We start from the raw sequence: 56,106 nt of genomic DNA on the forward strand, positions 1-56,106 counted from the left end.
TCCATTTTCGATCAAATGCAATAGCCGTTTGCGATGAAATGACGAAACGAGTGAGTAATAATCGCCGCCGCAAAGGTTCCAGCGTCAGGCGAGCGAGCGCCCAAAGGTCTGCGCGTCGAAGGACTCACCGGTGTTTCCACGGTAATAGTTTGTCCGTTCGCCGATTTTGATGAAACCCTGGCTGCTATATAGGCTCGCGGCAGGGTTATCGACACGCATTTCTAAATATAGGTTAATCGCGCCGCGTGATTGCGCCTCTGAAATAACCGAGCGAAGCAAGGTCCCGCCGACGCCTTTCCCGCGCAATTTGGGACGGGTGGCAAGCAGCAGCAGCTCGGCTTCGTCGGCGCTCGCGCGCGACAGGGCGAAACCGGCAACGATATCGTTGCGTTCGGCCAGCGTGAGCCACACGCCGGGCAGCGAAAACATGCCGGTACATTGCGCCGCGGTCCACGCTTCGCCGAAACGCGGATCGAAAGCTTCGGCCATGATCGCCGTCACGGTCGGAATATCGCCGATCCCGCCCGGGCGCAGCGTCGTGATGTTGAGCGCCGACCTCACCGCGCACCCTGCGGCTTTGCGTCGGGAGCGCGGCCATAGATCGGGCGCGCCGGCAATTGCCGGGCTTCAGCCGGCAGCAGCAGCGCATCGGCAGCATGGGGAAGCGCTTCGCGCGCGTCATAATGCGGATCGAGTGCCAGCAACCGGGGAACGCCGCTGCCGATGGCGGGCAGGCCGCGGCACGCCGCCAGCGCCTCTTGCGGATACAGCGAACGCAACGGAGTCGTCACGGTTAACGGGGCCGGGCTGAACAACTGCAGGAAGACCTGACCATGGCCGCCCTCAAGCACCACGGCAAGCTGGCCGAATGACGGATTTGCGCGAAACGCGGCGGCGGCAACCAGTCCCAGCGAACTATAGCCGCTGACCGGCACGTTCCAGCCGATGCCAAGACCGATCGCGGCAGCCAGCCCGACGCGCACGCCGGTAAAGCTGCCCGGTCCGCAATCGACCAGAATGCGATCGGCCCGACCACCGCCGGGCAATTCGCCGATCATCGGGACCAGTCGTTCGGCATGGCCACGACCGACCACTTCGTGATGCGAGGCAATCACGGCGCCATCGGCGATCAGCGCGACCGAACATGCGGCGGTCGCGGTTTCGATCACCAGCGTGCGCGCTGCCTCATTCGACGCGATTGAATCGCTCGAATTCGGGTCGGGGGAGTCGTTCGAAGATGGTGCTGGGGTCGCCATGGCCGAAGGTCGAAATGAAGTTGGTCTTCACATGGGGCTGGCCGGGGAAGAAGGCCTCGTCAACCTTTTCGGCATCGAAACCCGACATCGGCCCGGTGTCAAAGCCCAGTGCGCGCGCCGCGATGATGAAATAGGCGCCCTGAAGCGAGCTGTTGCGAAAGGCATGATCCTTGCGCAGATCCAGATTTCCGTCGAACCAGCTTTTCGCGTCGGTATGCGGGAACAGCCAGGGCAGATGCTCGTGAAAGTCCCAGTCCATCGCGATGATGACCGAAGCCGGGGCCTGGCGGATCTTTTCGCCATTGGTTCCCGAACTCAGCGCCGCCAGCTTGTCCTTGCCTTCCTGGCTCGTGATCCAGACGAACCGCGCGGATTGCTGGTTGGCCGATGTCGGCCCCATCTTGATGAGATCATAGATGCGGCGGATATCGTCTTCGGTGACGGGGGCGTCGGTATATCCGTTATAGGTGCGTGCGGTGCGGAACAGCGTGTCGAGTGCTGCATCGTCGAGCGGCTTGCCCAATATCTTCTCCCTTCGGTGTTGCGGCCCGGCAAAGGGGCGGAATGTCTCAGCGTTCGCGCGCGGTCAGACCGCGCGAACCTCGGTCACTTCCGGAACATAGTGGCGCAGCAACTGCTCGATGCCGTTCTTCAACGTCGCGGTGGACGAGGGGCAGCCGGCACAGGCGCCTTGCATCTGCAGATAGACTTTGCCCTGGTCGAAACCGCGATAGACGATGTCGCCGCCGTCATTGGCAACGGCGGGCCGCACGCGCGTGTCGATCAGTTCGCGGATCTGGGCGACGATGTCCGCGTCGGCGGGATCGTCCTCGAACCCGGAAGCCTCTGGCGGCACGCTGAAGCCTGCCGCAGTGCCGGGCCGGAACAACGGCATGCCGGCGGAGAAATGATCGAGCAGGATCGCAAGCACATCGGGCTTCAGATCGCGCCATTCGGCACCCGGTCCGGCGGTCACCGAAATGAAGTCGCGACCGAAGAACACGCCGGTAACGTCGCCAAGGCCGAACAGCGTTTCGGCCAGCGGCGATGCCTCCGCTTCCTCGGGCGTCGCGAAATCGCGCGTGCCGTTTTCCATGACGGTACGGCCCGGCAGGAATTTGAGCGTGGCCGGATTGGGCGTCGGTTCGGTTTCGATCAACATCCCGCCCATGTGGCGCGCGCAGGTGAGCGGATCAAGGGCGACCGGGCCGCCGCCAGGCCCGATTTCCATTGCACCCGTGCCGCCTTTCGAAGAAATCCAACGATCTCAAGGCCGGATCGTCAGATATCGAGCTGGTTCATCGCCGCGTTCCAGTTCAGCACATTGGTGCGGGCTTCCTGGACGAAGGCGGATCGGCGCAGGATCGACAGGAATTTCTCCGAAACCCATTTGCCCGGATTGCGCAGCGGGCGCTTGAACTGGATCAGCAGCACCACGCGCGTTCCGACGGTGTCGTTCCACACTTCATGGTCATAGGTGTCGTCGAAGACGAGTGTTTCGCCTTCGCTCCAGCGCACCACCCGTTCGCCGACGCGCATCCGCACATCCCCCTCGCGCGGGACGATCAGCCCCAGATGGCACGTGACCAGCCCCTTGGTCACGCCGCGATGCGCGGGAATATGCGTGCCCGGCGACAGGATCGAAAAGAACGCGCTGTTGAGATCGGGGATCTGCTCGACGATCGACGCGGTCACCGGGCATTGGGCGATATTATCCTCGATCCCATAGCCATAGCCCCACAGGAAAAAGCTGCGCCACCGGTTCATCGGCGCGATTGCACGGTGATCGGGCGAAATGCTGGCGAGCGACGGTGCTTCGCGGCCCGAAACCAGCGCGGCGGCGACGGCTTCGTCGCGGATCTTTTCCCAATTGTCGCGCAGCAGCGCAGTCCATGGGAAATCGCGCACGTTGAGAACCGGATCGTTGGCAATCAGCGAGGAACGCGAAATGATCGCATCGAAAAAGCCGCGCAGATGTTTGCCGACGCGAATGACCAGGGGGCGACCGCGTTCGCCGCGAAGCGGCTCCTGACCGCCCGAAACATCCGCCGCGCCGACGCCGCCGGATGCCGTCAGCGGGTCGTTGCGATTGGCGGGCTCGCCGGATTGCGGCCACATTCCGTCATGGTCGGTTTTCGATCTTGCACCCACGGTTCGACTCGTTCCGACCTCCCGGAATGGTTTCGACTCACCAGAAATTGCTGCCCATAGCGCGACTGCCGCGCCGAAGGGCCGTGTCGAGGAAGCAAGGCTAGCGCTCACTTTGGTCTAAATGATGGCGCCGATCGGGCGGGCTGCCACGCGAAACGGGACGAAGCGCAGCATTTCCACACTGGCGGTCGATCCGGGCGGGGGCTAGAACCGGGGGATGATCTCACCTTCGCGCGTATTGCGTTTCGCCTTCGCTTTCCTCGCCCTTGCGCCGCTTCCAGCGCTCTCGCAGCAGGCTCCTTCCACCGCACAGACGACGCAGGACAGCGGCGGCACGCCCTGGCTGTTCATCGGCAGCGACGTCCCGCAGGATCCGGCATGGCGCTTCGGCGTGCTGCCAAATGGCGTTCGCTATGCCGTCCGCCACAATGGCGTGCCGCCGGGGCAGGTGTCGATCCGCGTGCGCATCGATGCCGGCTCGCTGATGGAATCGGATAGCGAGCGCGGGTTCGCGCATCTGCTCGAACATCTCACCTTTCGCGGATCGGCGTATGTTCCCGACGGCGAATCGAAACGGGTTTGGCAGCGACTGGGCGTCACGTTCGGATCGGACAGCAATGCGTCCACCACGTTTACAGAGACTGTCTATAAGCTCGATCTGCCCAATGCCGATCGCGCCGGGCTCGATGAAAGCATGCACATCCTCTCGGGGATGATGGCGTTGCCGACGATCACCCAGGGATCGCTCGATGCCGAGCGGCCGGTGGTGCTCGCCGAACAGCGCGAACAGCCCGGGCCGCAGGTGCGACTGCAGGATGCGATGCTGTCGCTGATGTTCGCAGGGCAGCCGCTGGCCGAACGCGATCCGATCGGCACCGTGTCGACGCTGACCGCCGCCACGCCCGAAGCCGTGAAGGCATTCCATGACCGCTGGTATCGCCCCGAACGTGCCGTGGTGGTGATGGTCGGCGATATGGACCCGGACCTGCTCGAGGAAATGGTCATCAAGCATTTCTCCGGCTGGCGCGGCGTCGGTCCCGCGCCCGAAAACCCCGATTTCGGCACGCCGGACGCAGCGCATCCGGTCAGCGCCGCGATCGTCGAACCGTCGGTGCCGCCGCTGGTGACGATGGCGGTGGTGCGCCCCTGGACGGTGTTTCAGGACACCGTGATCTTCAATCAGGAGCGGATGGTCGACCTGATCGCGATCCGCATCCTCAACCGTCGCATGGAATCGCGGGCGCGTTCGGGCGGCAGCTTCATTGCGGCGGGCGCCAGTCTCGACGATGTCGCGCGATCGGCGAATGTGACGACGATCCGCGTGCTTCCGGTCGGCAATGACTGGGAAAAGGCGCTCGCGGACGTGCGCAGCATCATCGCCAATGCGATGGCCGAGCCGCCGACCCAGGCAGAGATCGACCGCGAAGTCGCCGAAATCGATGCCGCCATGCGCAACAGCATTGCCACCGAACCTGTGGAAGCTGCCGCGACTCAGGCCGACGACATGGTTCACGCCGTCGATATCAACGAAACCAGCACCAATGCCGAAGGCAGCTATTCGATCTTCCGCGGTGCGGTCGATGGCGGGATGTTCACGCCCGAAGCGATCCAGCAGGCATCGTCGCGCGTATTTCAGGGCGTGGCAACGCGCGCGCTGGTCAATGTCCATGCGCCCGACGACAATGTCGTTGCCCAGCTTGCCGCGGCGATCACTGCCGATCCGCAGGCGGGGGCGCGCCGCGATGCGCTGGCGAATGTGTCGTTCGACGATCTGCCTTCGCTCGGTAAGGCAGGCACTGTCGTTTCGCGCCGGACGGTCGTGACCCAGCCGGAGATCGAACAGGTCGATTATGCCAATGGCGTTCGGCTGCTCGTCCATTCGAACCCCTCCGAAGTCAGCAAGGTCTATGTCCGCGTGCGCTTTGGCGGCGGGCTCAATTCATTGCCGGCCGACCGTCAGACGCCGGTCTGGGCAGGGGATCTGGCGCTGATGGCGAGCGGGATCGGTCCGTTCGGACAGGAGGAGCTCGACGCGGTCACCGGCCAGCGGCAGATCGGCCTCGATTTCGAAACCGCCGACGATGCCTTCGTCTTCTCGGGTCAGACGACTGCCGAAGATCTGAAGGACCAGTTGCTGCTGTTCGCGGAGAAACTGGCCCATCCGTCCTGGGATCCCAATCCGGTGATCCGTGCGCGGGCAGTGCTGCTGTCGGGCTATGCCGGGCTTTCGGCATCGGCCGATGCGGTGCTGTCGCGCGATCTGGACCGGCTGATGCGCGGCGACGATCCGCGCTGGGGCGTGCCCTCGCGCGCCGAGATCGAAGCGCTGACGCCCGAGGCGTTCCGTGCCTTTTGGGAGCCGATCCTGCGCAAGGGGCCGATCGAAGTCGAAGTATTCGGCGATGTCGACCGCGAGGAAGCGATCAAGGCAGTCGGTGAGACCTTTGGCGCGCTGCCGCGTCGCCAGCCCGCCGACAGCGTCCATCCGGTGACGTTCGCCGCGCATAATGATGCGCCCGTGACGCGCTATCATACCGGCCAGCCCAATCAGGCGGCGGCAGTAATCGCATGGCCGACCGGCGGCGGCAGCGCCGGGATTGCCGAAAGCCGCAAGCTGGAGATTCTGGCAGCGGTGTTTCGCGACCGTTTTCTCGACCGGCTGCGCAGCCAGGCGGGGATCAGCTATTCGCCGATGGTGCTCAGCCAGTGGCCGGTGGGCATGAATGCAGGCGGCAGCGTGATCGCGCTGGCGCTGGTGCCGCCGGACAAGACCGATGTCTTCTTCGACGTTGCGCGCGAAATTGCCGCCGATCTGGCCGCCAATCCGATCGGTTACGACGAAATGCGCCGCGCCGTGGTGCCGCTTTCCCAGACGATCCTGCGCCGTTCGACGGGCAATATGTTCTGGATGGACCTGGTCGAAGGCGGGACCACCGATCCGGCACGTTATGCCGCGGTCGATACGCTGGCGCCCGATTATGTCCGGACCACGCCACAGGATCTGCAGGCGCTGGCGGTGAAGTATCTCGACCCGGCAAAGGACTGGACGATGGTCGTGCTGCCGCAGGAACAGGCGCAAGGCGACGGCGCGGCGGGTTCCACCGCCGGCGCCGGTCGCTGAGGCCGTTTTCCGGTTGCGCTAACCGCCGTACAGCGCGTCGAGCCGCTCGCCATAGACCTTGCGCAGGATATGGCGGCGGATCTTGAGCGATGGGGTGAGCTGTTCGTTCTCGATCGCGAAGGGCTCGTCCGCCAGGATGAAGCGCCGGACGCGCTCGATCTGCGAGAGCTCCTTGTTGACGCGCTCGACCGCGCGACCGAGCGCGGCGCGATATTCGAGATCGCTGTTGACCGACGCGGCGTTGCATTTGACGCCGGTCGCCGCGCACCATTCCTGAGTCCATTCGGGATCGGGGACGATCACTGCGGTCATATAGGGTTTGCGGTCGCCGAAGATCATCGCCTGCATGATTTCGGGCTGCAGCGTCAGCATGCCCTCCACCTTTTGCGGGGCGACATTGTCGCCCTTGTCATTGACGATGATGTCCTTCTTGCGATCGGTGATCCGGATGCGGCCCTGATTGTCGATCTGGCCGATGTCGCCGGTGTGGAGCCAGCCGTCCTTCAGCACGCGGCGCGTTTCTTCTTCGTTGCGCCAATAGCCGTGCATGACCAGCTCGCCGCGCACCAGGATTTCGCCGTCCTCGGCGATGCGCACATCGACGCCTTTCAGCGCGGGGCCGACCGTATCGTGCTTCAGACCCGCCCTGGGGCGATTGCACGATATCACTGGCGCTGCTTCGGTCTGGCCATAGCCTTGCAGGAAAGTGAGGCCGAGCGAATCGAAGAAGGTGCCGACTTCGGGATTGAGCGGCGCGCCGCCCGACACCATCGCCTTGATCCGCCCGCCGAAACGTTTGGAAATTTTGGGCTTGAGCGTAGCCTTGAGCAGCAAATTCATCGGCTGGTCGATCAGCGGGACGCCGCCCGCGGCCTTTTTGGTGCCGATCGCCACCGCGCGATCGAGCAGATAGCTGGACAGGCCGCCCTGTTTCTCGATCGCCTTGGTAATCCGGGTGCGGAGCACTTCGAACAGGCGCGGGACGACCACCATGATCGTCGGGCGCGTCTCTTCGATGTTCGAGGCGAGTTTTTCCAGACCTTCGGAATAATAGATCTGCGCACCCAGCGCGATCGGGAAATGCTGACCGCCGGTATGTTCATAGGCATGGCTGAGCGGGAGGAAGGACAGGAACACCTCGTCCTCCCAGCCGAAATCCTCGGAAATGATCGTGCAGCAGCCGTCGCAATTGTGCAGGATCGCGCCGTGATGCTGCATCACGCCGCGCGGCGCGCCGCCGGTGCCGCTGGTATAGATGATACAGGCCAGATCTTCGCGCTTGAACGTTGCCCGCGCGGCAACAGCGTCGGGATCGGCAGGATGATCGGCGATCAGCTTGTGCCATTGATAATATTCCATGCTGCCCGACTGGCTGGCGCGCATTTCGTCGATCGCGATCACCATTCGCGCGGACGAGGACCGTACCGCAGCCGGCATCAGCGTGCGGGCGAGCTTCATGTTCGAAACGATGACGGCACAGGCGCCCGAATTCTCGATGATATGGACGTGGTCGCGTTCGGTATTGGTGGTGTAGGTCGGCACCGTGACGCAACCGGCGGCCATGATCGCAAGGTCGCTGATGCACCATTCGGGGCGGTTTTCCGAAACCAGCATCACCCGGTCGCCACGACGCAGGCCCAGCGCCTGCAACGCCGTGGCGAGGCCGGCGACTTGCCGCGCGGCTTCGGCCCAGCTCGTCGCTACCCATTGTCCGCCCTGCTTGGCCCACAGGAAAGGGGCATCGCCCTTTTCCTTTGCGCGCTGAAAGAACATGGTGACCAGATTGTCGAAATGTTCGAGCTGCCTTTTCATTCGGTCGTCCTATCCCCTGACGATCGGCCCGGTCTGACGCCGGGCGCAAGTTTCCGACCCTAGTGACTCGCCGATGCAAGCGCCAGCGCCGTAGCGGCATGGACGCTAATGCCCTGCCTCGTTATGCGGGTTAGACGCAGCGCGGCGCAGTTGGTTCAAAGCGAAAGGGAGATTTGCCGGTGATCGAGCGAGAGAAATCGCGTCTGAGCCGCCTGTTTTCGCCGCTGCGCCGACTGACAGGTCTGGCGCTCGCGCTGGCGATTTCGGCCTGCGCGCCTCAGCATCAGGCGGTCGCCCCGGCTGCTGTCCCTGTGGCGCAAGCAGAGTCGCATGCGCCGCGCCGTATCTTCGTCGCTGCCGCCAATCCCATTGCGGTCGAGACCGGCCTGGCGGTGATGCGTCGCGGCGGCAGCGCGGTGGACGCGGCGATCGCGATGCAGGCGGTGCTGGGTCTGGTCGAACCGCAAAGCTCCAGCGTCGCGGGCGGGGCGTTCCTCACTTATTATGACGCCGCGACCCGCAAGGTCAGCGTCTATGACGGACGGGAAGTGGCGCCTGCCGGTGCGACACCCGCTCTGTTCCTCGACGAACAGGGCGATCCGCTGCCCTTCACCACGGCGCTGCTCAGCGGACGGGCGACGGGTGTGCCGGGCGTGCTGCGGATGCTGAAGCTCGCGCATGACGAGCATGGCGAACTGGCTTGGAGCGACCTGTTCGGCGACGCGCAACGCATCGCACGCGAAGGCTTCACGATATCGCCGCGCCTTGCCAACTTCATTCATGGCAGCTTCCCGCAAACCGGCGAGCGGGATTTTCTGGCCTATTTCACCGGGCCCGACGGCAAGCTGCTGAATGCCGGAGACCGGCTGCGCAATCCGGCCTATGCCGATTTCATCGCGCGGCTGGCCGCACAGGGGCCGGACGCGCTTTATACCGGGCCGACTGCCGAGCGGATCGTGGCGCGCACCCATGACGGCGCGCTGGCGAGCAGCATGACGCTTGAGGATCTGGCCTCCTATCGCCCGATCAAGCGCGACGCGCTTTGTCGCAACTGGCGGGTCTATCTGGTCTGCGTCCCGCCGCCGCCGTCGAGTGGTGTCGCGCTGCTGCAATTGCTCGGCATGCTGGAACATACCGATATCGCCAGCCGCGGGCCGAACGATCCGCAGGCATGGTTCCTTTTCGCGGAGGCGAGTCGCCTGATGTACGCCGATCGCGATCGCTATGTCGGCGACACGGCGTTCGTGAAGGTGCCGATCGCGGGGCTGCTCGATCCCGATTATATCGCGCGCCGCGCGGCGATGATCGGCGACCATGCCGGGCCGCCGCCCCAGCCGGGCACGCCGCCGGGAGCGCAGCTGGCGGGAGTCGATCGAACGCTGGAGCCCACCGGCACTTCGCATTTCATCGTTCGCGATGCCGACGGCAACGTGGTTTCGATGACCACTACCGTCGAATCGATCTTCGGTACCGGGCGGATGGTCGACGGATTTTTCCTCAACAACCAGCTGACCGACTTTTCCTTCGCTCCCGTCGATGGCGACGGGCGGCCGGTGGCCAATGCCGTGGCGGCGGGGAAACGGCCGCGCTCGACGATGACGCCGCTGATCATGCTCGATTCGCAGGGGCGCTTCGCCGGGGCGCTGGGGTCCGCAGGCGGCACGTCGATCCTTGCCTATGTCGGCAAATCGATGATCGGCGCAGTCGATTGGGACTTGTCGATGCAGGATGCGCTGGCGCTGCCGAACCTGATCGCGCGCGGCGCGGTCTTCTATGGCGAAGTGACCAAATTCTCGCCGGCGCTTCAGGATGGTCTTGCGGCGCGCGGAATCGTCCTGCGCCCCGGCCAGGGTGAGGATTCGGGGTTGCAGGGCGTGATCGTGCGCGATGGCCGTTTCGACGGCGGCTATGATCCGCGCCGCGAAGGGCGCGCGATTACCGAAGAACTTCCCTAAACGTCGGCGCCGACGGCTTCGGCGATATTGGCGAAACCGTCGCGCCGCAGCAGTGCCGAAAGTTCGCGCAGCATGCGGCGGGGCAGTCCGGCGCCGCGATAGACCAGCGCCGAATAGACATGGACCAGGCTGGCACCCGCACGGATGCGGGCATAGGCCTCTGCACCGCTGTCGATCCCGCCCGCCGAAATCAGCGGCAATTGCCCGCCGGTCGCAGCGCGCGCGTCGCGCAGCGCGCGCCGGGCGAGCGGCGCCAGCGGTTTGCCCGAAAGCCCGCCCGATTCGCCTGCCGCTGCACTGCGCAGGATTTCGGGTCGTGAAATGGTGGTGTTGGAAACGATCAGCGCGTCGACATGATGGTCGATCGCCGCCGCGACGACCGAATCGATCGCCTTTGCATCCAGATCGGGTGCGATTTTGAGGAAGAAGGGTCGCCTGCTGCCATCGGAAAGCTGTCGCGCGCTATCGCAGGCGGCGAGCAATTCATCGATCGCCGGGCGCGATTGCAGGTCGCGCAGGCCCGGCGTGTTGGGCGAACTGACGTTGATCGTCAGATAATCGGCAAGCGGCGCGGCGCGGGAAACCCCCAGCGCATAGTCTTCGATCGCCCGATCGCCCGCGACCGAATCCTTGTTCGCGCCGACATTGATTCCCAGCACGCCACGACGATTCGGCAGCCGGGCGATGCGTGCCAGTGCCGCATCGAGGCCGTCATTGTTGAAGCCCATGCGGTTGATCACGGCTTCGTCGTCGGTCAGGCGGAACAGGCGAGGGCGAGGATTCCCCGGCTGCGCACGCGGCGTCAGCGTGCCGATTTCGACCGATCCGAACCCGAGCGCGAAGAGGCCCGGCACCGCCTCGCCATTCTTGTCGAGTCCGGCGGCCAGACCGACGGGATTGGCGAAATCGATTCCGGCGACGCGCTGTGCCAGCGACGGATCCGTCGGGTTGCGCCCGGCAAAGGGCGCTCCGGCAGCGCCCCAGGCGCGCAGCGCGGAGATCGCGGCACGATGGGCGGTTTCGGCGTCGAAGGCGAACAGGATGGAGCGACCGGGATAGTGCATGGCGCGGCTTATGCACTGCCCGGGATTGGGTTCAAAGCGGTGGCATCGAACGGCTTGTCGATTCCGTACAATACTTTGTGAATTCTTTGGTTTATAGAAGATCCTGCGACCCGAGGGGTTCCGCTGAACGGGGGGACCCTTTTCTAGGCCCGGTCGATTCGTCGACCGGGCCTCCTTTTTTGTCTGCAACCCGCCGCGTCTTTCGCTCTCTGACGAAATCGGCCTATGATAACTGCGCTTTTCATTTGCATGATTCGATCATGTGGGCAGGCATCTGAGAAGGGGGTCTCAGATCATGGCGGGCATTCCGCAAATGGCGCAGGATACAGGCGAAACAAAGGCGCGGCAGGTGATTGCCCATGGACGCGGCGACATCGGACGCGCGCGGATCGACGTCCCCGAACTTCTTTACATGCCGGCCACCGGGCCGCTGATGCCGCTGGTCGAAAGCTATTATCTCTATCGCTATGACGCGGAAATCGTCGATGGTGTCGAGCGCGTCGATACCGGCCAGATCCGATTCATGCTGCGCGGCGAGGGCGAACTCATATTCTCGTCCGGAAATCGCGAAGCGTCGTTGCCGGTGATGGTCAACGGTCCGGGCGCGGCGGCGGCCCGCTATCGTGTCCGGGGGCCGTTTCATTGTTTCGGCATTTCGTTGCGACCGATCGGCTGGCGGTCGCTGATCGGATTGCCTGCCAATCGGGTGAGTGCGTCGGTGATCGACGCCGACACGATTTTCGATGGCGAAGCAACGCCGCTGCTGGCGTCGCTACGCCGCGCCGAAACGCTTGAGGAGATGGTCGCGATCGTCGAGCCGATGTTGTTGCGGCATCGCCGCCGCGTGCCCGAGGCGCATCTCGCGCTTTGCCGCGCGGTGCGCGAATGGGGCGCCAGCGAGGCGCTGGGCGTCGAGGCGCTCTATGCGATGGTGCCGATGTCGCAGCGTCAGGCGACGCGGCTGTGCAACGAATATTTCGGTGGCCCTCCAAAGCTGCTCGAACGAAAATTTCGCGCGATCCGGGCGGCGATGCGAATCTATCAGGGCGCGCGGCCGGCGGTGGCGGCCGCGCCCTTTTTCGACCAGTCGCACATGATTCACGAAGTGAAACATTTCACCGGCCATACGCCGACATCGCTGCGCGAAGCGATCGACCCGGTGCTGGCGAGCACGCTCGACAACGAAACCTTTCACATCCTGCCCGAAGTTTTTCCCGAATCGGTTGACCCCGGGGGCGACTAGCCCCATGTGCCAATCGGAACAAAACAGTCCGATTGGAAAATGCGCCTTTCGAGCCTAGCCGATTATGCCGTCGTGACGATGGCCGCCGCCGCCCGCCATTGCGGGGGGATGGCGCGCGTCAATGCAACGTCGCTGGCCGAGGAAACCGGATTGCCGCTGCCGACGGTGCAAAAGCTGGTCAGCAGGATGTCGTCCGCCGGCCTTATCGAAAGCTCGCGCGGGACCGGTGGCGGATTTCGCCTGTCGCGTCCGCCGCGCGCGATCACACTCGCCGATATTGTCGAGGCGATCGAAGGGCCGATTGCGCTCACCGCCTGTGTCGATCACGGCAAGTCCGATTGCGCAGTCGAAGCCAATTGCCATGTGAAGCCGCATTGGAACGTCGTGAACACGGTGGTGCGCGACGCGCTTGCGGCAGTATCGCTCGCCGATCTGGCCGCTTCGATGCCCGACAGGACTGCCCCCGAACAGGATGGTGCCCCCGCCGCGATGCGCGTGGCACTGGAAGGAACACGCTGAGATGGCCACCAAGAACGCAGAGGCACTCGCCGCCGCGAACAAGAAATATGAATGGGGCTTCTCGTCCGACGTCGAACAGGAGTTCGCACCCAAGGGGCTGAACGAGGATACGGTCCGCTTCATTTCGGCCAAGAAGGGCGAGCCCGAATGGATGCTCGACTGGCGGCTGAAGGCGTATCGCGCCTGGCTGGAAATGACGCCGCCCGACTGGGCGAAGCTCGACATTCCGCCGATCGATTATCAGGACGCCTATTATTACGCCGAGCCCAAGGCGAAGAAGACGATCGAGAGCCTCGAAGAACTCGATCCCGAAATCCGGCGTACCTATGAAAAGCTGGGCATTCCGATCGAGGAGCAGAAAGTGCTCGCCGGCGTCGAAGGCGCGCGCAAGGTCGCGGTCGATGCGGTGTTCGACAGCGTTTCGGTCGCCACCACCTTCCGAAAGGAGCTGGAGGAAGCGGGCGTCATCTTCCTGTCGATCAGCGAGGCGATCAAGAAGCATCCCGATCTGGTGAAGAAGTGGCTGGGCAAGGTCGTGCCCCAGCGCGACAATTATTTCGCGGCATTGAACTGCGCGGTCTTTTCCGACGGCACCTTCGTCTACATTCCCGAAGGCGTGCGCTGCCCGATGGAGCTGTCGACCTATTTCCGGATCAACGCCGAAAATACCGGCCAGTTCGAACGGACGCTGATCGTCGCCGACAAGGGCAGCTATGTCAGCTATCTCGAAGGCTGCACCGCGCCGATGCGCGACGAGAATCAGCTGCATGCCGCCGTGGTCGAACTGGTCGCGCTCGACGATGCGGAAATCAAATATTCGACCGTCCAGAACTGGTATCCGGGCGATGAGAATGGCGTTGGCGGCATCTATAATTTCGTCACCAAGCGCGCGCTGTGCCAGGGCAAGAACAGCAAGGTCAGCTGGACCCAGGTCGAAACCGGCAGCGCGATCACCTGGAAATATCCCAGCTGCGTGCTCAACGGCGAAAACAGCGTCGGCGAATTCTATTCGGTTGCGGTCACCAATGGCCGGCAACAGGCCGATACCGGAACCAAGATGATCCATAACGGCAAGAACAGCCGTTCGACGATCATCTCAAAGGGTATTTCGGCGGGCCGCAGCGACAATACGTATCGCGGGCTCGTCCGGGTCGGCCCGGCGGCGGAGAATGTCCGCAACTTCACGCAATGCGACAGCCTGTTGCTCGGCGATCAATGTGGCGCGCACACCGTGCCCTATATCGAAGTGAAGAACCCCTCGGCGCAGATCGAGCATGAAGCGACGACGTCGAAAATCTCCGACGACCAGCTCTTCTATGCGCTTCAGCGCGGACTCGACGAAGAGGCTGCGGTTGCGCTGATCGTCAATGGCTTTGCCAAGGAAGTGCTGCAGCAACTGCCGATGGAATTCGCCGTCGAGGCGCAGAAGCTGCTGGGGATCAGCCTTGAGGGGAGTGTGGGGTGATGGGGAAGATCGGGGTTTCGGCAGTACGGCATTTGGCGTTATTGGGGGCGTCATTCGCGCTCGTTTCCAGTCACATGCCTCCTCGCGATGATCACGAAGGCGTGAGGATGGAGAATATGATGGAATATCTCGGCGCAACGGGTCACGCGACTTGCTTGCGTTCCGAAATCCAGACTGTTTCCGAAGATAGGGCGGCGCTTGCTGCTGCTATCCGGGCCGCTGTGGATAAGTGCCGGGACCACACAAGGTCGCTGTTCGACGGAGCCAAGCTGAATGGGGGCAGTTTTCCGCTACCGATGATCCAGCAAGCGATGCGCATGCGGCGGAAAGTCGAGGACTATCTGCTTCCACAAATCGAGGCGCTACCGGCAGATCCGCGTCCTCTCAAAGATCGAATGCACTTTGTTCTCGTCGAGCCTGACGGAAACGCGACCGAGGCATTTGCGGTGGGTGACGATAATTCCTCAGGGCAGATCAACGTGCCTGAAGTTTCGTACCTTACGGTGCGCTTCGGGTAAGTGGGAATGATTGCGCCCGTCATTCTGTCTGTTGCCCGGAGCGGGAAAGCGCATTCGCTATTGCTTCTTGCACTGGCGGTGCTGCTTTCCATTTGCTGCCATCCGGCGGCAATAGCACAAGATGCGAGCGCAACTGCGCCTGCTGACGAGGAAGTCTATGAGGAGATCGTGGTCCAGACCCGCGCGGGGCTGGCGGCGCTGGTCTTCGATCGCGGGCCCGATGGGCGGCTCTATAATTGCCGGCTGTTCAAGACCAGCGGCGTCGACACGGTCGATGCCGAGGCATGCGACAATTTCCGCGATTGCACGATCGATGATGACGGCAACACGCATTGCCGTGAAGAAACCGTACCGGTGGTCGCGCCGATCCTGCTCGATACGCGCCCGAACAGTGCGTCGATCGCGGACCGGCTGGCCAAGCCGGACATCAACCTGCTCGAACCCGAGCCGGTGAGCGACGATGTCGGGCCCGGCCAGCGGCGCGCCAACACGGATGATCCCAACCGTCTGGGCAAATTGCCGCCGCCGCCGACCGATCCGACGCGCAGCGGCTCGGTGATCACGTTCGGCACGCCCCAGCCGGACGATCAGCGATGAAACGCCCCGCCCCCCATTCCTGCTTTTTTCGAGATGTAACCGATGCTGAAAATTGAAAATCTCCACGCCGAAATCGACGGCAAGGAAATCCTGAAGGGGTTGAGCCTCGAAGTCGCGACCGGGGAAATCCATGCGATCATGGGCCCCAATGGCGCGGGCAAATCGACGCTCGGCTATGTGCTGGGCGGGCGTGACGGCTATGAAGTCACGCAGGGGTCGGTGACATTCGACGGTCAGGACCTGCTCGAACTCGCACCCTATGAACGCGCCGCGGCCGGACTGTTCCTCGGCTTTCAATATCCGGTCGAAATTCCCGGCATCTCGAACGTACAGTTCCTGCGCGAAGCGCTGAACAGCCAGCGCCGCGCACGCGATGAAGCGCCGCTTTCGGGCGCGGAGTTTCTGAAGCTCGCCCGCGCACAGGCGGATGCGCTGGGGATGCATCAGGACATGCTCAAACGCCCGGTCAATGTCGGCTTTTCGGGCGGCGAAAAGAAGCGCAACGAAATGGTGCAGATGGGCATATTGGCGCCCAAATTCGCGATCCTCGACGAAACCGATTCCGGGCTCGACATCGATGCGCTGAAGGCCGTCGGCGACGGCATCAACCGGATCATGCGCGCACCCGACAAATCGGTGCTGCTGATCACCCATTATCAGCGGCTGCTCGATTATGTGCAGCCCGACAAGGTGCATGTGCTTGCCGATGGCAGGATCGTCCGGTCGGGCGGTCCCGAGCTGGCGCAGGAGCTTGAGCGCGAAGGCTATGGGGAACTGGCGGCATGATGCTGATCGGCCTCTTGCTGCTTGCCGCGCCTGTGCAATCCGCCCCGGTGCAGGACGTGCCGCCGCTGGGCAATGAAGAAATCGTCGTCATCGCCGAACGGCTGCGCAGCATTTCGGCCAATGTCGGGCGCGACCGCGAAGGCAGGTTTCATTGTTCGCTGTCGGGGACGACAGGCAGCCCGCGTCTCGACGACCGGTTGTGCCGCGCGGCCACCGATTGCGTACGCCGCGTCGGCGGTGAGGATGCGGCGGTGCGGGCATGCCTCGAATCGCGCAAACCGCGTCTGCTGCGCCAGTTGCGCCGCGAAATGGAGCGCGAACGATGAGCGCGACACTGGAACTCCCCACGCGCCGGCGCGAAGCATGGCGCTGGTCGGACATGGATGCGCTTCAGGCCGCCGCCAATATGCCTGCAGGCGATCCGGGCGCTGACCCGGCGGCGCTGTTCCTCGATATCGAAGGGCCGCGGCTGTTGTTCGTCGACGGCATGTTCGAACCCGCGCACAGCCGTCCGGACGGCGTTGCGGTCAGCCCGTTCGAAGCGGCGAGCGATCACCCGCTCGGCGCATTGGCGAGCGGCGAGGGGTGGACCCTGACTCTGGAGAACGGCGCAGCGCGTGGCGATATCCAGATCGTCCATGTTTCGACCGGCGGCGAAAATCACGTGCCGGCACGCATCCTGCTCGGTGAGGATGCCACTGCAAGCGTGATCGAAACCTATGCCGGGCGCGGCTGGGCCAATCGGCTGTGCCAGATCGGGCTGAAGCGCGGCGCGCGGCTGATGCGGTCGGTGCGACTGCTCCAGCGCGAGGGCTTTGTCTCGATCCGCGACGAAGCCGATGTTGCCGAAGCGGCGAGCCTGGTGTCGGTATTTCTGGGCGTTGGCGGCATGGGTAGCCGGATCGACGGGGCAATCACGCTGGCCGGGCCGGGCGCCTATGGCGAAATGGGCGGCGCGTTGCTGACGCGCGGTGAACAGCGGCAGGAAGCCGCTGTCGTGATGCGCCATGCACAGCCCGAAGGGACCAGCCGCCAGATCTGGCGCGCGGTTGCGGCGGACCGTTCGACCGCCAGCCTTGCCGCGCGCGCCGAAGTCGTGCGGCATGCGCAGAAGACTGATGGCGAACAATCGCTGCGCGGCTTGTTGCTCGATCGAACCGCCACGGTGAATCTGAAGCCCGAGCTGGAGATTTTCGCCGATGACGTGCAATGCGCGCATGGCGCAACCGTGGGCGAACTCGACAAGCAGGCGCTCTTTTATCTCGAAAGCCGTGGCCTGCCGGAAACCCGGGCACGCGGATTGCTGACCCGCGCTTTCGTTGCCGATGCGATCGACCGGATCGGCGAGGAAACGGTGCGCGAAGCGTTTCTGGAAGATGCGGCGGCGTGGCTGGGGGAAGCATTGTGATGGCCACCACCACCGACACCCGCGCGCTCGATCTGCTCGCCGATTTCCCGGCGATTCCGGAAGGCTGGGCCTATCTCGACACGGCTGCGACGGCCCAGAAGCCGCAGCCGGTGCTCGATGCGATCGCGCGCGGTTATGGCGAGACCTATGCCACTGTCCATCGCGGCGTTTATCAGCGTTCGGCGGACATGACGCTTGCCTATGAAGCGGCACGCGCGCGGACGGCGAAATTCCTCAATGCGGCAAGCGCCGACGAAATCGTTTTCGTGCGCGGTGCGACCGAAGCGATCAATCTGGTCGCCGACAGTTGGGGCGGTTCGCAGCTGAAGGCCGGCGACCGTATTCTGCTCAGCCAGATCGAGCATCATTCGAACATCGTGCCGTGGCAGATGCTGGCGCAGCGCGTCGGTGCGCATATCGATGTCGTGCCGATGACTGACGATCAGGCGATCGATCTCGACGCGATGGCGGCAATGCTGACCGAGCAGCACAAGCTGGTCGCGCTGGCGCATGTTTCCAATGTCACCGGGGCGATCCTCGACGCGAAGCGCGCGGCGCAGTTGGCGCATGGCGTCGGCGCGAAGCTGTTGCTCGACGGATGTCAGGCGGTGCCCCGGATCGGCGTCGATGTGCAGGCGCTCGATTGCGACTTCTATGTCTTTTCCGGGCACAAACTCTATGGCCCGACCGGGATCGGCGCGCTGTGGGCACGCGGCGCCATACTCGAAGCGATGCCGCCCTGGCAGGGGGGAGGATCGATGATCGATCGGGTGACGTTTGAAAAGACGACCTATGCCCCGCCGCCGGGCCGGTTCGAGGCAGGGACACCGCATATCGTCGGCGCGCTGGGGCTGCATGCGGCGATCGATTATGTCGACGGCATCGGGCTTGATCGCATCCATGCGCATGAAGCGGCCCTGGTCACGCAAGCGCGCGAGCAATTGTCGGCGATCAACAGCGTGCGGCTGTTCGGGCCGGAGGAGTCGGCCGGAATCGTCAGTTTCGCGGTCGAGGGGGTTCATCCCCATGACATCGCTACCATATTGGATGAAGGCCGCGTGGCGATCCGCGCCGGCCATCATTGCGCCCAGCCGCTGATGGATGCGCTGGGCGTGCCCGCCACGGCGCGGGCAAGTTTCGGGGTCTATAACAATGCACGGGACGTCGCGGCGCTGGTCGCCGGGGTCGAACGTGTGACGCGGATATTCGGGTGAGCTTGATGGACGAAGACCGGAAGATCGTGACTGAGGAAGTCGAGGCCGTGGCGCCGCCGCCGCGTGCTCGCGTGGACGATGCCGCCGATGCAAGCGCGCGCGAGACGTTCGAGCGCAAGCGCGACTATCTCGAAGGCTTTCTCTCGCAAAAGCCCGCAGCCCAGGCAGTGGGCGAACCGGGCGGCGAAACCTATGAAGCGATCATCGAAGCGCTCAAGGAAATCTATGACCCGGAAATTCCGGTGAACATCTATGACCTGGGGCTTATCTATGGCGTCGAAGTGACCGATGACGGCCATGCCGCCGTGACGATGACGCTGACGACGCCGCATTGCCCGGTCGCCGAATCGATGCCGGGCGAAGTCGAACTGCGCGTCGGATCGGTGCCCGGCGTCGGCCATGCCGAAGTCAATCTGGTCTGGGACCCGCCCTGGGATCCGGGAAAGATGAGCGACGAGGCAAAGCTCGAACTGGGCATGCTGTAACCATTCCCCCTCCTGCATAGCGGAGGGGAGGAAGGATTGGATGATGACCGACACCAAAACCCGAACGCGCCCCGCCGCGATCATTCTGACCCCCGCCGCGGAGGCGCGGATCGCGGAACTGATGTCGCGCGCGCCCGAGGGTGCCGTCGGCGTCAAGCTGTCGACGCCGCGTCGCGGCTGTTCGGGGCTCGCCTATTCGGTCGATTATGTCACCGAAGCCAACCCGATCGACGAGCGGATCGAAACGCCGGGCGGGACATTCTTCGTCGATGCCGGATCGATCCTCTATCTGATCGGATCGACGATGGATTGGGTGGAAGATGATTTCACCGCCGGATTCACCTTCGAAAATCCGAACGCAAAGGGCGCGTGCGGTTGCGGGGAAAGCTTTACCGTCTGACCCCGTCAGATCTGCGGCAAGGGTCCGGCGAGCAATTTCCCGAGCGCATCGAGTGCCGCCTCCCAGCGCAGCTTTTGCGTCGCACAGGCGACATCGTCGGGAAAGCCGAAATGGACGAGGCTGAGCTCGGTTTCGCTGTCGCCGAGCGGCAGCAGTTGCACGATCACGCGCCGTTGCGCCGGATCGTCGCAACACCAGCTGAATTCGAGCAGTTCGTTCGTCGTGGCGCTGGAAAAAACGCCCCATTCCTCCGCCGCGTCGCCATTGGCGCGGAGCGAATCGATCAGGAAATTGCCGCCGATGCGTGGATTGATCTGTGCCATCGGCACGCGTCCGCCTTCACCGGCCCACCAGCGTGTTAGCAGGTGCGGCATAATCCATGCGGAATAGACAATATCGGCAGAAGCGGGATAGCGCCGCAGCAACGTCAGTCGCAGCGCCGCCGCCATCAGCAGCAGTGCGCTTTTTGCAAGTGTCGCCGGCAATCGTTGGCCAGAGCTGTGCGATCCGTCATGCACTGCACTATTCCTTCGCAACTGCACAATCGCAAGTAGATTTTGTGACGCAGCGCCTCATGATCGCCATCGGTTTCGCAATCACGGGACAGGAATGGGCTTCACGCAAGGGCGCGGCGCGCTAATGCTCGCGGCGACAAGGGGATTTGCATGATTGATCGCAGCGCACATGCGCCTGTCGTCGCGTCGGGACGCGTGCGACGGCGCCCGTCCTCCGCCACCGGCGGGCGGAACCGCTGATGCTGGGGCGGCTGTTCGCATGGTTCGAACCGTTTGTCGGCGCATTGCTGGCAACGGTGCTGCTTGCCACCCTGTTGCCGCCGCGCGGCATGTGGGTGCCGGTGTTCGATGTCGCGGCCAATGCGGCGATCGTGCTGCTCTTCTTCCTCCACGGCGCAAAATTGTCGCGCGAGGCGCTGCTCGCCGGCGCGCGCAACTGGCGCCTGCACCTTGCCGTGATGGCGGCGGTGTTCGTCCTGTTCCCGCTGTTCGGGTTGGTGGTGAGCAATCTTCCCTTCGTCACCGCACCGATCGCCGCCGGGCTGCTGTTCCTCACGCTGTTGCCCTCTACAGTGCAATCGTCGATCGCCTTTACGTCGATCTCGGGCGGCAATGTCGCCGCGGCGGTATGCAGCGCTTCCTTTTCCAACATGGCCGGTATCTTCGTCACGCCTGCGCTCGTCGCGCTGCTGATGGCGAATATGGTCGGCGGACAGGGCGGCGTATCGATGGAGGCAGTCGAGACGATCCTGCTCCAGCTGCTCGTGCCTTTTGCGGCCGGCCATATGCTGCGGCCATGGATCGGCGCGTTCGTGACGCGCAATCGCCGGATGATCGGCTTCGTCGATCGCGGCAGCATTTTGCTGGTCGTCTATACCGCGTTCGGCGCGGCGGTGGTCGCGGGGCTGTGGCAGCAGCTGTCGGCGAGCGATCTGGGCATATTGATCCTGATCTGCCTCGTCCTCCTTGCCGTCGTGCTTTTGGTCAACTGGGTGATGGGCAGGGCGCTCGGCTTCCCGCGCGAGGACGCGATCGTGCTCCTGTTCTGCGGATCGAAGAAAAGCCTGGCGACGGGCGTGCCGATGGCCGGGGTGCTGTTCGCGCCGGCGCAAGTGGGCATGATCCTGTTGCCGGTGATGATCTTTCACCAGATTCAGCTGATCGCCTGCGCGATGATCGCGCGGCGCTATGCCGCCCGGATCGAACCGGAATGACCGCGGCCGCCGTGGCGATTCGCTTTTGCTATCGGGAAAATGGTGCCCAGGGGCGGGATCGAACCACCGACACTGCGATTTTCAGTCGCATGCTCTACCAACTGAGCTACCTGGGCATTCCGAGCGGAATCGCTGGAAGGGCCGCCTCCTAGTCGCGATTCTCAGGCGTGTCCAGCCCAGTTTGTGCTTCCGGATCGACCGGATCGCCGGGAATGCGATAGCCCTCGCCCAGCCATTGCAGCAAATCGCGATCCTTGCAGCCGCGGCTGCAAAAGGGCTTGGTGTCGGGAGCGGCGGGATTGCCGCATACGGGGCAGGTGTCACGTCGCGTCATCGTCGGTCGTCTTGCTCCAGAAATTGCGTTCTTCCGCCGCTGCGGCGATGCAGTTCGGCAACCCAGCCGGGCGCGCGCATCAGGCGATCGAAAAGCGGCCTGGCCAATATATGGGTAGCCGGAGCGGGCGGGGGAAGTCGTTCGAGCATGCGCAGTTCGGCGCGTACCGCCGCGCCCGCCGGATCGCCGGCAAGCAGTTCGGGCAGGGACGGCCGCATGCGGCGGCGAATGATCTGCAGGAAACCGAAGCCATTTACTGCCGTGCGTTCGAATGGCTGCGGCAGCGTCGCGTCGATCGCTTCGGCAACGGCGTTGCGCGCGGCCTTTCCGCTCAGCGTCGGGAAATCGATGCCGATCGAACCCGCGATATCGTGACGGACGATCGCATGGGCGACGGCCTCCGCAGCGGCGATTGCGAGCGGTTCGAGCGGACCCGATCCATCGACGTCGAACAAGGTCATTGCCGGCGTCACCCACATGCGCAACGCGCCGCCGGAAAATGCGATTTCGCCGGTGCGCGCTTCCTCAAGCGTTTCCGACCAGCCTGCCGCTTCCAGCCGGTCCGGTTCGTGTGCCTGGCATCGGCGCACCGGAATGCCGCTGGCGGTGATTCGCGCGAGCAGATTCGGGCCGGGCGCGGCGGTCGCGTCGCCATCGGCAGGCACTGCCTTGGCCAGTTTCGCACGGCCGGGCTCGGGAATCGGTTCGCGGACGATGCGCACCATCAGGCCGGCGCCTTCGGTGATGCCGCGCGGCAAGGGAGTGCAGAGCGCCTCTTCGCCGCTTGCCAGCGCCACCTTGCCGGTCGTGCGGTCGATCAGCCGGGCAGGCGCGATGGTATCGACGCGCGGGCCGGTGTCTTCGGGTTCGATCCGCAGCTTCACGATCGCGCCGTGGTCGACCAGCGCGGCCCGCGCTTCGCCGATCCCGGCTTCGTACAGCCACTCAGCCAAGCGGACAGCCTGCCGCTACCAGCAAGGCGCGCGTTTCGAACAGCGGCAACCCGACGACACCCGAATGGCTGCCGCCAAGATAGCGGATCAGCCCGGCTGCGCGCCCCTGAATGGCATAGCCGCCAGCCTTGCCCGCGCCTTCGCCGCTGGCGATATAGGCCTGGATTTCGGCCTCGCTCAGCCGCTTGAAGGTGACGATCGTATCGGCAAGCCGCGTACGTGCCGTGCCGGTCCGGTCGATCACGCACACCGCCGACAGGCAATGGTGCCGCCGTCCCGACAGCAGCCTCAGCATCGCACGATGATCGGCGTCATCTTCGGGTTTGTTGAGAATGCGGCGCCCGACCGCGATGGTGGTATCGCCGGCAAGGACGATTTCGTCCGCATCGCGCGACACCGCACGCGCCTTTTCCTCGGCGAGCCGCAGCGCATAGACGCGCGGCAATTCGCCGGGAAGCGGATCTTCGTCGATGTCGGGAGTCGCAATGCGATCCGGCGTGACGCCCAGCTGGCCGAGCAGATCGCGGCGGCGCGGACTGGTCGAGGCGAGGACGAGCTTCATCGGCGCTGGAACCTCGCCCAACGCTTACTTGAAGCGATAGGTGATCCGACCCTTGGTCAGGTCATAGGGCGTCAGTTCGACGAGCACTTCGTCGCCCACCAGCACACGGATGCGGTTCTTGCGCATCTTGCCGGCGGTGTGGCCGAGAATCTCATGATCGTTCTCAAGCCGAACACGGAACATGGCGTTGGGCAGAAGCTCAACGACCGTGCCACGCATTTCAAGCAGTTCTTCCTTGGCCAAAAAATACCTCTTATGCTGGGCTCAGGCGCGGGAGCCTTTACTCCGGCGCGTGCAAAAAGAAAAGCGGGGGATCGGTCGCAACAAGCCGACCGCGCAACGCGTCATATATGGCAACGATGCCGCGTCCGGACAAGCACGGCATGGGCCGTAGCGGCAATAGGCAGGTTTTGCGATGAATTCGGGGGTGACAGGCCAGCCCACTCGTCCCTAAAGACCGCGGCAATCAGAAAGAGAGAAAATCATGGCCGATAACGCGAGCGTGCAGTTTTCCGAGCGCGAGGCGCTGCTGTTCCATTCCGATCCCAAGCCCGGAAAGCTGGAGATCGTGGCGTCAAAGCCGATGGCGACGCAGCGCGATCTGGCGCTTGCATACTCGCCGGGTGTCGCGGTGCCGGTGCGCGCGATCGCGGAAGACCCGTCCAAGGCATATGATTATACGGCCAAGGGCAATCTGGTCGCGGTGATCTCCAACGGCACGGCCATTCTGGGCCTGGGCAATCTCGGCGCGCTCGCATCCAAGCCGGTGATGGAAGGCAAGGCGGTGCTGTTCAAGCGGTTCGCCGATGTCGACGCGATGGATCTGGAACTGGCGACCGAGGATGTCGAAAAATTCATCTCGGCCGTCGAGCTGATGGAGCCGAGCTTCGGCGGCATCAACCTTGAAGACATCAAGAGCCCCGAATGTTTCGTGATCGAGCAGACGCTGCGCGAACGGATGAACATTCCGGTGTTCCATGACGATCAGCATGGCACGGCGATCATCGCCGCCGCCGGGCTGATCAATGCGCTTCACCTGACCGGGCGCGATATCAAGGACACCAAGGTGGTGATGAACGGGGCGGGCGCTGCCGCGATCGCCTGTGCCGAACTGATCAAGGCGATGGGCCTGCCCAATGATCAGCTGCTGATGTGCGATCGCACCGGCGTGATCTATCAGGGCCGCGAAAAGGTGAACCAGTGGCAGTCGGCGCACGCGGTGCAGACCGACCGGCGCACGCTGGCCGAAGCGCTGGAAGGCGCCGATGTGTTCGTGGGGCTGTCCGCCGCCGGTGCCTTGCCGGTCGAATATCTGGAAAAGATGGCGGAAAAGCCAATCATCTTTGCCATGGCCAATCCCGATCCGGAAATCACTCCGCCCGAAGCCAAGGCGGCGCGCCCCGATGCGATCATCGCCACCGGCCGTTCGGATTATCCCAATCAGGTCAACAACGTCCTGGGCTTTCCCTTCATCTTCCGTGGCGCGCTCGATGTGCGGGCGACGACGATCAACGATGCGATGAAGGTCGCCGCCGCCGAAGCGCTCGCCAAGCTGGCGCGCCAGCAGGTGCCCGAGGAAGTCGCTGCGGCCTATGGCACGCAGCATGTGTTCGGCCCCGATTATATCATTCCCGCGCCGTTCGACCCGCGGCTGATGGAAATCGTGCCGGCTGCTGTCGCACAGGCGGCGATGGATTCGGGCGTGGCGACGCGTCCGATCGAGGATATGGAGGCCTATCGCCAGACGCTGCGCGGTCGCCTCAACCCGACGACCTCGGTGCTGACGCTTGCCTATGAAGGTGCGCGTGCGCATCCCAAGCGCGTGATCTTCGCCGAAGCCGAAGAGGAAGTGGTGCTGCGCGCCGCGATCGCGTTCAAGGACGGCGGCTATGGCACGCCGGTTCTCGTCGGGCGCGAAAGCGTGGCCGATCAACTGCGCGACCTGGGCGTCGATCCGGAAGAATATGAGCTGCACAACAGCGTCAATTCGCCGCTCGTGCCGGAAATGGTCGATTTCCTCTACAAGCGGCTTCAGCGGCGCGGCTATCTGCACCGCGATATCGAGCGGCTGGTCAATCGCGACCGCAATATTTTCGGCGCGCTGCTGCTGCAACTGGGCAAGGGTGACGCGATGATCACCGGCATCACGCGCACCTATGCCGAAACGATGCGCCAGATCCGTCGCGTCATCGATCCGGCCGAAGGGCGCGTGCCGTTCGGCATCCATGTGCTGGTCGGCCAGTCGCACACGGTCTTCATCGCCGATACGACGGTCAACGAACGGCCGACGGGCGAGGAACTGGCGGCGATTGCCGAAGGTACCGCCGCCGTCGCGCGTCGCATGGGCCACGAACCGCGTGTCGCGTTCCTCAGCTATTCGACCTTCGGCAACCCGGAGGGCCAGTGGCTCGACAATATCCGTGCGGCAGTGAAGGTGCTCGACGAGCGGGACCCCGGCTTCGAATATGAAGGCGAAATGGCGCCCGACGTCGCGCTCAATCCCAAGCAGATGGCGAATTATCCGTTCGCGCGGCTTTCGGGTCCTGCCAATGTGCTGGTGATGCCGGGGCTTCAGTCGGCCAATATCTCTGCCAAGCTTCTGCGCGAACTGGGCGGCGATTCGACGATCGGGCCGATGCTGATCGGTATGGAAAAGCCGGTACAGGTCGCGGCGATGACGGCGACTGCCAGCGAACTGGTCACGCTGGCGGTGCTGGCGGCGGGCGGTATCGCGCGCTGAACCGATCGGCAGGCGCTAGCTTCGGTCCCGGCTGAGCGATCGGCCGGGACGGATCATCTGTGCGATGCATTCGGGCGGCGGAGCCGAGGCGTCTGTCGGCGGCAGCAGCGACTGACGGATGCGGCCACGGTCGACACTCAGAACGATCGAATGCGCCCGGCCGAGCAGACGTTCGACCGGGACCATTCCCAGCCCCATGTCCGATTCTGCAAAGCGGCTGTCGGCGGAATTGTCGCGATTGTCGCCCATGACGAAGACATGGCCGTCGGGCACCACCTGTTCGCGAAAATTATCTCCCGGACTGACGCCCAGATCGATGACGCAATGGCGCCCCGCTTCGCCGGGCAGATGCTCGGTCAGTACACGCGCTTCATTCTGCCCCGGATCACCATATGTGAATTTGGTGATGGTGCGCTGATATTGCTGGCGCGCCGCGACGCCGTTGACGATCGGGATGCCGCCGCGAACCGCGATACGGTCGCCACCGATGGCGACGACGCGCTTTATCCAGAATTCGTCTTTCACCGCGATGATCACGATCTCGCCTGGCCGCGGATCGGGATCGCCGTCCATTTCCGCCAGGATGCGTTCGCGCGGCATCAGCGTGGGCACCATCGAATTGGAAGGAATCCAGAAAACCTGGAAATCGTTCATCGCCGTTCGGGCGATCCCGCTGGCGTGCAACTGCACCGCCAGCAGCGCCGCGCCGGCAACGCTTGCCGTTCCGATCGCCAATCGCCGCCTGCGCGTCCGGCCGTTTCCCATGCAAGATACCCCCATGCCCGCGCCGAGATTTCCCCGGCGCGGGCAGGCGGTCAATCCGCAATCGACGTCAGGCCTCGATGTTGCTCGTCATTGTCGCATTGACGACGCCGCCATCGACCGTGAGCGTATCGCCGACGACATAGTCGCCCGCGCGGCTGGCGAGATAGATTGCGGCTGCCGCCATATCTTCCGGCTCGCCGATGCGACCGGCGGGAATGCGTTTCGCAACCGAATCGCCATGGTCGCGTGCCGCCTTGTTCATGCGCGAAGCAAAGGCGCCGGGCGCGAGCGAGCTGACATTGATGTGATCGCCGACCAGCCGGGCCGACATGCGGTGCGTCAGATGGATCAACGCTGCCTTCGACGCATGATAGCTATAGGTTTCCCAGCCATTGTTGCGCTGGCCGTCGATCGACGTGATGTTGATCACCTTGGCGGGCTGGTCGGCGCTGGCGGCGGCCTTGAGCGCTCCGTACAGCGCCTGGGTAAGGAAGAAAGGCGACTTCACATTGAGGTCCATCACCTTGTCCCAGCCATCTTCGGGGAAGTCGGCGAATTCGGCGCCCCATGCCGCGCCGGCATTATTGACCAGAATGTCGAGCTTGCCTTCGCGCTCCATGATCGCGGCGGCGAGCGCCTTGCAGCCTTCGACGGTCGAAACGTCCATCGGCAGCGCGATACAGTTTTCGCCCAGTTCCGCGGCGGTTTCGTCGCACGCATCGGCGCTGCGCGAGGAAACATAGACTTTGGCGCCGGAGGCCACGAAGCCTTCGGCAATCATGCGGCCGATACCGCGCGATCCGCCGGTCACCAGTGCGACGCGGCCGTCGAGGCGAAATAGCTTGCTGACGTCCATCTGCTTCCTGCTCCTCATTTTTGCGGGTGGTCGCGATGCTGCGCTTCCGTGCCCTCAATTCGAATCAATGGCTGTTCCGGGCGATCGCTAGCGACCCTGCTTCCGCTTGCCAAGGCGGCAGCGCCATACCCGTTGTTCCAATTACCCGCGAGTTGACGCCCGGAACGTACCGCCTATCCCTGAATGGAAAGGGGAGGGGCGCATGCAGGCACGACAGGACGGAGACATTCCGGCATCGGTTCCACCGGCGCGGCAGCTTGGGCGCGCGACGCTGCTTGCCTATGGCTTTGGCGCGGTCGCGTATGGCGTCAAGGATTTCGCGTTTTCGTCGTTCCTCCTGCTTTTCTACAATCAGGTGATCGGCCTTCCCGCCTCGCAAGTCGGCTTCGTCATCATGTGCGCGCTGCTGTTCGATGCGTTCGTCGATCCGGCGGTGGGGTTCCTTTCCGATCACACGCGGACGCGCTGGGGGCGGCGGCACCCATGGATGTATGCGTCGGCGATACCGATCCTGGTCGCGTGGCTGCTCTTGTGGAATCCGCCCGAATGGTCGCATTCGGCAATGCTCGGCTGGGTGTTCGCGATGTCGGTCGTGGTCCGCTCCGCAGTCTCTTCCTATGAAGTGCCGTCACAGGCGCTCAGCCCCGAACTGACGTCCGATTATGACGAGCGGACGCGGATCATGGCCTATCGCTATCTGTTCGGATGGGCCGGCGGCCTTGGCATGCTGATCGCTTCCTACGGCATCTTCCTCGCGCCCCAACCGGGGCAGACCAGCGGCCTGCTCAATCGCGAAGGCTATGTCGGTTTCGCGCTCGCGGGCGGGCTTGCGATGCTGGTGGCGATTGTGGTTTCGGCGCTCGGCACCCATCGCGAAATCGCGCGGCTGCCCGATGCCGGGGTGGCGCGTACGACGCTTGCGGGCAGTTTCCGGGAGCTTGTCGAAACGCTGCGCAACCGCGCCTTCGCGATCCTGATGCTTGCGGGCCTTTTCTATTTCACTGCGCAGGGGATCAGCTTCGCGCTTTCCAATTATCTCTATACCTATGTCTGGCTGTTCCACGGCATGGCCTATACGCTGGTCGGGCTGGTGCTGTTCGGCGGCGCGGTGATCGCGTTCCTGATCGCGCCGCGAGTCGCGCGGCGCTTCGGCAAGCCCGATGCTGCGTTCGGTTTCATGCTCGCGGCGGCGGTGCTGCTGGCGTCACCCTATGTGCTCAGGCTTGCGGGGCTGTTTCCGCCGCCATCGTCGCCGATCATGCTGCCGCTGCTGTTCACTATCTTCACGATCAATTCGGCCTGTGGGATTTCCTCCACCATTCTCTTCGCTTCGATGATGGCCGACGTTTCGGAGGATTCCGAAGCGCGGACCGGGCGGCGTTCCGAAGGCGTATTTTTCGCCGGAGCCTTTTTCGTTCAGAAATGCACGAGCGGCCTGGGCATCTTTGCCGCCGGGCTGATCCTGTCGCTCGCGGACTTTCCCGATGGTGCCCGGCAGGGTGCGGTTGCGGAAGCGACGATCGACCGGCTCACCTTGCTCTTCGCGATCGTCTATTTCGGCCTGGGATTGGTTGCGGCGCTGCTCTATCGGCGCTTTCCCTTCGGCCGGGCGGAGCATCAGGCGCGTCTGGAGAAACTGTCCGAACAAGGCTGAGGATCGACGCGCGCCGCCGCCGGTTGTTACGACATGACTGTCTGGCAGACACATCGTCCCGCCCATCGCGCGCGGATTGCCGGTGCCCTGATCGCCGGGGCTGTCGGCGCCGCGCTGCTCGCAATGATCTGGCTGGGGCTGGCGGTTCGCATTTCGCTGCCCGTGACCGACAGCCTGGCATTATTCGAAGTGCAGCCGCCTGCGCCGCCGCCGCCCGAACAAGCCACCCCGGTGCGAAAACCTTCGACGGCGCGCGAAGGTGAGGCCGCGCCGCCCGCGCTGCGGGCCCGGCCCAGGCCCGTCGTCGCGCCCACGCCGCGCGTCCAGCCGCTGCCGCCGCCGCGCACGGCGCCACCGGTCGCTGCCGAAGGAAGCGAAGACAGCGCCGGGGCGAGCGACCGGCCGGGGCCGGGAACCGGCGCGGCGGGCGTTGGCGCGGGGCTGGGCAGCGGTGGCAGCGGCACCGGAACCGGCAGCGGCATTGCCGTGGCGGCGCGGCGCGTGCGCGGCGCGATTTCGCCACGCGACTATCCGCGCCAGGCCTCTCGCGATGGTATCACCGGCAGCGTCACCGTGCATCTCGACGTCGATGCGCGCGGGCGCGTCACGGCATGCAGCGTGGCACGGTCGAGCGGCAGCGCATTGCTCGACAGCACGACATGCCGGCTCGCGGTGGCGCGCTTTCGCTATCAACCGGCGCGCGATGCACAGGGGCAGCCCGTGCCCACGATCGCCGGCTATCGCCAGGATTGGTGGCTGGAGCCGCGCTGAGCGCTATTGTGCGTTCGCGATCGGGGCGACATCGGACGCGTTGACGTCGAGCACGGCGGCGGCTTCGTTCAGCTCGCGCGCCTCACTGGCGGTGATGCCGCCCACATTGTCGTCATCGGATGACCCGCAGGCGGCGAGGAGGCAGGCGAGCATCAACGCCACTGCCGGGCCGGTGCGCATCTCAGTCGACTTCGTCGGCGGCTTCATCGACCGCTTCGTCGGTCGCGTTGGCGACGGTGTCATAGCTGTTCTGCGCAGCGTCGAACGCAGCGTCTTCGGCAGCGGCGACGTCGTTGACCGCTTCGCCCATCGTGTTGCTGTCGCCGGCCATCGCTTCGGATGCCTCGGCGGTTTCGTTCTTGGCGCTCTGGCCACAAGCCGAAAGCGCCAGCGCGGCCGCCGCCGCGACGGGGATGAGAAGTGCCTTGCGCATGGTCGTCCTTTTCGAATGCCGGAGCGGGATCGGTCCCGCGGGGATAGCGCTATCGAACGGTAGAAGTACGTGCAACTGCGTTGACCCGATATAAAGATATCTTTATATCTATATTGCCATGGTCGCTCCGCTCGAAATCTTCCGCGCTCTTGCCGATCCCACGCGTCTGCGGATGCTGGGACTGCTGCGTTCGATGGAGCTTTCGGTCGGCGAACTGGCGCAGGTGCTGGGGCAGAGCCAGCCGCGTGTCTCGCGCCATGTGAAGATATTGTGCGACGCCGGGCTTGCCGAGCGGCGCAAGGAGGGCAGCTGGGTGTTCGTGGCGCTCGGTGCGCGCGACGTGGTCGATCCGGTGCTGGCGACATTCGACGCCTGGCGCACGAGCGAGCCCGATCACTGGACGGTGGCGGATGAAGCGCGGCTTGCCGCGGTTCGCGCGGATCGTGCCGCGGCAGCGGCGGAGTGGTTCGAGGAACATGCCGGCGAATGGGATGCGATTCGTTCGCTCCACATCGCCGAAAGCGAAGTCGAGGCGGCGATGGCGCGGGTGCTGGGCGATGCCTCGCTTGGGCAGCTGGTCGATATCGGCACCGGAACGGGGCGGATGATCGAATTGTTCGGGCCGCAGTCGGATCACGCGCTGGGAATCGATCGCAGTTCGGAAATGCTCCGCCTCGCCCGGGCGAAACTGTCCGAACAGGGATTGAACAATGCCGAATTGCGGCAGGCGGATCTCTATGCGCTGCCGCTGGCCGATCGCGCGGCGGACACGGCGGTGCTGCATCACGTGCTGCATTTCGCGCAACAGCCCGGCGGCGCGATTGCCGAGGCTGCGCGTGTGCTGAACGAAGGCGGGCGGCTGCTGATTGCCGATTTCGCGCCGCACGACCGCGAGGAACTGCGCATCCGCGACGCGCATGCGCGGCTGGGATTTTCGGACGAACAGATCCTCGGATGGTTTGCCGCAAGCGGCATTTCGCCGGTGCAGATCGAAACGCTCGAAGGAGGCGAACTGACAGTGAAATTGTGGCTCGGCCGCAAGACCGGAGAACCGGCTAAAAGAAGGAAAGCGGCATGAACGACTCTATTCACCAGCGCGAGGAAGCGCGCCGCGCGCATGACGCGCCGCTCTTTGCCGACATGGCGGGCGATATCGACGTGTCGTTCGAATTCTTCCCGCCGAAGACGGAGAAGATGGAAGCGACCTTGTGGGATTCGATTCAGGCGCTGGCGCCGCTGGGGCCGCGCTTCGTGTCGGTCACCTATGGCGCGGGCGGTTCGACGCGTGAGCGCACGCATGCGACGGTCGCACGGATCGCGCGCGAGACCAGCCTTGCCGCCGCCGCGCACCTGACCTGCGTCGAAGCAACGAAGGAAGAAATCGACGCGGTTGCCGAGGAATATTGGGCCGCGGGCGTACGACACATCGTCGCGCTGCGCGGCGATCCGCCCACAGCGGGCAGCAAATATCAGATGCACCCGGGCGGATATGAAAATGCCGCGGCGCTGGTCGCTGGGCTGCGCAAGCTTCATCCGTTTGAAATTTCGGTTGCTGCCTATCCCGAATGCCACCCGGATTCGGCGGACGAACAGGCCGATCTCGACAATCTGAAGCGCAAGATGGACGCTGGTGCCAATCGCGCGATCACGCAGTTCTTCTTCGATCCCGACCATTTCTTCCGCTTTCGCGACAAGGCGGCGGCGGCGGGCATCACGGCGGAAATCGTGCCCGGCATCATGCCGGTGATGAATTATGCCAGCGTCGAGCGCATGTCGAAAATGTGCGGCACGCAAGTGCCGTCGTGGATGGGACGGCTGTTCGAAGGGCTCGACGACCATCCCGAGGCGCGTCAGCTCGTGTCCGCGACGATCGCGGCGGAGCTGTGCCGCAAGCTATATGCCGGCGGCGAGCGGAATTTTCACTTCTACACGCTCAACCGTGCCGAGCTGAGCTACGCGATCTGCCATTTGCTGGGGGTACGTCCCAAGCCCGGCGCGGAAGCGGCGGCGGCCTGAGCGAATCGGAAATCAACCCGTTCGTCCCGAGCGAAGTTCCGGGGCGTGCGGCAGGCGAAGCGCGAGCATGTCTCGACTTCGCGCGACACGAATGGAAATCGAGACATGAACGCACGCGAAAAATTGCTGGCCGAAGCGGCCAAGCGCATCCTGATCACCGACGGGGCCTTTGGCACCGAGATCCAGAACTGGAAGCTCGACGAAGCCGCCTATGCCGGCGATCTGGGCCTGACCAAGGACCAGAAGGGCAATAACGACATCCTCGCGCTCACCAAGCCTGAGGTGCCGGAAAGCATCCACCGCGCCTATTTCGAAGCAGGCGCGGATATTGCCGAAACCAACACTTTTTCGGCGAACCGGATCAGCCAGGCCGATTATGCCGCCGAACATCTGGTCCGCGAAATCAATGTCGAAAGCGCGAAGATGGCGCGGCGCGTTGCCGATGAGTTCGAAGCGAAGGACGGGCGTCCGCGCTTCGTCGCCGGGGCGATCGGACCGACCAACAAGACGCTTTCGCTGTCCCCCGACGTCAATGATCCGGGCTTTCGCGAAATCGATTTCGACGAGCTGAAGGATGTCTATCGCGAACAGGTCGATGCCCTGCTCGAAGGCGGCGCCGACTTCATCCTGATCGAAACCGTGTTCGATACGCTCAACGCCAAGGCGGGAATCATGGCGGTCGGCGAAGCGGCGGACGCGTTGGGCCGCGATGTGCCGATCATGCTGTCGATGACGCTGACCGACCTGTCGGGTCGCAATCTGTCGGGCCACACGGTCGAAGCGTTCTGGCATGCGGTGCGGCACGCCCGGCCGGTAACGATCGGGCTCAATTGTTCGTTCGGCGCCGAACAGCTGCGTCCGCACGTCGCGACGCTGGCCAAGCTCGCCGACACGCTGATCATGGTCTATCCCAATGCGGGGTTGCCCAACGAACTGGGCGAATATGACGAAGCGCCCGAAACCACGGCGTCGCTGGTCGGCAAATGGGCGCAGGCGGGCCAGGTCAACATCCTCGGCGGCTGTTGCGGATCGACGCCCGAACATATTGCCGCGATCGCGAAGGCAGTCGAAGGCCGCGCGCCGCGCATGCTGCCGACGCTCGAGGTCCGCACCCGGCTCGCCGGGCTCGAACCGTTCACCATGGCCGCGTGACGTGCACCCGACCGCCGACCTTGCGATCCGGCCAGCGGGACCGGAGGATTCGGATGCGCTGGCTCTGGTGGGCGGCGCCACCTTCCTCGATACCTTTGCCGGACGAATCGATGGCGGCGCCATCGTTGCGCATTGTGCCAAACAGCACCGGGCGGAAGCCTATCGTACGGCGCTGGGCGATGGTGCGCAGGCGTGGCTCGTCACGATCGAACCGGGCGGCGCACCGGTCGGCTTTGCCCTGACCACGGCGCCGGATCTTCCCGGATCGCAGCCCGACGACCGCGAGTTGCGGCGCATCTATCTGCTGTCGCGCTACCATGGCAGCGGCATTGCGGCTGCGCTGCTCGATACGGTGGTTGCCGGATCGCGCGGGCATGCGCGGCTGATGCTGGGCGTCAAGAACGACAATCATCGCGCGATCGGTTTCTATCGAAAGCACGGCTTCGAAGCCGTGGGCACCCGCAGCTTTTGCGTCGGCGGCCGCCACTATGACGATCTCGTCATGGCGCGACCGCTCGCTTCCTGAATTCCTCGAATATGAGTCAGTCTATGACCACTGCTTCCTCCACCAATTTCGTCAATATCGGCGAGCGCACCAATGTTACCGGATCGGCGCGCTTCAAGAAGCTCATCATGGCGGACGATTATGCCGCCGCAGTCGAAGTCGCGCGCCAGCAGGTGGAGAATGGCGCACAGGTGATCGACATCAATATGGACGAAGGGCTGCTCGATGCCGAGCGGGCGATGACCACGTTCCTCAAGCTGATCGCCGCCGAACCCGATATCGCGCGCGTTCCGATCATGATCGACTCCTCGAAATGGGACGTGATCGAAGCCGGGCTGAAATGCGTGTCGGGCAAGCCGATCGTCAATTCGATCAGCATGAAGGAAGGCGAAGAACCCTTCCTTGCCCATGCGCGCAAATGCATGGCCTATGGCGCCGCCGTCGTAGTGATGGCGTTCGACGAAAAGGGGCAGGCCGACACCGAGGACCGCAAGGTCGAAATCTGCCAGCGCGCGTACAAACTGCTCACCGGGATCGGTTTCCCGCCCGAGGACATCATCTTCGATCCCAATGTCTTTGCGGTCGCCACCGGCATCGAGGAGCATAATAATTATGCCGTCGATTTTATCGAGGCCGTGAAGCGGATCAAGGCAAGCTGCCCGCACGTCCATTTCTCGGGCGGGCTGTCGAACCTGTCGTTCAGCTTTCGCGGCAATGAGCCGGTGCGCCGCGCGATGCACTCGGTATTCCTCTATTACGCCATCCCCGCCGGGCTCGACATGGCGATCGTCAATGCCGGCCAGCTCGATGTCTATGACACGATCGATCCCGAACTGCGCACCGCCGTCGAGGACGTGATCCTCAACAAGGATCCGGAAGCGGGCGAACGGCTGGTCCAGCTTGCCGAAAAATATCGCGGCACCGATGCGGTTGCAGAGAAACAGGCTGCCGAATGGCGCGGCTGGGACGTGATCAAGCGGCTGGAACACGCGCTGGTAAAGGGCATCGACGCGCATGTCGTCGACGATACCGAGGAAGCGCGCCAGCAGATCGCCGATCGCGGCGGCAAGCCGATTGAAGTGATCGAAGGTCCGTTGATGGACGGCATGAACGTCGTCGGCGACTTGTTCGGGTCGGGCAAGATGTTCCTGCCCCAGGTGGTGAAATCGGCGCGCGTGATGAAGAAGGCCGTCGCCCATCTCCTCCCCTTCATCGAAGCGGAGAAGGAAGAGGGCGCCCGGGGCAAGGGCAAGATCATCATGGCGACGGTGAAGGGCGATGTGCACGACATCGGCAAGAATATCGTCGGCGTGGTGTTGCAATGTAACGGCTTCGATGTCGTCGATCTGGGTGTGATGGTGCCCTGGTCCGACATATTGAAGGCCGCGAACGAAAATGACGCCGACATGATCGGCCTGTCGGGCCTGATCACGCCCAGCCTGGACGAGATGGTGACGGTCGCCGAGGAAATGCAGACCGCCGAAATGACGATGCCGCTGCTGATCGGCGGTGCGACGACATCGAAGGTGCATACCGCGCTCAAGATCGCGCCGGCATATAAGGGGCCGGTGGTGCATGTGCTCGACGCCAGCCGCGCGGTCGGCGTCGCGACGACTTTGGTCAGCCAGACGGGGCGCGACGCCTATGTCGCCAAGGTCGCCGACGAATATGAAGCGGTGCGCGTTGCGCGCGCGAACAAGGGGCAGAGCGCGCTCGTCAGCATCGAACAGGCGCGCGACAACAGCTTCGACGCGGACATGACTCTCAAGCCCAAGCGTCCGATGATGCCGGGCGTGCACGAGTTCCGCGACTGGGATCTCGCCGATCTGCGCGGCTATATCGACTGGACGCCGTTCTTCCGCGCCTGGGAACTGGCGGGCGTATATCCCGCGATCCTTGAGGATGATGTGGTCGGCGAAAGCGCGCGGTCGCTGTTCGCCGATGCACAGAAGATGCTCGATCAGATTGTCGAGGAACAATGGCTGACTGCGCGCGGCGTTGCGGGCCTGTGGCCGTGCCGGCGCAAGGGCGACGATGTGATCGTCCATGTCGCAGACGATGAACATGTCACGCTTCCCTTTCTGCGCCAGCAGATTCAGAAGCGGGCGGGTCGTGCCAATATGTGCCTTGCCGATTTCATCGATCGCGATGGCGACTGGATCGGCGGCTTCGCCGTGTCGATCCACGGCATCGATCGTCACATCGCGCGGTTCAAGGCCGAGCATGACGATTATCGCGACATCCTGCTCAAGGCGCTGGCCGACCGGCTGGCCGAAGCCTTTGCCGAGCGGCTGCACAAATATGTCCGCACTTCGCTCTGGGGCTATGCCGAGGGCGAACAGCTGACCAACGAGGCGCTGATCAAGGAGGAATATCGCGGTATCCGCCCGGCGCCCGGCTATCCCGCCTGCCCCGAACACAGCCTGAAACCGATCCTGTTCAAGATGCTCGACGCGCACAAACGCACGGGGATCAGCCTGACCGAAAGCTTCGCGATGCTGCCGACTGCGGCGGTTTCGGGATTTTACTTCGGCCATCCCCAGGCGGAATATTTCGGCGTCGCGCGGATCGGTCGCGATCAGCTGGAGGAATATGCCGGACGGCGCGGCGTCAGCCTCGAACAGGCCGAACGCTGGCTGCGGCCCAATCTGGATTGAGGCTGCTCGGATGATTCGTGAACTGCTCCAAACTGCAAGCCGCCAGCAGCTATTGAGCTATCTGGCGGGTGCCATTCACGGTTTCACCATCATGGCGCGCGATCCCGATTTAGACGCCGATTCCAAGGCGTCGATCAACAATCGCATTCATTATCTTGCCGGACATCTCCGGGATCTTATCGACCCGGACGAGGCATTTTCGGCTTTGAGGCTTGACGGGGTGGTCGAGAATGTCGCCGCTTTGAACTCCGCTCTGGCAAGAAATCTGGCGGCGCATCTGTTTGAATGACTGTTCCGCCGGCCCGTCGGACCGATTGCCATCTTCTCGCGTTGTCCTCAGCGAAAATTGGGAGAGCGATCCAGATGAAACCGGGCATACACTACCGCGCAATTCTTGCCGCCGTCGCGCTGGCGGGCTCGCTGGCCGCGTGCAGCGCGCCGGATACTGCGCCCAGCAATGAGAGCAGTGCGATTACCCCTGCCGCCTTGCCGGGAGCGATCGATAACGACACCGCCACTCCGGTCGGCGGCCAGAGCACGCCCGCGCCGACCCACTCCGCTTCCTCCTCGACCGACGGTCCGCTTGCATGCTCCGCCGATATCGGCGCTACCAAGGCGCAGCAGCTGGTCGATCAGTGCATCAACGTCTCGCCCGCCACTCATCCGCCGTGCAATGCTGCCAATAGCTGCGCGATGATCGAAGCGGAGATCGCGCGCGGCTGTGCGTTGCTCGACGAAGATGCGGAAAAGGCGGGTTGCACGCCGATCCGCAGTGCAGAGGCGGCGCAGGATGCGATCCGTCGCTATTATTCGGCGATCAATGCGCAGGATTATGCGACTGCCTATGCCACCTGGAGCAGCAATGGCGAGGCCAGCGGCAAAAGCTATGAAGCCTTTGCGAGCGGCTTTGCCCGGACGCGCCATACCGCAGTGATGTTCGGCAATCCGGGCGAAGTCGAAGGGGCTGCGGGTTCGGTCTATATCGAATTGCCGGTGACGATCGACGCGCAGCTCGACGATGGCACGCATCAGAAATTCACCGGCAGCTATACGCTGCGTCAGGTCAACGGTCCCAACGGACCCGGCCCGTCGCAAGGCTGGCACATCGCCTCGGCCAAATTAAAGGCCGCGTAACACGCACTTTGCGGCGCATTGCCTGCGTGCGATAGCGCGGGCATGCGCCGCATCTGGATTGCCGGGCTGATCGCCCTCACGCTCGGCTATTCCGCGATCTGGCTATATGCGCCGCTGTCGCCGGCATTGCTGGCGCGGCTGTGGTTCCTGCCCGGCATCGGCCTGCTCGGCGCGCTGGTGGCGAATACATCGGGCACCGGCGGCGGGGTGGTGTTCGTGCCGGTGTTCAACATATTGCGCGACAGCGGCGTCATGGCGCTCGATCGCACACAGGTCGTGGCTGCCTCGTTTCTGATCCAGAGCTTCGGAATGACGATGGGCGCGCTGCGCTGGAGCACCGGGCTCCACGCCCAGCCCGTTGCCGCACGCGCCGTCACGCTGCGCGATTTCTGGCGCGTCATCGCGCTGGTGCTCGCGCTTTCGTTGCCGGTGATGCTGGCGACGCAGCGGCTCGCCCGCTTCGATCCGCATGACGTGCTGCTGGCGTACAAGGGCTTTTCGATCCTGCTCGGCATTGCCGTCATCACGACCACCTGGACCGTCAATCGTACCCGGCCACCGCGCACCGACATTGCCTCCATCGACTTGCTTATCGTCGCGATCCTGGCGGTGCCGGGCGGGTTCGTCACTGCGCTATTCTCGGTCGGGGTGGGGGAGCTGGTCGCGCTCTACCTGTTCATCCGGCACTATCCGGTCGTGTTGTGCACCGGCACGGCGGTGGTGATTTCGGCAGTATCGGTGCTTGCGGGCGCGCCGTTCCACATCCTCTCGGGCACTGTCGTATGGGAAGTCGTCGTGCTTGCCGTCCCCGGGGCTTTGCTCGGCGGCTGGCTGGCACGGCCACTCGCGCTGCGGCTCGGCGCCAACCGGCTCAAGACGCTCGACGGCGGCTGGATCCTGCTGTCGAGCCTCTACCTTATTGCGCTCAACGTGTGAGCGTCACAGCGCCCTGGCGGCGGCCTGCGCGCTCGCCCACGCCCATTGGAAATTATAACCGCCCAGCCAGCCGGTGACGTCGACTGCTTCGCCGATCGCATAGAGGCCGGGCAGTTTCTTCGCTTCCATCGTTTGCGAGGAAAGTTCGGCGGTACTGATTCCGCCCACCGTGACTTCGGCCTTGGCAAAGGCTTCGGTCCCGGTCGGGCGGAAGCGCCAGTCGCCCAAGCGCCGTTCGGCCTGCGCCAATGCCGCGTCCTTCTGGTTCGCCAGTTCGCCGGACAGGGCGAGCTTTTCGGCAAGGGCCTCGGCCAGCCGGTCGGGCAATTGCCGTGCGAGCAGGCTGCGCATCGTCCCGCGTGGATGGTCGCGCTTGGCTTTGGTCAGCCAGCCGCTTTCGGCCTGCGGCAGGAAATCGATCGCGACCTGCTCGCCATGGCGCCAATAGCTTGAAATCTGGAGGATGGCGGGGCCGGACATGCCGCGATGGGTGAACAGCGCCGCTTCGTCGAACGCCGCCTTGCCCGCTTTGGCGCGCACCGGCGCGGAAACGCCGGCCAGATCGCGGAACAAGGCGTCGTCGGGGCCGAGCGTCAGCGGTACCAGTGCCGGGCGCGGCTCCACCACTTTCAATCCGAAATGGCGCGCCAGGTCATAGGCAAAGCCGGTCGCGCCAAGTTTGGGGATCGAAGGTCCGCCGGTTGCGATCACCAGCGCCGGGGCCTCTGCCACGCCCGCGCCGGTCGTTACGCGAAACCGGCCATCGGCATGCGCAACGTCGCGGATCGGCTGGCCGAAACCGGGCACGACCCCGCCCGATTCGCATTCGGAAATCAGCATCGCCACAATCTGTTGCGCGCTGCCGTCGCAGAAAAGCTGCCCCAGCGTCTTTTCGTGCCAGGCAATGCCGTAGCCCGCGATCAGATCGAGGAAATCCTTCGGCGTGTAGCGACTGAGCGCCGATTTGGCGAAATGCGGATTTGCCGACAGAAATCGATCGGGCGCGGTCTGGATATTGGTGAAATTGCAGCGGCCCCCGCCCGAAATCAGGATCTTGCGCCCCGGTTCGCCATTATGGTCGAGCAACAGCACGCGTCGCCCGCGCTGGCCCGCCACTGCGGCGCACATCATCCCGGCTGCGCCTGCCCCGATCACGATCGCGTCAAATGGCTGGGGTTCAGTCACGCATATGCTCCAGATCGAGGGTTCGTTGCACGCCGATCGCCTTCAGAAATGCGGCATCGTGGCTGACGACCAACAGCGCGCCGTCATAGCCAGCCAGCGCAGCTTCGAGCAGCTCGATGGTTTCGATGTCGAGATGGTTGGTCGGTTCGTCGAGAATCAGCAATTGCGGCACCTGAGCCCCCGAGACGGCGATGGCAAGTCCCGCGCGCAACCGCTCGCCGCCGCTCAGGCTGCCGACCAGCCGCTCTCCGGCACGATTGCGGAACGCGAAGCGCGCGAGCGCGGCGCGCGCATCCTGTTCCGAAATCCCGGGATGGAGGCGCGTCAGGTTTGCAAATAGGGTCGTTTCCGGATCGAGCAGCGCGACATGCTGATCGAGCATCGCCACCGGCACTTCGCCGACGTGCGCAATTCCCGAACCGGGCGCCAGATCGCCCGCCGCGATACGCAACAGGCTGGTCTTGCCCGATCCATTGGGTCCGGTAAGTGCGACGCGTTCCGGACCGGTGATCGAAAAGGACAATGGCCCGAAAATGGTGCGCGCGCCGCGCGCCAGCGTCACCGAAGCCAGCTCGAGCACGGTGCGATTGGCGGGCAGGCGGCACGGCGGCAGATCGATCCGGATTGGCGTCACGATCTCCACTTTCGCCTGAGCTTCCGTTCGCGCCGATGCCGCATCCTCGCGCATCCGTTCGGCCAGCCCGGCATCGCGACCGCTTGTGCGTTCGGAGCGATCCTTGCGCGCGTCGAGCAGGATCTTGGGCGCGTCGCCGCGCGCGCGCTTGGCACGACCCATCTTGTCGCGCCTTGCCTTGCGTTCGGCCTGTTGCTGCACGGCGCGGGCGGTTGCCCGCTCGGCGCGATCCGCATGATCGAGCGCGTCGATCGCCGCCTCGCGCGCGGCCTTGCGCGCCGCCACGAATTCGGACCATCCGCCGCCATGGATGCTGCAGCCGACCGGCGTCAGTTCCACGATCCGGTCCATGGTTTCGAGCAGTTCGCGGTCATGGCTGGCGACCAGTACCCCGCCCGGCCAGTCGGCGATCAGCCGCATGATCGTCGCGCGTCCTTCGGCATCCAGATTGTTGGTCGGTTCGTCGAGCAGCAACAGATCGGGTTGCTCGATCAGCAGCCGGGCGATGCCCAGCCGGGTGCGCTCGCCGCCACTGAAGCTGCCGATCGGGCGGGACAGGTCTGCTTGCGCGAACCCGCTTTGGGCCAGCGCGTCGACCAGCCGTTCCTCCAATGTCCAGTCGGCTTCGGCGGCGTCCTCGACACTGCCCGTGCCTGCCGCGAGCCGTCGTAACCGCGCCAGCCCCTCGGCAACTCCCAGCGCAGCTTCGGCTCTCAGATCGGGATCGTCCCAGCTTTGGCGCAACATACCGACGCTGCCGCTGACCGACAGCGTTCCTGACGCCGGCGTGCCGCGCTGCGCGATCAGGCGGAGCAGGCTCGACTTGCCCGAACCGTTGCGGCCGACAAGCCCCGTCCGTTCGCGCCCTGTCGTCAGGGTCAGATCGGAAAAGAGCGTGCGCCCGTCAGGCGTGGCGAGCGAAAGCGAAGCGAGAGTTGCGAAAGCGGACATGGAGCACCTGAACAAGGGGAAGGGACCGGGCGAGGGTGTTCCGATTGTTCAATGCTGCCTCCATGGGTTTGCGGGAGGGACTTCTTACGGCAGTCGCATCGGGGCGGCAACCGGATGCCATGGCAGCGAAGCGGCACTCTTGCGGGACGCGGGGGAGGCGATAGAGTCCGGTCAGGGAATTTGGGGGGAGAGCGATGGCGAACAATGCCACGGATTTGCCGCGCGAAGGGGAAGAACCCGGCGCGCACGACATCAAGCTGGTGATCGGAGCCTCGTCGCTCGGTACGATCTTCGAATGGTATGATTTCTTCATCTGGGGCACGCTGACCGCTTCGGGCATTCTTCAGACGAGCTTTTTCCCCGGCGGCAACAATGTGCTCGCGACGCTGCTTGCCTGGGCGACGTTCGCAGTGGGCTTTGCCTTTCGTCCGCTGGGCGCGATCCTGTTCGGCTATCTGGGCGATCGGCTCGGGCGCAAATATACCTTCCTTGTCACCATCACGGTGATGGGCGTGGCGACGGCGGGCATCGGCTTTATCCCCGGCTATGCGGTCATCGGTGCGGCGGCGCCGATCCTGATCATCGCGCTGCGCATCGCACAGGGACTGGCGCTTGGCGGCGAATATGGCGGTGCGGCAATCTATGTTGCCGAACATTCGCCCCCTGGAAAGGCGGGTTTCTATACCAGCTTCATTCAGGCGAGCGTCGCGGGCGGTTTCATCCTCAGCCTGGCGGTGGTGCTGTCGGCACGGGCGATCTTCGCGCCGGTATGGACCGACTGGGGCTGGCGCGTGCCGTTCCTCTTCTCGATCCTGCTGCTCGCGGTATCGCTCTATATGCGGCTCAAACTGTCCGAGAGCCCGGTTTTCAAGAAGATGCGCGAGGAAGGCGAAACCTCGCCCAATCCGTTTGTCGAAAGCTTTACCTGGCCGGGCAACCCAAAGCGGCTGTTCGTCGCGCTGTTCGGCATTGCGGCCGGGCTGACCGTGATCTGGTACACCGCGATGTTCTCGGTCCTTTCCTTTCTTCAGGGGCCAATGCGCGTCGAACCGACCACGGCGCAGCTGATCACCGGTGGCGGGGCGCTGGCCGGACTATTCTGGTTCATCCTGTTCGGGCGGCTTTCGGATCGGATCGGGCGCAAAAAACCGATCGTCGTCGGATATGTCCTCACCTTGCTGCTGCTCTTCCCGATTTTCTGGGTGATCGGCAACGCCGCCAATCCGGGGCTTGAGGAAGCCGCGCGCCGCGCGCCGGTGGTCGTTTCCGGGCCCGAATGCCGCTACGATCCCTTTGCCGCGAAACAGAAGGACGCGTGCGGGCAGTTGCTCGACTATTTCTCGAAAAAGGGAGTGAGCTACGACACCGCTCAGGCTTCGGATATCGACGTCACAATCGGCGGGCGTCGCGTCGCCGATACCAACCCCGCCTCGCTCGACGCGGCGCTGGCAGATGCGGGATACGACCTCAGCCAGACGATCCCGCCTGCGGGCAACATCGTGGTCATCCTGCTCGCGATCATCGTGCTGAGCGCGCTTGCCGGCATCACCTATGGCCCGGTTGCGGCGCTGCTGTCGGAAATGTTCCCGCCGCGCATCCGCTATAGTTCGATGTCGATCCCCTATCATTTCGGAACCGGCTATTTCGGCGGGTTTTTGCCGTTTATCAGCCAGTATATCGTTGCGCGCACCGGCGATGTGCATGCCGGGTTGTGGTATACGATGGGCGTGGTGGCGATGGCGCTGCTGGTGACTTTGTGGGGGCTTAAGGAAACCGTGCCCGCCGCAAAACCCGCGCTGCCCGCCGAGCCCTGACCGGCGACGGGTTCGGTCGCTGCGGCGGGCGGGGGCCGAAAACCGCGCAGGGTTGGAATTCGGTTTGGATTTTCTTCACTCGATTTCGCTAATGCGAACGAACCATGCCGACTCCTGTGTTCCTGACGATCGATACCGAGCTGATGTGGCGGCACCATGCCGACGGGCACGATATCGATACGATCGTCGAGCGTTCGCTCGAACCGGCGGGCGTGGGCATCGGTTATCAGCTGGAAATGATGGCGCGCCACGGGCTGAAGGGCGTGTTCTTCGTCGACCCCATGCCCGCGCTCATCTATGGTCTCGAACCGATCAAGCGCGTCGTCGGTGCGATCCTGGAAGCCGGTCAGGACGTGCAGCTGCACCTCCACCCCAACTGGACCGGCGCGAACCGCGACGACCGCAGCATTGCTGCGCAATCCTTCGAACTCACCGATTACAGCCTTGCCGAACAATGCGAGCTGATCGCCGGTGCCGCCGATCTGCTGACTGCGGCGGGGGCGCCCGATCCGGTGGCGTTCCGCGCGGGCAGCTATGCCGCCAGCGACGATACCATCGCTGCGCTCGCCGAGCTTCAGTTCACTTATGACAGCAGCCATAATGGCAGCGAGCATCCCTGGCCCAGTGCCTTGTCGCTCGATGCGCGGCAGATCGCGCCGGTCGAACATCGCGGCGTGATCGAAGTGCCGGTGACGCTGATCGAGGACCGGCCCGATCATCTGCGCCATTTCCAGATCTGCGCGCTTTCCTCCACCGAAATGCGCGCCGCGCTCGATCACGCGATTCGCGAGCATCATGGCGCGGTGACAATCGTCGGCCATGGTTTCGAGCTTGCCAACCGGTGCGGCACGCGTCCAAACGCAGTGCATGTGCGGCGATTTGAACAGCTTTGCCGGATGCTCGCCGAACGGCGCGGCGCATTGCCGACGGCGCATTTCGCCGATCGCCCGTCGCTCGAACTGGGCAAGGACGATCAGCCGCTCGGTCCCAGCGTCGTGCGGACGGGGCTGCGTCAGGCCGAACAGCTCTGGTCGAATCTGGTCGCGGAGCGTGCCGCGTGAACGCAGTGTCCGAAATTACGCGGCCGCCTGAATCGCGCCCCGCCGAAGCGGCGCGCCCGACCTCGCTCAAGTTCGAGATCGGCGCGCGCACGCTGATGCAGGTCAGCCGCTCGCTGGTGCGGGTGCCGCTCGATCTTGAGGCGGCGCGCAGCGGGAAACTCCCCGTGCTTCCGGCGCTCGACCGCGAGGCGCATGGCTATTCGGTCACGTCGCTGCCGGAGGATCAGGCTGAGGCGCTGGTCCATGCCTCGGGCGGGATGCTGCCCTTTGTGCGCCAGCGTTATACGCGCTGGTACACCGATCTGTCCGGCAGTTTCGACAGCTGGCTTGGCGGACTTTCGGGCAACACGCGCCAGGGGCTCAAGCGCAAGACGCGCAAGATCGTTCAGGAATCGGGCGGCGAGCTGGATATCCGCCGCTTTCGTACCGCCGAAGAGCTGGAATGTTTCCACGATGCCGGTCGCCGCATCGCGCTGCGCACCTATCAGGAAAAGCTGCTGGGTTCGGCGCTTCCCGATACGCCGGAATTCCTGCGCGAGATGGTGTCGATGGCCGCTGCCGATTCGGTGCGTGCATGGCTGCTCTACATTGCCGGCGAACCGGCGGCCTATCTCTATTGCCCGGTCGTCGATGGCGTCGTTCTCTATGCCTATGTCGGGCATGATCCGGCGTTCAACGATCTTTCGCCCGGCGCGGTGCTCCAGCTGGAGGCGTTTCGCGACCTGTTCGGCGAGGGGCGCTACCGATATTTCGATTTCACCGAAGGCGATGGCCAGCACAAACGGACTTTCGCCACGGGCGGCGTGGCGTGTGTCGACCTGTTGCTGCTGCGCCCCAGTCTTGCCAATCGCGCGACCATGGCGGCGCTCGGCGGCTTCAACCGCGCGGTTGCGGGGGTGAAGGGCGTAGTGATGAAATCTCCGCTAAAGGGTGCCGCGAACAAGCTGCGCCGCGGCTGACGTGCCTCTCCCCCTTGGGGAGCGGATCGCCTAAGTCCTGATCCATGCAGCTGCGCGCCGAAGCCATCATCCTGTCGATCCGCGCTCATGGCGAACATGGCGCGATCGTTCGCGCGATGACGGAACGGCACGGGCTTCAGCCGGGCTATGTCCGGGGCGGCCGTTCGCGACGGCTCCGCCCGATATTGCAACCCGCGAATGTCGTGCAGGGCGAATGGCGCGCGCGGACCGAGGATCAGCTTGCTTCGCTGACCGTCGAACCGTTGCACAGCCGCGCGCCGCTCTTCACCGAACCGCTTCCTGCCGCCGCGCTTTCCTGGGTCACTGGCCTCACCTCGGCGGCATTGCCGGAGGGGCAGCCTTATCCCCGGCTGTTCGACGCGCTGGACGGCGTGCTCGGCGCGATCGAGGCGGCGCCGGCGGCGCGCGGATGGGGCACCGCGCTTGTCCGATATGAATTGCTGCTGCTCGCCGAACTGGGCTTCGGGCTCGATTTCGAACAATGCGCGGTCACCGGATCGCGCGAGGAACTCGTCTTTGTCAGCCCGAAAAGCGGGCGCACGGTCAGTCGTGTCGCTGCCATCGGCTATGAAAGCCGGTTGCTCGCACTGCCCGATTTCGTGCTGGACGGCGGCGCGGCCGATTGGGAGGATATCCTTTCCGGTCTGCAGCTTACCGGCCATTTCCTGGAGCGCGACATATTGGTTGGGCGCGGCGCCGAAATGCTCGCCGCGCGGGAACGACTGGTCGAACGCATCAAGAGAGCGGTTGCGTGAGCGCGCGGCCATCGCCAAAGCATGCCGCCGCAAGGTGGAACAAGGGAAAGCGATGGCTCTGATTGCGATTTTGCCGGGCGACGGTATCGGCCCGGAAGTAACGGCTCAGGCACGGCGCGTGCTCGAAGCACTCGATCTGGGGCTGTCGTTCGAAGAGGCGCCGGTCGGCGGCGCGGCCTATCACGCGATGGGCCATCCGCTTCCCGAAACCACGCTGGACCTGGCAAAGCGGGCGGATGCGATCCTGTTCGGTGCGGTCGGCGACCCGACCTGCGATGCGCTCGAACGGCAGTTCCGGCCCGAACAGGCGATTCTGGGGCTGCGCAAGGCGCTGGGTTTCTGGGCGAATCTGCGCCCCGCCACGATGATGCCGGGGATGGAGGACGCTTCGACCCTGCGGCCGGAGATCGCCGCGAAGATCGACATGGTGATCGTCCGCGAACTCGTCGGCGACGTCTATTTCGGTGAAAAGGGACGCCGCCAGACCGAGGACGGCCGCCGCCAGGGCTATGACGTCATGTCCTATGCCGAGGATGAGGTGCGCCGCATCGCCGTGGTCGGTTTTGAAATGGCGCGCCGCCGCCGCAAGTCGCTGATCTCGGTCGACAAGGCCAATGTCCTCGAAACCTCGCAGCTGTGGCGCGACGTGGTGAACGAAGTCGCCGCCGATTATGACGATGTCGCGCTTCAGCACATGTATGTCGACAATGCCGCGATGCAGATGGTTCGCAATCCGGGGCAGTTCGACGTCGTCATCACCGGCAATCTGTTCGGCGATATCCTGTCGGATCAGGCGAGCATGTGCGTCGGATCGATCGGCATGCTGCCATCGGCGTCGCTGCGCGACTGGTCGGGCGACAATGGCCTTTACGAGCCGATCCATGGCAGCGCGCCCGACATCGCCGGGCAGGGCAAGGCCAATCCGTGCGCCGCGATCCTGTCGGCAGCGATGCTGCTGCGCCATTCGCTCGACAATGAGGCGGCGGCGCAGCGGATCGAGGCTGCCGTGGCAAAGGCGCTGTCGGGCGGCATCCGCACGCCGGACATGGGCGGTTCGCACACCACGTCGCAAATGGGCGACGCGGTTCTCGCGGCGCTCTGAGGCGGACGATGCAGGCACCCGCGCTCGAAGTTGCGGTGGTGATTCCCACCTTCAACGAGCGCGCCAATGTCCCGATCCTGATCGAACGGCTCGATGCCGCGCTCAAGGGGCGGCAGTGGGAAGCGATCTTCGTCGACGACAACAGCCCGGACGGCACCGCCGATGTCGCGCGGGAGATTGCGCGGAGCGATTCGCGCGTTCGGGTGATTCAGCGGATCGGGCGACGGGGGCTTTCCTCGGCGTGTATCGAGGGGATGTGCGCGACGGCTGCCCCCTGTGTCGCGGTGATCGACGGCGATCTTCAGCATGACGAAACCTTGCTGCCTGCGATGCTGAGCGCGCTGCAGGTGCAGCCCGAACTGGACGTCGTCATCGGATCGCGGTTCGTGGAGGGCGGCGGGACCGGCGACTGGGACCGCGACCGGCTCGCCAAATCGGCCTTTGCCACGCGGCTGTCGCGCGGACTGCTCAACCATGATCTGACCGACCCGATGAGCGGGTTTTTCATGATCCGCTCGGCAATCGTCCGCGAGCTTGTTCCCGGCCTGTCGGGCATCGGTTTCAAGATCCTGCTCGACATCATGACCGCCAGCGCCAGGCCGCTGCGGTTCGTCGAGCTTCCCTATACCTTCCGTGTCCGCGAAGTGGGGGAGAGCAAGCTCGATTATGTCGTCGCGCTCGAATATCTGATCGCGCTGTACGACCGGATGTTCGGCCGGTTCGTGCCGGTGCGGTTCGCGATGTTTTCGGCGGTCGGCGGCGCGGGGGCATTCGTCCATATGGCGGTGTTGTGGCCGCTGTTCCGCGCGATGGGCACCAGTTTCCTGCTCGCGACGATCATTGCGACGCTGGTCGCGCTCACTTTCAACTTCTTCCTCAACAATGCGCTCACCTATCGCGACCGGCGGCTGCGTGGGGCAGGGGAGCTATTGCGCGGCTGGGTCAGCTTCGCGGCGGTATGCGGCGTCGGGGCAGTCGCGAATGTCAGTGTCGCGGCGTTTCTCTATGATGTCGAACACGGCTTTTGGGCAGTGTCGGCGCTGGCGGGAATCGCGGTCGGCGCGGTGTGGAATTTCGCGCTGTCGTCGCGCTTCACCTGGGGCCGTTACCGCTAGCGCGGCCGCGTCATTTCCAGTCGGGGAACCACATCCAGAACTCGAATGCGTCGCGATCCTGGAGCGCGCCGCCGGAAATGATCGGGAAGAAATAGATGAAGAGGATCAGTGCGACTGCGCCGAACCATTCTTCATATCCGCGTTTCTTCCCCCGATCGAAATGCGCGAAGGCGATGGCGAGCGCGACGCACAGGAAGATGCTGGACAGATAGTAATAATAGAAAAAACCCAGCGATTTCGGGATGATGATGTAAATGCCGAGCGACCATGCCCACAGCAGCGCGGCGGCGCCCGCCGCCAGGTTCTTTTCGCGCAGCCACGCCCAGAAACAGGCGAGCACCGCCACCAGCCCGCCCCACAGGATCAGCGGATTGCCGATCAGCAGCACCCCGCGCTGGGCATCGCTGTTGAAGTCGTAATAATACCAGATCGGTCGCTGCATCAGCGGCCAGCTCCACCAGTCCGACTGATAGGTGTGATGCGCCAGAACCTGAGTCTGAGCCTCATACATCTTCAGCTGAAACGGAATCAGCTCCGACGGCGGAATCGCCGCATAGGTGAGGAAGAAACAGGGGGTGAAGGTGAGCAGATAGACCGCAATGCTGACCACGCCCATCGCCAGCAGCGCCGGGATCGTCGCCATGCCGGTCCAGTGTTTCTGCCCCTTGCCCGCAAACATCCGGCGCACGACCGTTGCCGTGTCGCCGCCTTCGGCAAGGGCATCGCGCAGGCGGACGATCAGGAACACCAGTCCCGCCATCGCGACATAGGGGATCGCCGCCCATTTGCATCCGACCGCCAGCCCCCACAGCACCGCCGCGAGCAGCCAGCGGCGCCACACCTTGCCCTGCGGCGCGCGCATCGCCCACAGCATTACGACGATCGCCCAGAGCAGGAACGCGCCCAGAAACACGTCGAGCATCGCGATCCGCGCCTGAACATACAGCATCTGGTTGAGGAGCAGGAACACCGCGCCCGCCACGGCAAAGCGCATCCGCCCGATCATCAGGAAAATCAGGCTGAACGTCGCCATCACCGTCGCCGATCCGGCGATCGTCGCCATGATGCGCCAACCCCAGGGATTGTCGCCCAGAATCGCCATGCCGAATGCGATCAGCTCCTTGGCGACCAGCGGATGTTCGGAATTGCGCAGCTGATCGAGCAGCAACAGGCTGCGCGCGGCCGGGACATAATGGAACTCGTCGAAATTGACGACGGTCGGTCGGCCAAGATGGATCATGAAGAGGATCTGGGCGACCAGCCCCAGCATCAGCGCGACGGTGACGGGGCGATCCTGGAGTTGCTTGAAGCGTTCGAGCATGGCAATCCGGGCGATAGCTTAACTATCCCGCCGCGTCAGCCATCTATCGTCCGGATGCGGCGGCGCCTTGACGCGGCCCCTTCTGCCGCCGCAAAGCGACTCGCATGAAGCGCCATACCGGACAGGACCGTAGCGTCACGCAGAACTGGAAACCCGCCACCCAGGCCGTGCGCGGGGGCACCGCGCGTTCCCAATGGGGGGAAACCAGCGAAGCGATCTTCCTAACCTCGGGCTATGCCTATGATTGCGCGGGCGATGCCGCCGATCGCTTTGCCGGCGAACAGGTGGGCATGACCTATTCGCGGTTGCAGAACCCTACGGTCGAAATGCTCGAGGAACGGATCGCGCTGCTCGAAGGGGCAGAGGCGTGCCGGACGATGGCGACCGGCATGGCCGCGATGACGGCGGCGTTGCTGTGCCAGCTCAGCCAGGGCGATCATCTGGTTCAGGGGCGGGCGGCGTTCGGTTCGTGCCGCTGGCTGACCGACAGTCTGTTGCCGCGATTCGGAATCGAAACGACGATTGTCGACGCACGCGATCCGCAGCAGTTCATCGATGCGGTGCGCCCGAATACCAGGCTGTTCTTCTTCGAAACGCCCGCCAATCCGACGATGGATGTGGTGGACCTTAAGGCGGTGTGCGGAATCGCGCGCGAACGCGGCATCCGCACCGTCGTCGACAATGCCTTTGCCACGCCCGCGCTGCAGCGGCCGATGGAATATGGCGCGGACATTGTTGCCTATTCCGCAACCAAGATGATGGACGGGCAGGGGCGCGTGCTGGCCGGCGCAGTGTGCGGCACCAGCGAATTCATCAACGAAGAGCTGCTGCCCTTCACCCGCAACACCGGCCCCACGCTTTCGGCATTCAACGCCTGGGTGGTGCTGAAAGGGATCGAAACGCTCGATCTGCGCATCCGTCGCCAGAGCGAAAATGCACTGAAGGTCGGCCGTTTTCTGGAAGCGCGCGTGCCGCGGATCAATTTCCCCGGCCTGCCGAGTCATCCGCAGCACAATCTGGCGATGTCGCAGATGGATGCATGCGGCCCGATCTTCAGTTTCGAAGTCGATGGTGGACGCAAACAGGCGCATGCACTGCTCGATTCACTCGGCCTTATCGATATTTCGAATAATATCGGCGACAGCCGGTCGCTGATGACGCATCCGGCATCGACGACGCATTCGGGCGTTGCCGAGGAAAAACGGCTCGAAATGGGCGTGACCGAAGGGATGCTGCGCCTCAATGTCGGGCTCGAGGATCCCGACGATCTGATCGCCGATCTCGATCAGGCGCTCCGCACGGCGGGATTATAAGGATGGTTTTGGCGTAATGGACGCATTGTTCGGCGAAGTCGCGACGACACATGGCGTAACCGTGCGCGTGTCGGTCAGCTATCTGCCCGAACAGTCGGAGCCCGATCGCGGTCGCTGGTATTGGGCCTATCACATCCGGATCGAAAACGGCACCGACATGGCGGTGCAGCTGCTGACGCGTCACTGGATCATCACCGACGGGCGCGGCGGTCGCCATACCGTGGAAGGCGAAGGCGTGGTCGGCGAACAACCGCTGATCGCGCCGGGCGGCAGCTATGACTATGTGTCGGCATGCCCGCTATCGACGCCGACCGGCAATATGCGCGGCCATTATCATATGCTTGGCGAGAATGGTTCGACATTCGATGTCGCCATTCCCAAATTCGCCCTGATCGCACCGGCAGTGGCCGGGTGAGGGTTTCAGGGGGCCGTCCGGAATGAAGCGTACCCATCTTCCATTGAACGGATTGCGCGTGCTCGATGCCGCCGCGCGGCATTTGTCGTTCACGCGCGCGGCCGACGAACTGGCGGTCACGCCGGCGGCAGTGGGGCAACAGGTCCGCGCGCTCGAAGATACGCTGGGCGTCGTGCTGTTCCGCCGCACCACGCGCGGGCTGGAACTGACGCCGGAGGGTGAGGCCGGGCTTGATGCGCTGCGTTCGGGATTCCTCCAGTTCGAGGAAGCCGTCCGCGCGATGCAGGCAGGGCAATCGTCCAAATCGCTCGCCATCGCCGCGCCGCGCGATCTGACCGCCAAATGGCTGATGCCGCGCCTTTCGGAAATTGCGAAGGCCGACGCCGATCTGCGCTTCCGCATCGTACCCGCCGATGACAGCATCGATTTCACCGAAGCCAATCTCGATCTCGCGCTGCGCTGGGGCGAAGGTCCGGGCGAACATGAAGGCGAGGCGCTTGAATCGGACGGCATGGTCACGGTCGAACATCCCGCTGGCGGCGCCGATACCAAGATCGGCTGGCCCGGCTGCCTGGCCGAAGACACCGATGCGCTGATGCGCGTTGCCGATGCGGGGCTGGCGCTCGATGCCGCGGCGGCGGGGCTGGGGCGCGCGACCGTGCCCGAACTGCTCGCGCGCGGCGATATCGCCGCGGGCAAGGTGGTGGTGGTCGGCGACCCGAAACCGGCGCGCTATGGCTATTGGCTGGTCGCGCCGCTGCCGCAATGGCGCCAGAAAAAGGTGAAGGCACTGGTCGAAGCGCTGGGAGAATAGCCTATGCCGATTCCGCTGATCGCGTTGCTGCTGATGCAGGCCGGTACCGCGAAACCATGAGCAAAACGCCCCAACTCGAAACCGACCGGCTGCGATTGCGCGAACGGGTGCCGGAAGATGCGGTGTCGCTGTTCCCGACCATGTCAGACCCCGATGCGATGCATTGGTGGTCGCGCCCGCCCTATGCGAGCATCGAAGATGGCCTCGAGGATTTTTCCCGCTTTTCCGATTCATGGCGCAGCTGGGCGATCCTCGACAAGCGCGACGATGCAGTGATCGGCTTTGTCGCAGCCGGCGAAAAACGACAGGGCAAGGTGGTCGAGATCGGCTATCTGCTCGCCCATAGCCATTGGGGCGGCGGCTTTGCCCGCGAAGCGGTACGCGCCGTGATCGATCAGCTATTTGCCGAGGGCAACCGCCGCGTCTTTGCCGATACCGATCCGGAAAATGCCGGTTCGCGGCGATTGCTCGAATCGCTGGGCTTTCAATTGGAAGGCACGCTGCGCGGCGAATGGGAAACCCATATCGGCGTGCGCGATTCGGTGATTTACGGTCTGCTCGCCAGCGATTGGCCGGACGCCCCGCGCCCGGCCTGACCAGACTTCAGAATTCACTGTCGGGCGCAAGTTCGACAAAGCGGCTTACCAGCCCGGCAAAGCCCATTTCATCGATCGCGGCGTCGGTATCGTTCCAGCTCGCGCTGAATGCGTACCAGTCGCCATTTTTCGCCTGCAGCAGCAGCGTCATGTTCATGACCCCCGGCTCCGATCCGCCCTTATAGCCGATATAATCCCATTGCGCGGCGGCGCCCGCGAACACGCCCGGATTGATCGACAGGATTTCGCGCGCAGCGGCATTGTCGGCGCTATGGATGCGTAGCCAGTTCATCGTGCGCATCAGATCGGCGGGGCTGGCGAAATATTCGATCGTATCGATCCGCACCGGTTTGCCGTCGGCGAACAGATCGGGGGCAATCGTACTGATCGGCGCCTGTGCCACCGGGCCGGCAAGCAGCGCGCGGCGTGCATCGGAATCGCCCGCTACCCAGCGATCGCCCAGCGCGCCGTCATCGACGCCCTTCAGCTTGAACAGTTCGAGCGTCGCCAGCAGCGGCCGGTTGGCGTCGGCATGGCGCCAGCCGACCACCTCCATCATCGCCTCGACTCGCTCGCGGCCGAGATAGTGGAGCAGGATGTCGGTCGCGCTGTTGTCGCTCACCGAAATCATGCCGCGCGCCAGTTCGGCCACGCTTACCTGCGTTCCCGCCGGGCTTTGCGCCCATTTGCCGCCGGGCAATTCGCTGCCGTCGAGCGTGACGATATCGTCCCAGCTGCGCTCGCCCGCATTGGTCGCGCGAACCAGTTCGGCGAGGATCAGCAATTTGAAACTCGATCCGACGCCGAGCGCTGCATCGGCATTATTGGCGCGGATCACATCCGGCCCGTTCGCGCCGAGCCGCGCAAACAGATAACCGGTGCTGCCCGGCAGCGCGTCGATCGCATCGAGTGCCGCGTCGGCGCTTGCCATATGCGGCGTTACGCCGGTGATGCGCAGTCCGGTCACTGCATGGGGCGGGGCGGGATCGGCCTGTACGATGATCATGGCATCCGCCCGTTCAAAGCGCAGGATCGCAGTGACGGTGTTGTCCGATCGCGGCTCGATCATCTGCACTGCCACCGGTTTGCCATAGGTCGCGATCAGCGAGTTTCGAAGCTGGTCGAATTGCGGTTCGGGCACCGCCGCCTGGAAGTCGGGCGCGAAGAAATCGGCATAGGCGATGTCGCCGGCCAGCAAGGGGGCGACCTGCTCCGCGCGCTGATGGGCCGGGCTGTTGCTCTCGGGCGCGGCGGTGGGCGCGGTCTGCGCGATGGCGGGCAGCGGCGGCATCAGCGCGGCAAGGCACGCAAGAAGGAGCGTCGGCTTCATCGTCATTCCTTTCCGGATCAATGGTCGGGGCATGTCATTCCCCCTCGATCGCGCGGTCGAGCGCATCGATTTCGGTGTCCAGCGCGCGCGCGGCGCGGCGATTGAGCCAATCTATCGTGACGAACAGCACGACGTCGACGACGAGCATCGCCATGACCGGCAGCGCTGCGGCTGAGGCGGACATCTTTTCCGCCATGGCGTGCCAGACGGTCAGCAGGAACAGCAAGGTTCCGGGCACGAACGGCGCCAGATACCAGCGCCAGACATGGCGCAGCGAATCGCGCTGGCGGACCAGTTCGCGACGATAGAAGCTTGCCCCGGCCTCTCCGAGGGTTTCGGTCGTGGCCGACATGCGCCGCGTCCACAGATTGCGCAGCACGATCAGCGTGCCGATGATCAGTACGATGCAGCTGATGCGAATGCCCCAGTCGGGAATGATGACGGCGCACAGGCCAAAAACGCCGACCACGATCGCGCCGGCCGCATATTCGATGGCATCGCGGCGGAACAGGCGGCGACGCAGTCGCGCCACGCGTGCATGGATCTCGGCGAGTGAAAGCCCGGTGGCGTCTTTCGCATCCTCACGCCACATCCGGCGGATATCGTCCGTCATGCTGCATTCCCCTGCGCGAAATGGCGTGCCAGCAACGCCTTGATCCGATGTGTCTTGACCGCGACATTGCCGGGCGAAATGCCGGTCACGGCGCTGATTGCGCCGGCATCGAGCCCCTCGAGCCAGAGCAGGATCACGCTCCGGTCCATCGGTTTCAGCGTTGCGATCAGTCGTCGCAACCGGGCGAGCGTGCGGTTGGTATCGGCCGCCGCTTCGGGATCGTCGTCGGCGATCAGCGCCTCGGCCGCCTCAAGGTCGACCAGCGTTGCACCGCGCGCGCCCTTCGCCTGATGGCTGGCGGCGACATTATGCGCGACGCGATAGACCCAGGTGCGCAGCGCGCAGGCTTCTTCGAACCGCGCGAAGCTGCGCCACAGCGCGAGGTGAATTTCCTGTTCGAGGTCGCGGGCACGTTCGGGGTCCGCCTCGACAGATCGCGCCAGTCGGGCAAGCGCCGGGGCATAATCGGCGCATGCATCGGCATAGAGCGCATCGCTGCGTTGACGTGATCGTTCGGGCATCCCGCCTCCCTTCGATCCTTTAGTCCGGGGCGGCGGCGATTTCTTACACGCGCAATTTCCGCGCGGGAAATTTGCGGGCGGCGCGTTACGCGTCGATCGCGTCTTCCTCCAACCGCGCGGCATTTTCCTGAATGAAGGCAAAGCGATGCGCCGGGTTGTTGCCCATCAGCCGGTCGACCAGATCCTTGACCACCGCGCGCTGCTCATATTCCTCGGGCAGACGGACGCGCAACAGGCTGCGGGTCGCCGGGTCCATGGTCGTTTCCTTGAGCTGCGCGGGGTTCATTTCGCCCAGCCCCTTGAACCGGCTCACTTCGACCTTCCTGCCCTTGAATGCAGTCGCCTCCAGCTCGGCGCGATGCGCGTCGTCGCGGGCATAAAGGCTCTTGCCGCCC

Annotated in this window: 58 protein-coding genes and 1 tRNA gene (1 of these 59 running past the window's edge); 35 read left to right on the forward strand and 24 right to left on the reverse strand. The window is 64.2% G+C overall.

Annotated elements, in window-relative coordinates; genetic code table 11:
* Positions 1-84 precede the first annotated feature (84 nt).
* The 5 genes from DKB74_RS12525 to DKB74_RS12545 form a co-directional block, all read right to left on the reverse strand.
* Positions 85-501, reverse strand: coding sequence for a GNAT family N-acetyltransferase (locus tag DKB74_RS12525; RefSeq protein ID WP_239987500.1), 417 nt, complete (start codon positions 499-501; stop codon positions 85-87).
* Between the two features lie 56 nt (positions 502-557).
* Positions 558-1,172 (reverse strand): tRNA (adenosine(37)-N6)-threonylcarbamoyltransferase complex dimerization subunit type 1 TsaB, encoded by a 615-nt coding sequence (tsaB, locus tag DKB74_RS12530; RefSeq protein WP_239987530.1) that lies wholly within the window; start codon positions 1,170-1,172, stop codon positions 558-560.
* 13 nt (positions 1,173-1,185) lie between these two features.
* The gene (locus DKB74_RS12535) at positions 1,186-1,779 is read right to left on the reverse strand and encodes a malonic semialdehyde reductase (RefSeq protein ID WP_109808502.1); all 594 of its coding nucleotides are present in this window, start codon (positions 1,777-1,779) and stop codon (positions 1,186-1,188) included.
* Between the two features lie 63 nt (positions 1,780-1,842).
* Positions 1,843-2,418, reverse strand: coding sequence for a NifU family protein (locus DKB74_RS12540; protein WP_109808807.1), 576 nt, complete (start codon positions 2,416-2,418; stop codon positions 1,843-1,845).
* A 119-nt stretch (positions 2,419-2,537) separates the two neighbouring features.
* Positions 2,538-3,407 carry an aspartyl/asparaginyl beta-hydroxylase domain-containing protein gene (locus DKB74_RS12545; RefSeq protein WP_239987501.1) on the reverse strand — a complete coding sequence of 290 codons (870 nt, stop codon included), beginning with the start codon at positions 3,405-3,407 and terminating at the stop codon, positions 2,538-2,540.
* A 217-nt stretch (positions 3,408-3,624) separates the two neighbouring features.
* Here DKB74_RS12545 and DKB74_RS12550 point away from each other — a divergent pair, with 217 nt between their 5' ends.
* Positions 3,625-6,528: a M16 family metallopeptidase gene (locus tag DKB74_RS12550; RefSeq protein ID WP_109808504.1), complete on the forward strand. Its 2,904-nt coding sequence runs from the start codon at positions 3,625-3,627 to the stop codon at positions 6,526-6,528.
* Between the two features lie 18 nt (positions 6,529-6,546).
* On the opposite strand, the gene DKB74_RS12555 is transcribed toward DKB74_RS12550, so the two are convergent.
* Complete coding sequence (locus tag DKB74_RS12555) at positions 6,547-8,340, reverse strand: AMP-dependent synthetase/ligase (protein ID WP_109808505.1); 1,794 nt, start codon at positions 8,338-8,340, stop codon at positions 6,547-6,549.
* A 179-nt stretch (positions 8,341-8,519) separates the two neighbouring features.
* Here DKB74_RS12555 and DKB74_RS12560 point away from each other — a divergent pair, with 179 nt between their 5' ends.
* Positions 8,520-10,295 (forward strand): gamma-glutamyltransferase family protein, encoded by a 1,776-nt coding sequence (locus DKB74_RS12560; RefSeq protein ID WP_239987502.1) that lies wholly within the window; start codon positions 8,520-8,522, stop codon positions 10,293-10,295.
* On the opposite strand, the gene DKB74_RS12565 is transcribed toward DKB74_RS12560, so the two are convergent.
* Complete coding sequence (locus tag DKB74_RS12565; RefSeq protein ID WP_109808506.1) at positions 10,292-11,359, reverse strand: quinone-dependent dihydroorotate dehydrogenase; 1,068 nt, start codon at positions 11,357-11,359, stop codon at positions 10,292-10,294. The two genes, DKB74_RS12560 and DKB74_RS12565, sit on opposite strands and share 4 nt — an antisense overlap.
* A gap of 295 nt (positions 11,360-11,654) precedes the next feature.
* On the opposite strand from DKB74_RS12565, the gene DKB74_RS12570 reads away from it, so the two are divergent.
* The 11 genes from DKB74_RS12570 to DKB74_RS12620 all read left to right on the forward strand — a co-directional run bounded on the left by DKB74_RS12570 (position 11,655) and on the right by DKB74_RS12620 (position 19,994).
* The gene (locus tag DKB74_RS12570; RefSeq protein WP_239987503.1) at positions 11,655-12,602 is read left to right on the forward strand and encodes a helix-turn-helix domain-containing protein; all 948 of its coding nucleotides are present in this window, start codon (positions 11,655-11,657) and stop codon (positions 12,600-12,602) included.
* A 39-nt stretch (positions 12,603-12,641) separates the two neighbouring features.
* Positions 12,642-13,121: an SUF system Fe-S cluster assembly regulator gene (locus tag DKB74_RS12575; protein ID WP_109808507.1), complete on the forward strand. Its 480-nt coding sequence runs from the start codon at positions 12,642-12,644 to the stop codon at positions 13,119-13,121.
* Between the two features lies 1 nt (position 13,122).
* Positions 13,123-14,586 carry a Fe-S cluster assembly protein SufB gene (gene sufB / locus DKB74_RS12580; RefSeq protein WP_109808508.1) on the forward strand — a complete coding sequence of 488 codons (1,464 nt, stop codon included), beginning with the start codon at positions 13,123-13,125 and terminating at the stop codon, positions 14,584-14,586.
* A gap of 116 nt (positions 14,587-14,702) precedes the next feature.
* Positions 14,703-15,104 (forward strand): hypothetical protein, encoded by a 402-nt coding sequence (locus DKB74_RS12585; protein ID WP_145960992.1) that lies wholly within the window; start codon positions 14,703-14,705, stop codon positions 15,102-15,104.
* Positions 15,105-15,164: 60 nt separating this feature from the next.
* A complete protein-coding gene (locus tag DKB74_RS12590) occupies positions 15,165-15,701 on the forward strand; it encodes a hypothetical protein (protein WP_145960993.1) in 537 nt (178 codons plus the stop codon).
* Positions 15,702-15,743: 42 nt separating this feature from the next.
* Positions 15,744-16,487 (forward strand): Fe-S cluster assembly ATPase SufC, encoded by a 744-nt coding sequence (gene sufC / locus DKB74_RS12595; protein WP_109808511.1) that lies wholly within the window; start codon positions 15,744-15,746, stop codon positions 16,485-16,487.
* Entirely contained in the window at positions 16,484-16,813 is a 330-nt protein-coding gene (locus DKB74_RS12600; protein WP_109808512.1) for a Rossmann-fold NAD(P)-binding domain-containing protein, read from the forward strand. Before sufC ends, DKB74_RS12600 begins: the two co-directional genes overlap by 4 nt.
* Positions 16,810-17,895, forward strand: coding sequence for a SufB/SufD family protein (locus tag DKB74_RS12605; RefSeq protein WP_109808513.1), 1,086 nt, complete (start codon positions 16,810-16,812; stop codon positions 17,893-17,895). The genes DKB74_RS12600 and DKB74_RS12605 overlap by 4 nt, the downstream gene beginning before the upstream one ends.
* Positions 17,895-19,109: a cysteine desulfurase gene (locus DKB74_RS12610; RefSeq protein WP_193504453.1), complete on the forward strand. Its 1,215-nt coding sequence runs from the start codon at positions 17,895-17,897 to the stop codon at positions 19,107-19,109. Before DKB74_RS12605 ends, DKB74_RS12610 begins: the two co-directional genes overlap by 1 nt.
* A 5-nt stretch (positions 19,110-19,114) precedes the next feature.
* A complete protein-coding gene (locus DKB74_RS12615) occupies positions 19,115-19,594 on the forward strand; it encodes an SUF system Fe-S cluster assembly protein (RefSeq protein ID WP_109808514.1) in 480 nt (159 codons plus the stop codon).
* A gap of 40 nt (positions 19,595-19,634) precedes the next feature.
* A complete protein-coding gene (locus tag DKB74_RS12620; RefSeq protein ID WP_109808515.1) occupies positions 19,635-19,994 on the forward strand; it encodes a HesB/IscA family protein in 360 nt (119 codons plus the stop codon).
* A gap of 5 nt (positions 19,995-19,999) precedes the next feature.
* Here DKB74_RS12620 and DKB74_RS12625 read toward each other — a convergent pair whose 3' ends face one another.
* Positions 20,000-20,512 carry an SRPBCC family protein gene (locus DKB74_RS12625; RefSeq protein ID WP_145960994.1) on the reverse strand — a complete coding sequence of 171 codons (513 nt, stop codon included), beginning with the start codon at positions 20,510-20,512 and terminating at the stop codon, positions 20,000-20,002.
* A gap of 236 nt (positions 20,513-20,748) precedes the next feature.
* On the opposite strand from DKB74_RS12625, the gene DKB74_RS12630 reads away from it, so the two are divergent.
* The gene (locus tag DKB74_RS12630; protein ID WP_109808517.1) at positions 20,749-21,723 is read left to right on the forward strand and encodes a bile acid:sodium symporter family protein; all 975 of its coding nucleotides are present in this window, start codon (positions 20,749-20,751) and stop codon (positions 21,721-21,723) included.
* A 40-nt stretch (positions 21,724-21,763) separates the two neighbouring features.
* Here the strand turns inward: DKB74_RS12630 and DKB74_RS12635 are convergent.
* From DKB74_RS12635 to infA, 5 genes are all read right to left on the reverse strand, one after another.
* Positions 21,764-21,839: transfer RNA gene (locus DKB74_RS12635), tRNA-Phe, on the reverse strand.
* Positions 21,840-21,871: 32 nt separating this feature from the next.
* Positions 21,872-22,057: a DNA gyrase inhibitor YacG gene (locus DKB74_RS12640; RefSeq protein WP_109808518.1), complete on the reverse strand. Its 186-nt coding sequence runs from the start codon at positions 22,055-22,057 to the stop codon at positions 21,872-21,874.
* Positions 22,054-23,010 carry an Rne/Rng family ribonuclease gene (locus tag DKB74_RS12645; protein WP_109808519.1) on the reverse strand — a complete coding sequence of 319 codons (957 nt, stop codon included), beginning with the start codon at positions 23,008-23,010 and terminating at the stop codon, positions 22,054-22,056. The genes DKB74_RS12640 and DKB74_RS12645 overlap by 4 nt, the downstream gene beginning before the upstream one ends.
* Positions 23,003-23,572: a Maf family protein gene (locus DKB74_RS12650; RefSeq protein WP_109808520.1), complete on the reverse strand. Its 570-nt coding sequence runs from the start codon at positions 23,570-23,572 to the stop codon at positions 23,003-23,005. The genes DKB74_RS12645 and DKB74_RS12650 overlap by 8 nt, the downstream gene beginning before the upstream one ends.
* 24 nt (positions 23,573-23,596) lie before the next feature.
* Positions 23,597-23,815, reverse strand: coding sequence for a translation initiation factor IF-1 (gene infA / locus DKB74_RS12655; protein ID WP_109808521.1), 219 nt, complete (start codon positions 23,813-23,815; stop codon positions 23,597-23,599).
* A gap of 241 nt (positions 23,816-24,056) precedes the next feature.
* Here infA and DKB74_RS12660 point away from each other — a divergent pair, with 241 nt between their 5' ends.
* Complete coding sequence (locus DKB74_RS12660; protein WP_109808522.1) at positions 24,057-26,312, forward strand: NADP-dependent malic enzyme; 2,256 nt, start codon at positions 24,057-24,059, stop codon at positions 26,310-26,312.
* Between the two features lie 15 nt (positions 26,313-26,327).
* Here DKB74_RS12660 and lepB read toward each other — a convergent pair whose 3' ends face one another.
* Both lepB and DKB74_RS12670 read right to left on the reverse strand, forming a co-directional pair.
* Positions 26,328-27,047 (reverse strand): signal peptidase I, encoded by a 720-nt coding sequence (gene lepB / locus DKB74_RS12665; RefSeq protein WP_161956866.1) that lies wholly within the window; start codon positions 27,045-27,047, stop codon positions 26,328-26,330.
* 97 nt (positions 27,048-27,144) lie between these two features.
* Positions 27,145-27,933, reverse strand: coding sequence for an SDR family oxidoreductase (locus DKB74_RS12670; RefSeq protein WP_109808524.1), 789 nt, complete (start codon positions 27,931-27,933; stop codon positions 27,145-27,147).
* Positions 27,934-28,135: 202 nt separating this feature from the next.
* On the opposite strand from DKB74_RS12670, the gene DKB74_RS12675 reads away from it, so the two are divergent.
* Together DKB74_RS12675 and DKB74_RS12680 are read left to right on the forward strand one after the other, a co-directional pair.
* Complete coding sequence (locus DKB74_RS12675) at positions 28,136-29,587, forward strand: MFS transporter (protein WP_193504455.1); 1,452 nt, start codon at positions 28,136-28,138, stop codon at positions 29,585-29,587.
* 33 nt (positions 29,588-29,620) lie between these two features.
* On the forward strand, positions 29,621-30,358 hold the full coding sequence (locus tag DKB74_RS12680; protein ID WP_109808525.1) for an energy transducer TonB: 738 nt from the start codon (positions 29,621-29,623) through the stop codon (positions 30,356-30,358).
* 3 nt (positions 30,359-30,361) lie between these two features.
* On the opposite strand, the gene DKB74_RS18835 is transcribed toward DKB74_RS12680, so the two are convergent.
* On the reverse strand, positions 30,362-30,565 hold the full coding sequence (locus tag DKB74_RS18835) for a hypothetical protein (protein ID WP_109808526.1): 204 nt from the start codon (positions 30,563-30,565) through the stop codon (positions 30,362-30,364).
* Positions 30,540-30,791, reverse strand: a complete 252-nt coding sequence (locus tag DKB74_RS12690; RefSeq protein WP_109808527.1) for a hypothetical protein — start codon at positions 30,789-30,791, stop codon at positions 30,540-30,542. The genes DKB74_RS18835 and DKB74_RS12690 overlap by 26 nt, the downstream gene beginning before the upstream one ends.
* A gap of 118 nt (positions 30,792-30,909) precedes the next feature.
* Here DKB74_RS12690 and DKB74_RS12695 point away from each other — a divergent pair, with 118 nt between their 5' ends.
* The 8 genes from DKB74_RS12695 to DKB74_RS12730 all read left to right on the forward strand — a co-directional run bounded on the left by DKB74_RS12695 (position 30,910) and on the right by DKB74_RS12730 (position 39,191).
* A complete protein-coding gene (locus DKB74_RS12695) occupies positions 30,910-31,869 on the forward strand; it encodes an ArsR/SmtB family transcription factor (protein ID WP_109808528.1) in 960 nt (319 codons plus the stop codon).
* Complete coding sequence (gene metF / locus DKB74_RS12700; protein WP_109808529.1) at positions 31,866-32,807, forward strand: methylenetetrahydrofolate reductase; 942 nt, start codon at positions 31,866-31,868, stop codon at positions 32,805-32,807. Before DKB74_RS12695 ends, metF begins: the two co-directional genes overlap by 4 nt.
* 105 nt (positions 32,808-32,912) lie before the next feature.
* Positions 32,913-33,959 (forward strand): homocysteine S-methyltransferase family protein, encoded by a 1,047-nt coding sequence (locus tag DKB74_RS12705; RefSeq protein ID WP_109808812.1) that lies wholly within the window; start codon positions 32,913-32,915, stop codon positions 33,957-33,959.
* A 1-nt stretch (position 33,960) separates the two neighbouring features.
* On the forward strand, positions 33,961-34,485 hold the full coding sequence (locus DKB74_RS12710) for a GNAT family N-acetyltransferase (protein WP_109808530.1): 525 nt from the start codon (positions 33,961-33,963) through the stop codon (positions 34,483-34,485).
* Positions 34,486-34,508: 23 nt separating this feature from the next.
* On the forward strand, positions 34,509-37,121 hold the full coding sequence (gene metH, locus DKB74_RS12715; protein ID WP_109808531.1) for a methionine synthase: 2,613 nt from the start codon (positions 34,509-34,511) through the stop codon (positions 37,119-37,121).
* A 10-nt stretch (positions 37,122-37,131) separates the two neighbouring features.
* Positions 37,132-37,410, forward strand: a complete 279-nt coding sequence (locus DKB74_RS12720) for a hypothetical protein (protein ID WP_109808532.1) — start codon at positions 37,132-37,134, stop codon at positions 37,408-37,410.
* Between the two features lie 74 nt (positions 37,411-37,484).
* Positions 37,485-38,255 (forward strand): hypothetical protein, encoded by a 771-nt coding sequence (locus DKB74_RS12725; RefSeq protein ID WP_109808533.1) that lies wholly within the window; start codon positions 37,485-37,487, stop codon positions 38,253-38,255.
* A gap of 42 nt (positions 38,256-38,297) precedes the next feature.
* Positions 38,298-39,191, forward strand: coding sequence for a sulfite exporter TauE/SafE family protein (locus DKB74_RS12730; protein ID WP_109808534.1), 894 nt, complete (start codon positions 38,298-38,300; stop codon positions 39,189-39,191).
* 3 nt (positions 39,192-39,194) lie between these two features.
* Here the strand turns inward: DKB74_RS12730 and DKB74_RS12735 are convergent, their stop codons facing one another.
* Positions 39,195-40,376, reverse strand: coding sequence for a BaiN/RdsA family NAD(P)/FAD-dependent oxidoreductase (locus DKB74_RS12735; protein WP_109808535.1), 1,182 nt, complete (start codon positions 40,374-40,376; stop codon positions 39,195-39,197).
* Positions 40,369-41,961, reverse strand: coding sequence for an ABC-F family ATP-binding cassette domain-containing protein (locus tag DKB74_RS12740; RefSeq protein WP_109808536.1), 1,593 nt, complete (start codon positions 41,959-41,961; stop codon positions 40,369-40,371). The genes DKB74_RS12735 and DKB74_RS12740 overlap by 8 nt, the downstream gene beginning before the upstream one ends.
* Positions 41,962-42,155: 194 nt before the next feature.
* Here DKB74_RS12740 and DKB74_RS12745 point away from each other — a divergent pair, with 194 nt between their 5' ends.
* From DKB74_RS12745 to DKB74_RS12770, 6 genes are all read left to right on the forward strand, one after another.
* On the forward strand, positions 42,156-43,775 hold the full coding sequence (locus DKB74_RS12745; RefSeq protein WP_109808537.1) for an MFS transporter: 1,620 nt from the start codon (positions 42,156-42,158) through the stop codon (positions 43,773-43,775).
* Between the two features lie 104 nt (positions 43,776-43,879).
* The gene (locus DKB74_RS12750; RefSeq protein ID WP_164497948.1) at positions 43,880-44,836 is read left to right on the forward strand and encodes a polysaccharide deacetylase family protein; all 957 of its coding nucleotides are present in this window, start codon (positions 43,880-43,882) and stop codon (positions 44,834-44,836) included.
* The gene (locus tag DKB74_RS12755) at positions 44,833-45,795 is read left to right on the forward strand and encodes a GNAT family N-acetyltransferase (RefSeq protein WP_239987504.1); all 963 of its coding nucleotides are present in this window, start codon (positions 44,833-44,835) and stop codon (positions 45,793-45,795) included. The genes DKB74_RS12750 and DKB74_RS12755 overlap by 4 nt, the downstream gene beginning before the upstream one ends.
* Positions 45,796-45,839: 44 nt before the next feature.
* Positions 45,840-46,571 (forward strand): DNA repair protein RecO, encoded by a 732-nt coding sequence (gene recO / locus DKB74_RS12760; protein WP_109808539.1) that lies wholly within the window; start codon positions 45,840-45,842, stop codon positions 46,569-46,571.
* A gap of 52 nt (positions 46,572-46,623) precedes the next feature.
* Complete coding sequence (gene leuB / locus DKB74_RS12765; protein ID WP_109808814.1) at positions 46,624-47,673, forward strand: 3-isopropylmalate dehydrogenase; 1,050 nt, start codon at positions 46,624-46,626, stop codon at positions 47,671-47,673.
* Positions 47,674-47,681: 8 nt separating this feature from the next.
* On the forward strand, positions 47,682-48,788 hold the full coding sequence (locus DKB74_RS12770; RefSeq protein WP_109808540.1) for a glycosyltransferase family 2 protein: 1,107 nt from the start codon (positions 47,682-47,684) through the stop codon (positions 48,786-48,788).
* Between the two features lie 10 nt (positions 48,789-48,798).
* On the opposite strand, the gene DKB74_RS12775 is transcribed toward DKB74_RS12770, so the two are convergent.
* The gene (locus tag DKB74_RS12775; RefSeq protein WP_109808541.1) at positions 48,799-50,109 is read right to left on the reverse strand and encodes a glycosyltransferase family 39 protein; all 1,311 of its coding nucleotides are present in this window, start codon (positions 50,107-50,109) and stop codon (positions 48,799-48,801) included.
* A gap of 104 nt (positions 50,110-50,213) precedes the next feature.
* On the opposite strand from DKB74_RS12775, the gene DKB74_RS12780 reads away from it, so the two are divergent.
* The 4 genes from DKB74_RS12780 to DKB74_RS12795 are packed head-to-tail and all read left to right on the forward strand — an operon-like array spanning position 50,214 to position 53,247.
* Positions 50,214-51,422: a trans-sulfuration enzyme family protein gene (locus tag DKB74_RS12780; protein WP_109808542.1), complete on the forward strand. Its 1,209-nt coding sequence runs from the start codon at positions 50,214-50,216 to the stop codon at positions 51,420-51,422.
* A gap of 16 nt (positions 51,423-51,438) precedes the next feature.
* Positions 51,439-51,837, forward strand: coding sequence for a Co2+/Mg2+ efflux protein ApaG (gene apaG, locus DKB74_RS12785; RefSeq protein ID WP_109808543.1), 399 nt, complete (start codon positions 51,439-51,441; stop codon positions 51,835-51,837).
* A gap of 22 nt (positions 51,838-51,859) precedes the next feature.
* Positions 51,860-52,651, forward strand: a complete 792-nt coding sequence (locus tag DKB74_RS12790; protein WP_109808544.1) for a LysR family transcriptional regulator — start codon at positions 51,860-51,862, stop codon at positions 52,649-52,651.
* A gap of 56 nt (positions 52,652-52,707) precedes the next feature.
* On the forward strand, positions 52,708-53,247 hold the full coding sequence (locus DKB74_RS12795; protein WP_109808545.1) for a GNAT family N-acetyltransferase: 540 nt from the start codon (positions 52,708-52,710) through the stop codon (positions 53,245-53,247).
* A 7-nt stretch (positions 53,248-53,254) separates the two neighbouring features.
* Here the strand turns inward: DKB74_RS12795 and DKB74_RS12800 are convergent, their stop codons facing one another.
* From DKB74_RS12800 to parE, 4 genes are all read right to left on the reverse strand, one after another.
* On the reverse strand, positions 53,255-54,577 hold the full coding sequence (locus DKB74_RS12800; protein WP_161956867.1) for a serine hydrolase: 1,323 nt from the start codon (positions 54,575-54,577) through the stop codon (positions 53,255-53,257).
* A 34-nt stretch (positions 54,578-54,611) separates the two neighbouring features.
* The gene (locus DKB74_RS12805) at positions 54,612-55,190 is read right to left on the reverse strand and encodes a hypothetical protein (RefSeq protein WP_109808547.1); all 579 of its coding nucleotides are present in this window, start codon (positions 55,188-55,190) and stop codon (positions 54,612-54,614) included.
* Positions 55,187-55,711: an RNA polymerase sigma factor gene (locus tag DKB74_RS12810; protein ID WP_109808548.1), complete on the reverse strand. Its 525-nt coding sequence runs from the start codon at positions 55,709-55,711 to the stop codon at positions 55,187-55,189. The genes DKB74_RS12805 and DKB74_RS12810 overlap by 4 nt, the downstream gene beginning before the upstream one ends.
* An 85-nt stretch (positions 55,712-55,796) precedes the next feature.
* Positions 55,797-56,106, reverse strand: partial view of a DNA topoisomerase IV subunit B gene (parE, locus tag DKB74_RS12815; protein ID WP_109808549.1) — the 3' end only. It continues 1,676 nt past the right edge of the window; the window shows 310 of its 1,986 coding nt (coding positions 1,677-1,986); the start codon falls outside the window, past its right edge — the gene reads right to left on this strand; its stop codon occupies positions 55,797-55,799.

Origin of the sequence: Stakelama portus, assembly GCF_003171655.1 — a bacterium.
In the GTDB taxonomy this organism is placed as follows: Bacteria; Pseudomonadota; Alphaproteobacteria; order Sphingomonadales; family Sphingomonadaceae; genus Sphingomonas; species Sphingomonas portus.

Bases quoted from the DNA above. Each gene is read 5' to 3' on its own strand.
- DKB74_RS12750 (WP_164497948.1), top strand. From the start codon at position 43,880: ATGCCGACTCCTGTGTTCCTGACGATCGATACCGAGCTGATGTGGCGG.
- DKB74_RS12675 (WP_193504455.1), top strand. From the start codon at position 28,136: ATGCAGGCACGACAGGACGGAGACATTCCGGCATCGGTTCCACCGGCG.
- DKB74_RS12680 (WP_109808525.1), top strand. From the start codon at position 29,621: ATGACTGTCTGGCAGACACATCGTCCCGCCCATCGCGCGCGGATTGCC.
- DKB74_RS12660 (WP_109808522.1), top strand. From the start codon at position 24,057: ATGGCCGATAACGCGAGCGTGCAGTTTTCCGAGCGCGAGGCGCTGCTG.
- DKB74_RS12795 (WP_109808545.1), top strand. From the start codon at position 52,708: ATGAGCAAAACGCCCCAACTCGAAACCGACCGGCTGCGATTGCGCGAA.
- DKB74_RS12790 (WP_109808544.1), top strand. From the start codon at position 51,860: ATGAAGCGTACCCATCTTCCATTGAACGGATTGCGCGTGCTCGATGCC.
- DKB74_RS12800 (WP_161956867.1), bottom strand. From the start codon at position 54,577: ATGAAGCCGACGCTCCTTCTTGCGTGCCTTGCCGCGCTGATGCCGCCG.
- DKB74_RS12705 (WP_109808812.1), top strand. From the start codon at position 32,913: ATGAACGCACGCGAAAAATTGCTGGCCGAAGCGGCCAAGCGCATCCTG.
- DKB74_RS12770 (WP_109808540.1), top strand. From the start codon at position 47,682: ATGCAGGCACCCGCGCTCGAAGTTGCGGTGGTGATTCCCACCTTCAAC.
- DKB74_RS12775 (WP_109808541.1), bottom strand. From the start codon at position 50,109: ATGCTCGAACGCTTCAAGCAACTCCAGGATCGCCCCGTCACCGTCGCG.
- DKB74_RS18835 (WP_109808526.1), bottom strand. From the start codon at position 30,565: ATGAAGCCGCCGACGAAGTCGACTGAGATGCGCACCGGCCCGGCAGTG.
- metF (WP_109808529.1), top strand. From the start codon at position 31,866: ATGAACGACTCTATTCACCAGCGCGAGGAAGCGCGCCGCGCGCATGAC.
- DKB74_RS12780 (WP_109808542.1), top strand. From the start codon at position 50,214: ATGAAGCGCCATACCGGACAGGACCGTAGCGTCACGCAGAACTGGAAA.
- DKB74_RS12805 (WP_109808547.1), bottom strand. From the start codon at position 55,190: ATGACGGACGATATCCGCCGGATGTGGCGTGAGGATGCGAAAGACGCC.
- DKB74_RS12620 (WP_109808515.1), top strand. From the start codon at position 19,635: ATGATGACCGACACCAAAACCCGAACGCGCCCCGCCGCGATCATTCTG.
- leuB (WP_109808814.1), top strand. From the start codon at position 46,624: ATGGCTCTGATTGCGATTTTGCCGGGCGACGGTATCGGCCCGGAAGTA.
- DKB74_RS12810 (WP_109808548.1), bottom strand. From the start codon at position 55,711: ATGCCCGAACGATCACGTCAACGCAGCGATGCGCTCTATGCCGATGCA.
- DKB74_RS12650 (WP_109808520.1), bottom strand. From the start codon at position 23,572: ATGAAGCTCGTCCTCGCCTCGACCAGTCCGCGCCGCCGCGATCTGCTC.
- DKB74_RS12605 (WP_109808513.1), top strand. From the start codon at position 16,810: ATGAGCGCGACACTGGAACTCCCCACGCGCCGGCGCGAAGCATGGCGC.
- DKB74_RS12745 (WP_109808537.1), top strand. From the start codon at position 42,156: ATGGCGAACAATGCCACGGATTTGCCGCGCGAAGGGGAAGAACCCGGC.
- DKB74_RS12670 (WP_109808524.1), bottom strand. From the start codon at position 27,933: ATGGACGTCAGCAAGCTATTTCGCCTCGACGGCCGCGTCGCACTGGTG.
- DKB74_RS12695 (WP_109808528.1), top strand. From the start codon at position 30,910: ATGGTCGCTCCGCTCGAAATCTTCCGCGCTCTTGCCGATCCCACGCGT.
- DKB74_RS12565 (WP_109808506.1), bottom strand. From the start codon at position 11,359: ATGCACTATCCCGGTCGCTCCATCCTGTTCGCCTTCGACGCCGAAACC.
- DKB74_RS12600 (WP_109808512.1), top strand. From the start codon at position 16,484: ATGATGCTGATCGGCCTCTTGCTGCTTGCCGCGCCTGTGCAATCCGCC.
- DKB74_RS12540 (WP_109808807.1), bottom strand. From the start codon at position 2,418: ATGTTGATCGAAACCGAACCGACGCCCAATCCGGCCACGCTCAAATTC.
- DKB74_RS12630 (WP_109808517.1), top strand. From the start codon at position 20,749: ATGCTGGGGCGGCTGTTCGCATGGTTCGAACCGTTTGTCGGCGCATTG.
- DKB74_RS12640 (WP_109808518.1), bottom strand. From the start codon at position 22,057: ATGACGCGACGTGACACCTGCCCCGTATGCGGCAATCCCGCCGCTCCC.
- DKB74_RS12585 (WP_145960992.1), top strand. From the start codon at position 14,703: ATGATGGAATATCTCGGCGCAACGGGTCACGCGACTTGCTTGCGTTCC.
- recO (WP_109808539.1), top strand. From the start codon at position 45,840: ATGCAGCTGCGCGCCGAAGCCATCATCCTGTCGATCCGCGCTCATGGC.
- sufC (WP_109808511.1), top strand. From the start codon at position 15,744: ATGCTGAAAATTGAAAATCTCCACGCCGAAATCGACGGCAAGGAAATC.
- apaG (WP_109808543.1), top strand. From the start codon at position 51,439: ATGGACGCATTGTTCGGCGAAGTCGCGACGACACATGGCGTAACCGTG.
- DKB74_RS12550 (WP_109808504.1), top strand. From the start codon at position 3,625: ATGATCTCACCTTCGCGCGTATTGCGTTTCGCCTTCGCTTTCCTCGCC.
- DKB74_RS12740 (WP_109808536.1), bottom strand. From the start codon at position 41,961: ATGTCCGCTTTCGCAACTCTCGCTTCGCTTTCGCTCGCCACGCCTGAC.
- DKB74_RS12575 (WP_109808507.1), top strand. From the start codon at position 12,642: ATGCGCCTTTCGAGCCTAGCCGATTATGCCGTCGTGACGATGGCCGCC.
- DKB74_RS12610 (WP_193504453.1), top strand. From the start codon at position 17,895: ATGGCCACCACCACCGACACCCGCGCGCTCGATCTGCTCGCCGATTTC.
- DKB74_RS12725 (WP_109808533.1), top strand. From the start codon at position 37,485: ATGAAACCGGGCATACACTACCGCGCAATTCTTGCCGCCGTCGCGCTG.
- DKB74_RS12570 (WP_239987503.1), top strand. From the start codon at position 11,655: ATGGCGGGCATTCCGCAAATGGCGCAGGATACAGGCGAAACAAAGGCG.
- sufB (WP_109808508.1), top strand. From the start codon at position 13,123: ATGGCCACCAAGAACGCAGAGGCACTCGCCGCCGCGAACAAGAAATAT.
- DKB74_RS12555 (WP_109808505.1), bottom strand. From the start codon at position 8,340: ATGAAAAGGCAGCTCGAACATTTCGACAATCTGGTCACCATGTTCTTT.
- metH (WP_109808531.1), top strand. From the start codon at position 34,509: ATGACCACTGCTTCCTCCACCAATTTCGTCAATATCGGCGAGCGCACC.
- DKB74_RS12690 (WP_109808527.1), bottom strand. From the start codon at position 30,791: ATGCGCAAGGCACTTCTCATCCCCGTCGCGGCGGCGGCCGCGCTGGCG.
- DKB74_RS12615 (WP_109808514.1), top strand. From the start codon at position 19,115: ATGGACGAAGACCGGAAGATCGTGACTGAGGAAGTCGAGGCCGTGGCG.
- DKB74_RS12720 (WP_109808532.1), top strand. From the start codon at position 37,132: ATGATTCGTGAACTGCTCCAAACTGCAAGCCGCCAGCAGCTATTGAGC.
- DKB74_RS12730 (WP_109808534.1), top strand. From the start codon at position 38,298: ATGCGCCGCATCTGGATTGCCGGGCTGATCGCCCTCACGCTCGGCTAT.